This is a genomic window from Pandoraea pneumonica (assembly GCF_902459645.1).
GTDB lineage: Bacteria > Pseudomonadota > Gammaproteobacteria > Burkholderiales > Burkholderiaceae > Pandoraea > Pandoraea pneumonica.
The window spans coordinates 1,084,163-1,141,833 of record NZ_CABPSK010000002.1 but is presented as its reverse complement, the minus strand read 5'-3'; the positions used below and the strand labels follow the sequence as shown (position 1 = coordinate 1,141,833).

At 62.6% G+C, this 57,671-nt stretch carries 49 protein-coding genes (1 of these 49 cut by a window edge); 27 read left to right on the top strand and 22 right to left on the bottom strand.

What is annotated here, in order from left to right:
- The first annotated feature begins 44 nt into the window (after positions 1-44).
- Positions 45-983, top strand: coding sequence for a LysR family transcriptional regulator (locus PPN31114_RS14295; RefSeq protein ID WP_217426948.1), 939 nt, complete (start codon positions 45-47; stop codon positions 981-983).
- Between the two features lie 2 nt (positions 984-985).
- Here the strand turns inward: PPN31114_RS14295 and bglX are convergent, their stop codons facing one another.
- Positions 986-3,310, bottom strand: a complete 2,325-nt coding sequence (bglX, locus tag PPN31114_RS14290; protein ID WP_150680430.1) for a beta-glucosidase BglX — start codon at positions 3,308-3,310, stop codon at positions 986-988.
- A 249-nt stretch (positions 3,311-3,559) separates the two neighbouring features.
- On the opposite strand from bglX, the gene PPN31114_RS14285 reads away from it, so the two are divergent.
- The 3 genes from PPN31114_RS14285 to PPN31114_RS14275 all read left to right on the top strand — a co-directional run bounded on the left by PPN31114_RS14285 (position 3,560) and on the right by PPN31114_RS14275 (position 7,590).
- A complete protein-coding gene (locus PPN31114_RS14285; RefSeq protein ID WP_370865885.1) occupies positions 3,560-5,134 on the top strand; it encodes a glucan biosynthesis protein G in 1,575 nt (524 codons plus the stop codon).
- Positions 5,135-5,476: 342 nt separating this feature from the next.
- The gene (locus PPN31114_RS14280; protein ID WP_150680118.1) at positions 5,477-6,856 is read left to right on the top strand and encodes an MFS transporter; all 1,380 of its coding nucleotides are present in this window, start codon (positions 5,477-5,479) and stop codon (positions 6,854-6,856) included.
- Positions 6,857-7,128: 272 nt separating this feature from the next.
- Positions 7,129-7,590, top strand: coding sequence for a hypothetical protein (locus tag PPN31114_RS14275; protein WP_150680117.1), 462 nt, complete (start codon positions 7,129-7,131; stop codon positions 7,588-7,590).
- Between the two features lie 63 nt (positions 7,591-7,653).
- Here the strand turns inward: PPN31114_RS14275 and PPN31114_RS14270 are convergent, their stop codons facing one another.
- A complete protein-coding gene (locus PPN31114_RS14270) occupies positions 7,654-8,016 on the bottom strand; it encodes a MarR family winged helix-turn-helix transcriptional regulator (protein ID WP_246182580.1) in 363 nt (120 codons plus the stop codon).
- A gap of 138 nt (positions 8,017-8,154) precedes the next feature.
- Positions 8,155-9,084, bottom strand: coding sequence for an alpha/beta hydrolase family protein (locus PPN31114_RS14265; protein WP_174988041.1), 930 nt, complete (start codon positions 9,082-9,084; stop codon positions 8,155-8,157).
- Positions 9,085-9,295: 211 nt separating this feature from the next.
- Here PPN31114_RS14265 and PPN31114_RS14260 point away from each other — a divergent pair, with 211 nt between their 5' ends.
- Positions 9,296-9,772 carry a GNAT family N-acetyltransferase gene (locus PPN31114_RS14260; RefSeq protein ID WP_150680115.1) on the top strand — a complete coding sequence of 159 codons (477 nt, stop codon included), beginning with the start codon at positions 9,296-9,298 and terminating at the stop codon, positions 9,770-9,772.
- On the opposite strand, the gene PPN31114_RS14255 is transcribed toward PPN31114_RS14260, so the two are convergent.
- The 8 genes from PPN31114_RS14255 to PPN31114_RS14220 form a co-directional block, all read right to left on the bottom strand.
- Positions 9,773-10,564, bottom strand: a complete 792-nt coding sequence (locus PPN31114_RS14255) for a DUF4852 domain-containing protein (protein WP_150680114.1) — start codon at positions 10,562-10,564, stop codon at positions 9,773-9,775. It abuts the gene before it with no gap.
- Positions 10,565-10,642: 78 nt separating this feature from the next.
- Positions 10,643-11,428: a hypothetical protein gene (locus PPN31114_RS14250; RefSeq protein ID WP_150680113.1), complete on the bottom strand. Its 786-nt coding sequence runs from the start codon at positions 11,426-11,428 to the stop codon at positions 10,643-10,645.
- 224 nt (positions 11,429-11,652) lie between these two features.
- Complete coding sequence (locus tag PPN31114_RS14245; protein WP_150680112.1) at positions 11,653-12,345, bottom strand: type 1 periplasmic-binding domain-containing protein; 693 nt, start codon at positions 12,343-12,345, stop codon at positions 11,653-11,655.
- Entirely contained in the window at positions 12,342-13,073 is a 732-nt protein-coding gene (locus PPN31114_RS14240; protein ID WP_150680111.1) for an RNA polymerase sigma factor, read from the bottom strand. Before PPN31114_RS14240 ends, PPN31114_RS14245 begins: the two co-directional genes overlap by 4 nt.
- A 165-nt stretch (positions 13,074-13,238) precedes the next feature.
- Complete coding sequence (locus PPN31114_RS14235; RefSeq protein ID WP_150680110.1) at positions 13,239-13,664, bottom strand: T3SS (YopN, CesT) and YbjN peptide-binding chaperone 1; 426 nt, start codon at positions 13,662-13,664, stop codon at positions 13,239-13,241.
- Between the two features lie 91 nt (positions 13,665-13,755).
- Entirely contained in the window at positions 13,756-15,117 is a 1,362-nt protein-coding gene (locus tag PPN31114_RS14230; protein ID WP_150680109.1) for a histidine-type phosphatase, read from the bottom strand.
- 222 nt (positions 15,118-15,339) lie between these two features.
- Positions 15,340-16,209, bottom strand: a complete 870-nt coding sequence (locus PPN31114_RS14225) for an IclR family transcriptional regulator (protein ID WP_150680108.1) — start codon at positions 16,207-16,209, stop codon at positions 15,340-15,342.
- Positions 16,206-17,006, bottom strand: a complete 801-nt coding sequence (locus PPN31114_RS14220) for an IclR family transcriptional regulator (protein ID WP_150680107.1) — start codon at positions 17,004-17,006, stop codon at positions 16,206-16,208. Before PPN31114_RS14220 ends, PPN31114_RS14225 begins: the two co-directional genes overlap by 4 nt.
- Positions 17,007-17,304: 298 nt before the next feature.
- On the opposite strand from PPN31114_RS14220, the gene PPN31114_RS14215 reads away from it, so the two are divergent.
- The 3 genes from PPN31114_RS14215 to PPN31114_RS14205 all read left to right on the top strand — a co-directional run bounded on the left by PPN31114_RS14215 (position 17,305) and on the right by PPN31114_RS14205 (position 20,405).
- Entirely contained in the window at positions 17,305-18,264 is a 960-nt protein-coding gene (locus tag PPN31114_RS14215) for an MBL fold metallo-hydrolase (RefSeq protein ID WP_150680106.1), read from the top strand.
- A gap of 114 nt (positions 18,265-18,378) precedes the next feature.
- Complete coding sequence (locus PPN31114_RS14210; protein WP_150680105.1) at positions 18,379-20,127, top strand: FAD-dependent oxidoreductase; 1,749 nt, start codon at positions 18,379-18,381, stop codon at positions 20,125-20,127.
- 65 nt (positions 20,128-20,192) lie between these two features.
- A complete protein-coding gene (locus tag PPN31114_RS14205; RefSeq protein WP_150680104.1) occupies positions 20,193-20,405 on the top strand; it encodes a DUF2783 domain-containing protein in 213 nt (70 codons plus the stop codon).
- 75 nt (positions 20,406-20,480) lie between these two features.
- On the opposite strand, the gene PPN31114_RS14200 is transcribed toward PPN31114_RS14205, so the two are convergent.
- Complete coding sequence (locus PPN31114_RS14200) at positions 20,481-21,281, bottom strand: IclR family transcriptional regulator (protein ID WP_150680103.1); 801 nt, start codon at positions 21,279-21,281, stop codon at positions 20,481-20,483.
- Between the two features lie 362 nt (positions 21,282-21,643).
- Here PPN31114_RS14200 and PPN31114_RS14195 point away from each other — a divergent pair, with 362 nt between their 5' ends.
- The 3 genes from PPN31114_RS14195 to pcaF all read left to right on the top strand — a co-directional run bounded on the left by PPN31114_RS14195 (position 21,644) and on the right by pcaF (position 24,297).
- Positions 21,644-22,321, top strand: a complete 678-nt coding sequence (locus PPN31114_RS14195; protein ID WP_150680102.1) for a 3-oxoacid CoA-transferase subunit A — start codon at positions 21,644-21,646, stop codon at positions 22,319-22,321.
- Between the two features lie 32 nt (positions 22,322-22,353).
- The gene (locus tag PPN31114_RS14190; RefSeq protein ID WP_150680101.1) at positions 22,354-23,004 is read left to right on the top strand and encodes a 3-oxoacid CoA-transferase subunit B; all 651 of its coding nucleotides are present in this window, start codon (positions 22,354-22,356) and stop codon (positions 23,002-23,004) included.
- Between the two features lie 90 nt (positions 23,005-23,094).
- Positions 23,095-24,297 carry a 3-oxoadipyl-CoA thiolase gene (pcaF, locus tag PPN31114_RS14185; RefSeq protein ID WP_150680100.1) on the top strand — a complete coding sequence of 401 codons (1,203 nt, stop codon included), beginning with the start codon at positions 23,095-23,097 and terminating at the stop codon, positions 24,295-24,297.
- 200 nt (positions 24,298-24,497) lie between these two features.
- On the opposite strand, the gene leuA is transcribed toward pcaF, so the two are convergent.
- A complete protein-coding gene (gene leuA / locus PPN31114_RS14180; RefSeq protein ID WP_150680099.1) occupies positions 24,498-26,210 on the bottom strand; it encodes a 2-isopropylmalate synthase in 1,713 nt (570 codons plus the stop codon).
- Positions 26,211-26,660: 450 nt separating this feature from the next.
- On the opposite strand from leuA, the gene PPN31114_RS14175 reads away from it, so the two are divergent.
- A complete protein-coding gene (locus tag PPN31114_RS14175) occupies positions 26,661-27,890 on the top strand; it encodes an MFS transporter (RefSeq protein ID WP_246182543.1) in 1,230 nt (409 codons plus the stop codon).
- 90 nt (positions 27,891-27,980) lie between these two features.
- Here PPN31114_RS14175 and PPN31114_RS14170 read toward each other — a convergent pair whose 3' ends face one another.
- A complete protein-coding gene (locus tag PPN31114_RS14170) occupies positions 27,981-28,454 on the bottom strand; it encodes an Lrp/AsnC family transcriptional regulator (RefSeq protein ID WP_150680097.1) in 474 nt (157 codons plus the stop codon).
- 322 nt (positions 28,455-28,776) lie between these two features.
- On the opposite strand from PPN31114_RS14170, the gene hppD reads away from it, so the two are divergent.
- The 4 genes from hppD (at position 28,777) to PPN31114_RS14150 (ending at position 33,664) form a co-directional block, all read left to right on the top strand.
- Positions 28,777-29,850 carry a 4-hydroxyphenylpyruvate dioxygenase gene (gene hppD, locus PPN31114_RS14165; protein WP_150680096.1) on the top strand — a complete coding sequence of 358 codons (1,074 nt, stop codon included), beginning with the start codon at positions 28,777-28,779 and terminating at the stop codon, positions 29,848-29,850.
- Positions 29,851-30,037: 187 nt separating this feature from the next.
- Positions 30,038-31,420, top strand: coding sequence for an amino acid permease (locus PPN31114_RS14160; RefSeq protein WP_150680095.1), 1,383 nt, complete (start codon positions 30,038-30,040; stop codon positions 31,418-31,420).
- A 159-nt stretch (positions 31,421-31,579) separates the two neighbouring features.
- The gene (locus PPN31114_RS14155; RefSeq protein WP_150680094.1) at positions 31,580-32,779 is read left to right on the top strand and encodes an amino acid aminotransferase; all 1,200 of its coding nucleotides are present in this window, start codon (positions 31,580-31,582) and stop codon (positions 32,777-32,779) included.
- A 165-nt stretch (positions 32,780-32,944) separates the two neighbouring features.
- Positions 32,945-33,664, top strand: coding sequence for a glutathione binding-like protein (locus PPN31114_RS14150; RefSeq protein ID WP_150680093.1), 720 nt, complete (start codon positions 32,945-32,947; stop codon positions 33,662-33,664).
- Positions 33,665-33,836: 172 nt separating this feature from the next.
- On the opposite strand, the gene PPN31114_RS14145 is transcribed toward PPN31114_RS14150, so the two are convergent.
- The 4 genes from PPN31114_RS14145 to PPN31114_RS14130 form a co-directional block, all read right to left on the bottom strand.
- A complete protein-coding gene (locus PPN31114_RS14145) occupies positions 33,837-35,042 on the bottom strand; it encodes an NAD-dependent formate dehydrogenase (protein ID WP_150680092.1) in 1,206 nt (401 codons plus the stop codon).
- 150 nt (positions 35,043-35,192) lie between these two features.
- Positions 35,193-35,699, bottom strand: a complete 507-nt coding sequence (locus PPN31114_RS14140; RefSeq protein ID WP_150680091.1) for a GNAT family N-acetyltransferase — start codon at positions 35,697-35,699, stop codon at positions 35,193-35,195.
- Positions 35,700-35,746: 47 nt separating this feature from the next.
- Positions 35,747-36,658 (bottom strand): LysR family transcriptional regulator, encoded by a 912-nt coding sequence (locus tag PPN31114_RS14135; protein ID WP_150680090.1) that lies wholly within the window; start codon positions 36,656-36,658, stop codon positions 35,747-35,749.
- A gap of 162 nt (positions 36,659-36,820) precedes the next feature.
- Positions 36,821-39,430, bottom strand: coding sequence for a penicillin-binding protein 1A (locus tag PPN31114_RS14130; RefSeq protein ID WP_150680089.1), 2,610 nt, complete (start codon positions 39,428-39,430; stop codon positions 36,821-36,823).
- Between the two features lie 190 nt (positions 39,431-39,620).
- On the opposite strand from PPN31114_RS14130, the gene PPN31114_RS14125 reads away from it, so the two are divergent.
- From PPN31114_RS14125 to PPN31114_RS14115, 3 genes are all read left to right on the top strand, one after another.
- Positions 39,621-40,322, top strand: a complete 702-nt coding sequence (locus PPN31114_RS14125) for an OmpW/AlkL family protein (RefSeq protein WP_150680088.1) — start codon at positions 39,621-39,623, stop codon at positions 40,320-40,322.
- A gap of 212 nt (positions 40,323-40,534) precedes the next feature.
- The gene (locus PPN31114_RS14120) at positions 40,535-41,032 is read left to right on the top strand and encodes a DUF2946 domain-containing protein (RefSeq protein ID WP_150680087.1); all 498 of its coding nucleotides are present in this window, start codon (positions 40,535-40,537) and stop codon (positions 41,030-41,032) included.
- A gap of 227 nt (positions 41,033-41,259) precedes the next feature.
- Positions 41,260-43,407, top strand: a complete 2,148-nt coding sequence (locus PPN31114_RS14115; protein ID WP_150680086.1) for a TonB-dependent receptor family protein — start codon at positions 41,260-41,262, stop codon at positions 43,405-43,407.
- 36 nt (positions 43,408-43,443) lie between these two features.
- On the opposite strand, the gene PPN31114_RS14110 is transcribed toward PPN31114_RS14115, so the two are convergent.
- Complete coding sequence (locus PPN31114_RS14110; protein ID WP_150680085.1) at positions 43,444-44,025, bottom strand: cytochrome b; 582 nt, start codon at positions 44,023-44,025, stop codon at positions 43,444-43,446.
- Between the two features lie 585 nt (positions 44,026-44,610).
- Here PPN31114_RS14110 and PPN31114_RS14105 point away from each other — a divergent pair.
- Together PPN31114_RS14105 and PPN31114_RS14100 are read left to right on the top strand one after the other, a co-directional pair.
- Entirely contained in the window at positions 44,611-45,444 is an 834-nt protein-coding gene (locus PPN31114_RS14105; RefSeq protein ID WP_150680084.1) for an aldo/keto reductase, read from the top strand.
- Positions 45,445-45,538: 94 nt separating this feature from the next.
- Positions 45,539-46,807, top strand: coding sequence for an NAD(P)/FAD-dependent oxidoreductase (locus PPN31114_RS14100; RefSeq protein ID WP_150680083.1), 1,269 nt, complete (start codon positions 45,539-45,541; stop codon positions 46,805-46,807).
- 24 nt (positions 46,808-46,831) lie between these two features.
- On the opposite strand, the gene PPN31114_RS14095 is transcribed toward PPN31114_RS14100, so the two are convergent.
- Positions 46,832-47,833: an LLM class flavin-dependent oxidoreductase gene (locus PPN31114_RS14095; protein ID WP_150680082.1), complete on the bottom strand. Its 1,002-nt coding sequence runs from the start codon at positions 47,831-47,833 to the stop codon at positions 46,832-46,834.
- 157 nt (positions 47,834-47,990) lie between these two features.
- Here PPN31114_RS14095 and PPN31114_RS14090 point away from each other — a divergent pair, with 157 nt between their 5' ends.
- The 3 genes from PPN31114_RS14090 to PPN31114_RS26185 all read left to right on the top strand — a co-directional run bounded on the left by PPN31114_RS14090 (position 47,991) and on the right by PPN31114_RS26185 (position 51,100).
- Positions 47,991-48,371, top strand: a complete 381-nt coding sequence (locus PPN31114_RS14090; protein WP_150680081.1) for a winged helix-turn-helix transcriptional regulator — start codon at positions 47,991-47,993, stop codon at positions 48,369-48,371.
- 227 nt (positions 48,372-48,598) lie between these two features.
- The gene (locus PPN31114_RS26190) at positions 48,599-49,651 is read left to right on the top strand and encodes a patatin-like phospholipase family protein (RefSeq protein WP_174988035.1); all 1,053 of its coding nucleotides are present in this window, start codon (positions 48,599-48,601) and stop codon (positions 49,649-49,651) included.
- Positions 49,652-51,100 (top strand): GntP family permease, encoded by a 1,449-nt coding sequence (locus PPN31114_RS26185; RefSeq protein ID WP_174988032.1) that lies wholly within the window; start codon positions 49,652-49,654, stop codon positions 51,098-51,100.
- Positions 51,101-51,182: 82 nt separating this feature from the next.
- Here PPN31114_RS26185 and PPN31114_RS14080 read toward each other — a convergent pair whose 3' ends face one another.
- Together PPN31114_RS14080 and PPN31114_RS14075 are read right to left on the bottom strand one after the other, a co-directional pair.
- The gene (locus tag PPN31114_RS14080; RefSeq protein WP_150680080.1) at positions 51,183-52,166 is read right to left on the bottom strand and encodes a M14 family metallopeptidase; all 984 of its coding nucleotides are present in this window, start codon (positions 52,164-52,166) and stop codon (positions 51,183-51,185) included.
- Between the two features lie 97 nt (positions 52,167-52,263).
- Entirely contained in the window at positions 52,264-53,601 is a 1,338-nt protein-coding gene (locus PPN31114_RS14075) for an MFS transporter (RefSeq protein ID WP_150680079.1), read from the bottom strand.
- Positions 53,602-54,992: 1,391 nt separating this feature from the next.
- On the opposite strand from PPN31114_RS14075, the gene PPN31114_RS14070 reads away from it, so the two are divergent.
- The 3 genes in view from PPN31114_RS14070 to PPN31114_RS14060 are tightly spaced (at most 49 nt apart) and all read left to right on the top strand, a layout consistent with a single transcriptional unit that may run on beyond the window.
- Positions 54,993-55,814, top strand: a complete 822-nt coding sequence (locus PPN31114_RS14070; RefSeq protein ID WP_246182542.1) for an IclR family transcriptional regulator — start codon at positions 54,993-54,995, stop codon at positions 55,812-55,814.
- Between the two features lie 11 nt (positions 55,815-55,825).
- Positions 55,826-56,929 carry an ABC transporter substrate-binding protein gene (locus PPN31114_RS14065; protein ID WP_150680077.1) on the top strand — a complete coding sequence of 368 codons (1,104 nt, stop codon included), beginning with the start codon at positions 55,826-55,828 and terminating at the stop codon, positions 56,927-56,929.
- 49 nt (positions 56,930-56,978) lie between these two features.
- Positions 56,979-57,671, top strand: partial view of an ABC transporter ATP-binding protein gene (locus tag PPN31114_RS14060; RefSeq protein ID WP_150680076.1) — the 5' portion only. 66 nt of this gene lie beyond the right edge of the window; only the first 693 of its 759 coding nucleotides appear in the window; it begins with the start codon at positions 56,979-56,981; the stop codon falls past the right edge of the window.

The window sequence follows — 57,671 nt, the reverse complement described above, 5'->3', positions numbered from 1 at the left end:
AGCGGATAAAATCACCCGATTGGTTAATCCACTATCCACGAATCGTGAATAAACCCGCCAGTTCCCACCCCAATCTCGACGATCTGCGCGTGTTCTGTCAGGTAGCGCGCCGTGCGAGCTTCTCCGCTGCTGCCGAAGCGCTGGGCGTCTCGCCCGCTTATGTGAGCAAACGCGTCGGCATGCTCGAAGCCGATCTCGGCACGCGGCTGCTGCATCGTTCTACCCGACGCGTCGCGATTACCGATGCCGGTGAGCGGGTCTATGCGTGGGCGGAAAAGATTCTCGACGACGTGAATCACCTGATGGAAGACGTGTCGAGCACCCGCCAGGTGCCGCGCGGCACGCTTCGGGTATCGAGCAGCTTCGGGTTCGGGCGGCACGTGGTCGCGCCCGCGATGTCGCGGCTACGCGCACGGCACCCGCAACTCAACGTCCGACTCGATCTGTTCGACCGCATTGTCGATGTGGCCGCTGAGGGCTACGACCTCGATGTGCGCATCGGCGACGAGATTGCCCCGCATCTGATTGCACGCAAGCTCGCGGACAATCATCGCGTGCTGTGCGCATCGCCCGCCTATCTCGAACAACACGGCACGCCCCGGCAATTGAGCGAGCTGACGGGGCACGCGTGCATCGTCATCAAAGAGCGCGATCACCCGTTCGGCATGTGGCGTCTGCAACAGCGCGGCGAGGCGGTTTCGCTCAAAGTGACCGGACCGCTTTCGACCAATCACGGCGAAGTGGCCGTGCAATGGGCGCTCGACGCGCAAGGCATTCTTTTGCGCTCGATGTGGGATGTGGGCGCGCTCATCGAACGTGGCGCGCTGGTGCAGGTGCTGCCCGACGTGACGCAGCCGGCCAACGTGTGGGCGGTGTATCCGTCGCGCGTAGCGTCGTCGGCAAAAGTTCGGGCCTGTGTGGAATTCCTCGCGGAAGAATTCCAACCACAGGCCCGTGCGGCGACAGACGACGTGTCTGGCTGACGTTACTGAAGCACGAAGGTCGCTTGCTTCACGTTCTGCGAATCGAGTCCGATTTGCACATTGAAGTCGCCCGGCTCGGCTGCGTATTGCAGCTTCGCGTTATAGAACTTGAGCAGGCTTTCGTCGATAGCGAAGTGCACCGTGCGCGATTCGCCCGGCTTGAGCGCCACCTTCTGGAAGCCCTTCAACTCCTTGACCGGACGCACGACCGACGCGGCAACATCCTGCAAATACAACTGCACCACGGTCTCGCCCTCGCGCTTGCCCGTGTTACGCACGGTGACGCTGGCATCGAGCTTGTTACCGGGCGCAAGCGTCTTCGCCGAGAGCTTCACGTTCGACACATCGAACGTGGTGTAGCTCAGGCCGTAGCCAAAGGCATACAGCGGACCGGAGTCTTCTTCGAAATATTGCGACGTGTAGTTGGCGGGTTTGCCCGGCGTGAACGGACGGCCGATACGCAACTGGTTGTAGTACGTGGGAATCTGGCCAATGGAGCGCGGGAACGAGATCGGCAGCTTGCCCGACGGGTTGTAATCGCCGAACAGCACGTCGGCAATCGCGTGACCGCCTTCGGTGCCGGTGTACCACGTCTCGAGCATGGCGTCGGCGTTCGCCTTGGGCCAGTTCAGATCGAGCGGACGGCCGTTCATCAGCACCACTACCAGCGGCTTACCCGTCGCCTTGAGCGCCTGCAACAGCGCCAGTTGGCTACCCGGCAGCGACAGGCTCGTGCGGCTCGACGCTTCATGCGACATGCCGCGCGATTCACCCACGGCGACGACCAGCGTATCGGCACCGCGTGCGACCTGCACCGCTTCGTCGATCATCTGCTGCGGCGTGCGTTTGTCTTGCACGACTTCCGGGTTGTCCCAGTCGAGGAAGTTGAGATAGTCGACGACGCGCTTGTCGTCGGTGATGTTGGCACCGCGCGCGTAGGTCACTTGCGCGTTCGCGCCGAGGGCATCGCGCACGCCCTGAAGCAGCGTAATCGCTTGATCGGCCTTACCCGCCGCCGACCAACTGCCCATGATGTCGATCTTCGCGTCGGCCAGCGGTCCAATCACGGCCACCTTGCCCGACTTGCGTAGCGGCAGCGTGTCGTGCTGATTTTCCAGCATCACGATGGACTTGCGTGCGGCGTCGCGGGCCGCTTCACGATGCAGGCGCTCCGGCGCATTCACATCCTTCGGATCGTGTGCTGCGTCGCCAATGCGGCGGTACGGATCGGCGAAGAGGCCCATGTCGTACTTCGCGCCGAGCACTTCGCGCACGGCGCTGTCGATATCGCGCATCGGCACGTCGCCCGACTTCACGAGATCGGGCAACTGCTTGAGGTACTGCACGTCGGCCATGCTCATGTCGACACCGGCTTCGATGGCGAGCTTGGCTGCCTCGCGGCCGTCTTTCGCCACGCCATGACGCATCAGTTCTTCAATCGCGCCGTGATCGCTCACCGTCACACCCTTGAAACCCCACTCGTCGCGCAACAGATCGCGCAGCAGCCATTTGTTCGACGTGGCCGGCGTGCCGTTGATCGAATTGAGCGCGATCATCACGCCGCCTGCACCGGCATCGAGACCGGCACGATACGGCGGCAGATAGTCCTGATACATGCGCATCAGGCTCATATCGACCACGTTGTAGTCGCGTCCGCCCTCGACCGCGCCGTACAGCGCAAAGTGCTTCACGAACGCCATCAGGCTATCGGTGTTGGCTGGCGACGTGCCTTGAAAACCTTGCACGCTGGCGCGCGCGCATTGCGAGACCAGATACGGGTCTTCGCCGAAGCCTTCGGAGGTGCGGCCCCAGCGCGGGTCGCGCGAGATGTCGACCATCGGTGCGAAGGTGGCATCGAGTCCGTCGGCACTTGCTTCGACAGCGGCCACGCGCGCGGCCTGCTTAACCACCGACATGTCCCAACTGGAGGCCAGCCCCAGGCTGATCGGGAACACGGTGCGGTGGCCGTGCACGATGTCGTAGGCGAAGAAGATGGGAATCTTCAGGCGGCTTTGTTTGACGGCGGCATCCTGCAACGGGCGATTGTCTTCGCGCGTCACGGAATTGAACGTGCCGCCTACGCGGCCCGCAGCAATCTCTTTGATGAGTTGTGCCTGCGGCATGTCTCCACCGATGCTGATCAGCCGCAACTGGCCAATCTTCTCGTCGAGCGTCATGCGCGCTATCAGATCGTCGATAAACGCTTGTTTGGCTGCGGGCGACGGCATGGCAACCGTGGCAGGGCCTGCGTTCAGCGGCGAGGCAGGGGCGTCGGCAAATGCCGGCGTCATCACAATACTGGCGGCCAGCGCCAATGCAGTGAACATTCTCATCTGATAGCGTTCCAATGAAGCACGACGGGGGCACCACGGCACCTTCCCGTGCAGTAACATCGCCCGTCTTGTCGTCAGAAGTCGGCACAGTCCAGCCCAAACGGGCGGCTTGTGCGACGCGAAGTCCGATACTTTGCCACAATGTGGTGCGCCCCATTCCACGTTTCGCTCGTCCCAGCGGGCCAAACCGTGCGATTTAACCCACCTTCTCCGGAGAGATTCGTGCTTTTGTCCCCCTTCGCTGTGTCCTGGCGCCAACGCGCACGCTCACTCGTGCCCGCGCTCTCGGCTGCGGTTGCCCTGCTGGGCGCTGCACACGCGCAGGCGTTCTCGCTCGATGACGTCACCGCCCGCGCCAAAACGCTGGCCGATGCCCCCTACACTGCGCCGAAAAGCAACCTCACGCCCGCCTTCGCGCAGATGCAGTTCGGCGACTACATCAAGATCCAGCCAAAGCGCGAGAACTTCGAGTGGAAAGATCAGCCCACGCCGTTCCGTCTGGGCTTCTATCACCAAGGCATGCAGTTCAGCACGCCGGTGAAGATCAACGAGATTGTCGGGAGCAATGGCACCGATAAGATCAGCGAGATCAAGTACGACAGCAGCCGTTTCGATTTCGGCGACCTGAAGCTCGATCGCAGCGCCACGCATAACCTCGGCTACGCGGGCTTTCGCGTGCTCTACCCGATCAACGAACCGGGCAAGCTCGACGAAATCATGAGCGTGCTCGGCGCGAGCTATTTCCGTGTGATCGGCAAGGGGCAAGTCTACGGGCTCTCCGCCCGCGGTCTAGCGATCAACACTGGGCTGCCGGTGGCCGAAGAGTTCCCCGCCTTCCGCGAGTTCTGGATCGTGCGCCCCACGGGTGACGAGAAGCGTCTGGTGTTCTACGCGCTGCTAGACTCCCAGAGCGCAACCGGGGCGTATCGATTCGAACTCTCGCCCGGCGAAGACTCGGTGCTGAAGGTGCAGGCGCGCGTGTTCATGCGCGGGCCCGTGACGAAGCTGGGCATTGCGCCGCTCACGAGCATGTTCCTGTTCGGCCCGAATCAGCAGCGCGATCCGTACAACTTCCGTCCGGCGTTGCACGATTCGAACGGCCTGGCGATTCACGCCGGTAACGGGGAATGGATCTGGCGCCCGCTCAACAACCCGCGCCACCTCGCCCTCAGCCAGTTTCAGGTCACGAACCCGCGTGGTTTCGGTCTGCTCCAGCGTGGCCGCAATTTCTCGCAATACGAAGACCTGAAAGATCGTTACGACCTGCGCCCGAGCGCGTGGATCGAGCCGCAAGGCGACTGGGGTAAAGGCCACGTCGAACTGGTGGAAATTCCCACCCCCGACGAAACCAACGACAACATCGTCGCGTTCTGGACGCCCGATCAGTTGCCGCCCAAGGGCCAGCCGCTGCAAGCCGACTACACGATCCACTGGACCATGAACGAGCGCGGCATCATCGATCGCAACGTGGCATGGGTGAAGCAAACGCTGCGCACCGCCGGTGAAATTACGCAGGCCAATCTGATTCGCCATTTCGACGGCAGCACGGGCCTCGTGGTGGACTTCGACGGTGGCCCGCTCGCGACGCTGCCTGCGGGTGCGGTCACGCCGCAAGTGAGCGTGAGCGATAACGCGACGATCATCGAGCAGACCCTGCAACCGAACCCGGTCACGCGCGGCATGCGCCTGAACCTGCGCGTGATGGTCAAAGACCCGGCCAAAGTCACCGAACTGCGCGCCGCACTCGTCTCTGGCGGCAAAGCCGTGAGCGAGACGTGGAGCTACCAGTTGCCGCCGTTCTCGGTGGCCAAGCAGTAAGCCGTCATCACGCGCGTAATGCGTTGCTGATGTCTGGCCGCGACCGGCCTTCGGGCCGGTCGCCACCCCTCCCCCGCCTGCCGATTAAACATGCACTTAAGTGCAATGTTCCGTCATGTAAAACCCTTAAACGGCAATATATGGCTTGCAGCCGTGCGACTTTTCGCGTTTACTGCATGCACAATATTGCATAAATGACTGCCTTCCACGACGAGGAACGGTGGTTTGCTTCATTGGCGTCGCGCCGCTGAAGCTCGGCCAGGTGCCGCTTGCGTCGGTCAAAGACATCCCGAAAGACTCCCCGCACTTCGACGGGGGGCGATTTGTTATGGAGACACCCGCATGCGACATATCGACGTACATCATCTCGCCGACGAAGCCCGCTTCAACGGCTACCACGGCCGCATTCTGGTCTGGTGCGCGCTCATCATCATCTTCGACGGCTACGACCTCGCAGTTGCGGGCATCGCCCTGCCATCGATCATGAAAGCCATGGGTGTGGACGCGACCAGCGCCGGGTTTATGGTCAGCGCCGCGCTGTTCGGCATGATGTTCGGCGCCATCGTGATGGGTATGGTCGCGGACAGCATCGGGCGACGCAAAGCCATTGCCATCTGCGTGCTGATGTTCTCGCTCTTTACTGCGGCGGCAGGCTTCACCCACGAGCCGATCAGTTTCTCGGTCACGCGGTTTTTTGCTGGCGTCGGGATTGGCGGCGTCATGCCGATCGTGGTCGCGCAGATGACGGAATACTCGCCGCGCAAGCTGCGCGGCACACTCGTCACGCTGATGTTCTCGGGATACTCGGTCGGCGGCATGCTCGCCGCACTGCTCGGCAAGGGGCTTATCGAATCGTACGGCTGGCAGTCGGTGTTTCTTGCCGCCGGTCTGCCTGCGCTGTTGGTGCCGTTCGCCATGCGCGCACTGCCGGAGTCGATGCCGTTTCTCATCAAGACGGGGCGCATCGATACGCTCAAGCAGGTTCTCGCGCGCCTCTCGCCTGCGTACGTGGCTCAGACTGGGGACCAGTTTGCGCTGCCTGCGGCCGATCGCAAATCTGCCGCACCGCTCTCGCGTCTGTTTCAAGACGGGCGTGGCTTTAGCACGGCAATGCTGTGGGTCGCGTTCTTCATGTGCCTGTTCATGGTGTATGCGCTTAGCTCGTGGCTGGCGAAGTTGATGGCCAGTGCTGGGTATAGCCTCGGCTCGGCGCTCACGTTTGTGCTGGTGCTGAACTTCGGTGCCATGCTCGGTGCGATTGGCGGCGGCTGGCTGGCCGATCGCTTCAACATCAAATACGTGCTCGTGGGCATGTACGCGCTCGCAGCGGTGTCGATCACACTGCTCGGTGTGAAAGTGCCGACGCCGGTGTTGTTCATCCTCGTCGGTCTGGCCGGTGCTTCGACCATCGGCACGCAAATCGTGACGTATGCGTATGCCGGGCAGTTCTACCCGATGGCCGCACGTGGCACAGGCATCGGTTGGGCGTCGGGGGTCGGGCGCAGCGGTGCGATTCTTGCGCCGATTGTGATCGGTGTGCTGGTCGGCATGTCGCTGCCGTTGCAGCAAAACTTTATGGCAATCGCCATTCCCGCCGTGGTGGCCGTGATCGCCGTGTTGCTCATCGACCACAGCAAATCGGCAACGGTGCAGCAGCAAGCGGCGGCAACGTCGCAAAACAAAGCGCCGGGATTGGCGAACGGCGCGGGGGAACCGGCGTAATCACGCGCGTCAAGACTGCGCTAGTTCAACGAAGCTTCATCCTGCTAAACAGCTCGGCATGGCAGCGCGCTCGCGCGTTGTCATGCGAGAATCGCGCCGCGACTGCCGCGGGAATGTCGGTCGTTTTCCGAAGATGTGCCGCACGTTGGTGCAGGGGCAAAACAACAATAGCCCGGCGTGCGCGCGCGACTTATGGAAGATCATTCAACCCGAGCACCTCAGGTGCCGATAACCAGATATCCGTCCCGTCGGATGCTCTGGGGAATAACGACATGTTGCGTCCTGCTTTGCTGTGCGCTTTCGCACTGACCGCGCTGCCTGCGCTGTCTTTCATCAGCACACCGGCCCTCGCGGCCCCGCCTGCGGACACCCTCGGCAGTGCGGCTGCCTCCGTCACGCAGATTTCGACTCGCCAGAGTGTCACCAGCGACACCGTGTTTTCCGGCGCAGCCGTGGCCACGCTCGGTGCCGACGCGTTGCGTAACGCTCACGGCAACTTCGGCGTGAATGTCGCCGCAGGCGCGCTTAACGAGCAATCGAATCAATTGGTGCTCGCGAGCGCGTCGAATGTGATGGTGAACACGCGTCAGGACATTCGCAATGCCGCGACCGTGAATGCCGCGACGAATGCCTCGTTGGGCGAGCGCGCGTTGATGGGTGCCTCGGGCAACATCGGCGTGAACGTCGCTGCCGGCGTGACGAACGTACAGTCGAACGCGCTCGCGATTCACTGACGTTTGACAAAGCGAGGCGCACGCGCCTCGTTTTGCGTTCGGCGGTGCGCCGTTATTCGTTGCTCACTCGTCGGTCGGGAACTGGGTTTGCAGGTTGCCCAGCCAGCGCGCGACGACTTTGAGTTCGGCTTCGCTGAAGTCGGCGTGCAGGCGCGCGTTAAGCTCAGCGAGCACCTCGCGGGCGCGCGCAATGGCTTTGTGACCAGCGGACGTCACGCTAAGGCGCGTGGCACGTCCGTCGATGGCATCGGCATGGCGCGTGAGCAAACCCGCATTCACCATTCGGTTGGCCAGCCCTGTCATCGACGACGGCGACAGGTGCAGCGCTGTGCCCACTTCCCCTACCAGCGCGTCGTCGTGATGCAGCAGGTAAAAGAGCACGCCCGCCTGCGCCGCACTCACACCGGCGCTGTCATCCGCGCGCATATCGATCCAACGTTGCACATGGCGTTGCCCGACGTTGAGCAGGAACAACAGCCGACGATCGAGCGCCTCGGCGGCATCCAGCGATTTTTGTGAAGCACGGGGTGAGGTCTTGGCAGCAGCTGTTTTCGCTTTAGGCATTCAGGCAACGTGAATAGAGACCGATGAGATGGGTGCCGGTGTGTCGGTTGACTCTTCTTGATTCGCCTCGCCTGTCGACAGTAACCAGTCGACAGTTTCGGGCCACAGGAAAGCGCCAGCACGCTGGCGAAAGTATCCCATATGGCCGATCGATCCGGTATCCGAACGATCCGCAGCAATGGTGCGGCGCACCACGCGCGCACGAGTCAGCCGCGACACGAGCATGTCGATGCCGATAGGCGTCGCCCATAGATCGTCGTCGAACCCCATCGCGAGCATCGGCGTTCGCACCCTCGCAAAACGCGCCTCGGCGTGCAACGTTGGATCGTCGAAAAAATAGTTGGCGAGCCGCGTCCATCCGCTCCATTCCAGAAACACCCCGAGGGGCAAGTCCTCGCCGATGCCCAACCGTTTGCCGGGCATATAACCCAACGCGCGTGCCAGCGGCGGTGCCAGCCAGTGCATCAGTAAGGTAATGCGTGCGCGCTCGCGACGGTTCGTCACCACACGCATCGACCCCGCATGCGACGCAATTTGCACCGCTGCTCGCAGCAAATTCGTGCTCTCGCAGAGTCCGAGAGCGTGCCCGCCAAAGCTATGACCGACGGCATAGAGCGGTAGCGACGGGTATTGCTGGTGCGCCCACCGCGTCACGCCTTCCACATCGAGATCGGCCCAGTCGCGCATACGCGCATCGCAGCCGCGCAGCGACGACGAACGTGAGCCGTCGATACCGCGATAGCTGTACGTGATGGCAATCAGGCCGCGTTGCGCCACGTATTGTGCGAAGGCGAAGTACAGCCGCTCAGGGACCGCAGTGGCCGGATGGACGAGCACTACGCCGCGCGCAGGCAGCGTGGGCGGATACCACGCGTGCGCGCCTAGCGAATAGCCGTCGAGCGCGGGAATTTCCAAAGCAAGAGACGACATGACACCGCTCCTCGGCGCGCAACATCGGGAGGGCGCGCCAATGAATGAGTTTTCGGTTTTTGATTTATTTCGTACGCGAAGTATATGTCGTATTTTATTTCGCTCACGAAGTAAATTAGAAGAAAGCCACGATGCGCTTATGGCTTTGTGTCGATGAATGTCGTGCCGGGGAGTAAGCTGACGAGCGCCCCCAACCCTCCGGACCCACGACATGAACGATTTCCTTGCGAGCGCCAAGATGCGCAGCGCCACACGTGAAGACTTGCCTGCGGTCATCGCCTTACTGGCCGACGATGTGCTTGGCACGTCCCGCGAGAGCACCGCCCCGCAAGACTTGCCGATCTACCAACGCGCGTTCGACGCGATGATGGCGCAAGGCGGCAACGAATATCTGGTGGTCGAGCGCGATGGGCAGTTGCTTGCCGTGATGCAGTTCACGGTCATCGCAGGGTTGTCACGGCGTGGCCGGACTCGGGCGTTGCTCGAAGGCGTGCGCGTCTCGAGCGCGTGTCGTGGGCAAGGCGTGGGACGCTGGTTCTTCGAGCAAGTGTTCGCGCGGGCGCGTGCCGCGGGCTGCACGCTCGTGCAACTCACCACGGACAAACGCCGTGACGATGCACGGCGTTTTTACGAGAGTCTCGGCTTCCATGCCACCCACGAAGGCATGAAGCTCGAATTGGCTGAGTAATTACTGCGACGCCAGCACGTTGCCCTGACGGTCCACCAGCGCCACCTTCACGATCTGCGCACTCACGGCCTTGTTCGCGATATCCGCCGACTGAGTGAAACCGTAGACCACCAGATTCGGCGTGTCGCCGCGTGCGCGCATCGATTCGATCTTGCGCGCGGCATTCTCGTCCTGCACGGCCAGATCGCGGAAACGATCGCCGTTGGTAAAGCTCAGGCGGTATTCGCCGTTGTCCAGAAAGTACCGATACGAGCCGGTCTCCGAGAGCGAGCCGTCCAGCGGGAACGCCTTCTTGTCGAACGCGTACTGGCGAATGCCGTTGGTGATGGTCATGCGGAAGTAACGCTGCGCCTTCGCTTGCGCCACCGATGCCTCGATCTTCGGCTTGAGCGCATCAAGCAGGTCGTGCTTACGGAATTCGTCATTCGAATTTGCGTAGTCGCGCGACATGCGGCGCGCCACCTGATCGTAGTCGACCGGCAGATCAGCCAGCGCCAGATACGAGTACATCAACTGATTGCCGCTGTTGAGTTCGACATAGCTGGCGTCGGGCGTGGCAGGGTCGGCTTTCGGCAAGCTGTCCTGCACCATTTGTTTTTGCAGTTGCTGTGCGGCCTGCGGCGACTTCACGTCGTTGAGATTGGACGGGGCTGCTGCAGCTTTTTCCGCTGGGGCATCGCTGCCCTTGTTGCCACACGCGGCCAGCCCCATGGTGGCGGTGGCGATAAGCGTAGCGATCAGCAAGCGCTTGGCGGGGGCAGCGGACGAAAACATGTGATTGAGCGTAGTCATGGCAGTCGAATCCTGTTGAGTTGGCGTAGCGATGTGGTGGCTTTCGGGGCAGACGGTTTGCCGCCGACTAGCGTTGAATTAGCGTTGCGCGAGGTAGCCGCGCAGTCCGATGCCTGCGAGATACACGCTGACGATCAGCGAGAGGTAGGCACCGACGCCCAGCGAGATCGCCTTGAGCGCCTCACGCACCATCTGCGAGGCAAAGTCCGAGGCCATGCGGCCCGCGTCGCGACCGCCGAACATCGACGCGGCCGACTGCGCTTGCGACAGGCCGTCGCTGATGTTCAGGTAGATGGCAATGCCAACGGCGACCATGAAGACGAGCGGCAACAGGTTGGCGAGATGCGCGCGGCGGTCTTTCGCGAAGTAAGGCGCGAGCGGCGCGACCAGCGCCAGCACCGCCACCAGCCCGTACAGCCCTGCGCTACCGCCATTGCCGCCCAGCGAATTGATCACACCGCCCGGCGAGTTGATCAAACCCAGCAGCTTCCAGAACGAGATGCCCACGCGATAGTTCGCCGAGACCTGCACCGAGAGCACATTGAGCATGAACCAGCCGATGGCCAGCAGCGCGATCGCGCCCAGCGTGCGAGCTCCGAAGCGGGCGACGAGTGCGTTGCCCTTCTGCTTCACGGCTGCCATCGCGTCGTCGGCGGCTTCGCGCGCCAACTGGCTCTCGGAGACCACGCTGAGCATGACCACCTTGCCCGCGTCGTCGAGCAGCGCCTCGACCGTCATGTTCACCGCCGGGGCCTGCGTCGATTGCCACACGCCCTCCAGATCGAACGGATGTTGACGGGTGCCGATCATCACCAGACCGGGGCCAGCGCTCGTGTCGCGCAAAATCTTTCCACGTTGCTTCATGTCGTTTTCTCCGCAATAAGGTCGCCTCATCGGCGTGGGTAGCTCCGCTGATCGGCAGGCACCACCGTTGGCAGGTGGCGTGCGTCGCAGCAGTTACTCCCCCATTCGGAGGTCGACCGGAAAACCGGTCGACTTTTTTTAAGATTTTTTTGAAGGCGTCGCAGAAATGAAAAACGGGGACCGAAGTCCCCGTCATCGACATGTTGTCTTGCCAGCCGTCAGTGCTATTTGCCGTCGCTCGCGACGTCGCCGTAGACGATGAGGCCGGTAGCCTTGAGATCGGCCAACGCCTTCTTAGGGTCGCCCGCAGGTACGGCCAGCCAGAGCATGCCGTCTTCGTCCGGGCCGCGCACGACGTCGAGTTGCAGGTCGCCCAGCGTCTTGCGAATTTGCGCAATGGTTGTCGTCTCGACAAAGATCACCTGCAAGAGCGGCACGCCCGGCGCGGGCGACGCGCCGCCGCCACGTATCGTACTTGCGCTCTCCGTCGGCACCGCGAGCTTCTCCAGCCCGGCCAGACGCATGGTTTGCAGCCCAGCCAACAAGGCCAGCGCCGCCACCGACGCAAATGCCCAACCCCGGCCCACCGGTGCGCGCCACCAGCGGCGCAAGCGCTCGGCAAGCGTTAGTGGCTGACGCTTGCCAGTCGCTGCATCGCCCTTAGGCTGCCCTCGGGCAGCAATTGTCGTGGCATCGGGTAAATCGTCGAACGCCACGAGCGGCGCACGCTCGGTGTAGCTCGTTTCGATGGCTTCGCGTGTCGCGCTCGCGAACTCGCGCTCCTCCGCCACGATGGCTTGCCAGTCGGGATGTGCCGCGAGTTGTTGATCCATCCATGCCCGCTCTTTGGCGTCGAGCTTGTCGCATGCGTAGAAAAACGCCAGCGAGCGGAAACGTTCCAGTTCGTCTTGCTTCACTCGCCCATCTCCTTCGAAGCGCCGGTTTTGCCAGTGCTGGCGGACGTCATCCCCAATTTGCGCGAGACGCATCCACGCATACGCTCACGCGCTTTCTTGACCCAGCCGCGCACTTGCTCGGCATTGATGAACACATCCGGTGGCAAGGTGCGTTGCAACTCCACGGTCATATCGGCATACGAGAGGTCTTCGTCGAGCGCCAGCTCCATCGCCAAACGGTAGTTGGGATTCTTACCGGCCGGAAGCGCCTCGAGACACTTGCGCACGGCACGCTGGATCTGGTCGCCATAAATGCCGTCGGCAGCACTCGGCCATTCGCAGGCAATGTCGTCAGGGTCGTCGACCGGCACATCACCCGCCATATTGCCCGACATATCGTCGGGCAACTTGGCACCGTCATCGGTGAAGCGGGAGTGTTTGTAGTACACGCGCAGCACGTCGAGCGCGCAGTACCGGGTGATCATGTTGACCCAGGTTTTGACGGAGGCTCGCGACGGATCGTAGTCCTGCGCGCCCGTCACGATCCGGCACCACGCCTCCTGAACGGTCTGGCGGGCGAGGTCGTCGTTGAAGCCGGTGGCTTGCAGGGCCTGTCGGTCGAGTGCGCCAGCCATGCGGTTGTAAAACTCGCGATGGGCCATTTTGACGGCGGCACTGCCGTCCCCCGGTTGGCCAAACTTGCGCAACAGGCGCGTGAGTTCTTCGTTTTCGATATCGTCGCGTTTCATGCGGGCTCACGTAGTCCAGCCGCGAATTCTACGTGAGTTTGGCCGCTGTGGCGGTGCGCGAATTTTACGATTCCTTGCGCGCGTGGCGTCCCGGCGACACTCCTGGCGACACCCGCTGTGACACGCGCCGTGACACTCGCCGTGACACCCGCTACGACACCCTCCTCACGCGTTCAAGCGCCGAACGCTCACCGGCTTCGGCGTACTCGCATTGACCGCCTCGGCAAACTTTGTCAACGCGTGACTCAGCGCGCGCATCGAGCGTGCGAGCAGCGGGCACCAACACGTCTGATCCTCGAACCACAACTCCACGGTGAGCCACACGTGGTCACGCACGGTATAGATCTTCACCACTTTCATTTGACGGTTGATCTCGTCCATCGCCACGAGCGCGCGGTGGAGTTCGTCCTGTGTTTCGATCTGATAGACGTTGGGCAGCAAGAGCTTGCCGTAGCCCGGATCGCTCTCGTCAAAGCACAGCACGTACTGCAACCCTTCGCGCTTGAAGGCAATGTCCCCGTCTTCGTCGAGGTGTGCCGAGAAGCCTTCGCGTTGAAGGTGATCGAGCAGGGTTTGAATGTGGTCTTGCATCGCGGGACTCCAAAGGGGTAGTTGACACTCCCCCATTCGAAGCGACGCTTAGAAAGCGGTCACTTATTTGCGGTGACTTATTTGCGATTACTTACTTAACCGCCTCGAGACACGCCGGTGAGAGTGCCGCTTTCGCCCGTTGCGCAAAGGCGGGCCAGCGGCATGCACGGCCATCGGGGCCGTCGGTGCAGTCGGCTAGCGGCAGCGCAATGCGCTTGGCGGGCTCGTCCAGCGAGAGCGCCGTGAGATGGCGCATTTGATGCATCGACTGATAGACGAATTCGACGCGCACGAACGGCTCACCCGCCGGATTACGCCAGAGCGAGAACACCAGCGCGCCGTCGGGCGGGGTGTTGTCGGGCTGACCGGCAAGTTGCCAATCGAGTTTGAGCATGCCCGCTAGATTTGCCACGTTGGTGTCATGGCCGGTCAATACATACACTCGGTTGCCCACGGGCAGTACCGGGCCGCGAACCGGTGCAGGCGGCGGCGCCCCGGCGTCGGCCGCCGAGCGGGTCAGCGCATCGAGCACGACGGCGAGCAGCGGTGTGCCGTTGGTGGCCGCGAGATAGGGCGTGCGGTCGAGCAGGTCGCGCTGCGCGTTGTGCGCTTCCAGCAAGCGTGCCCAGTCGCTCTCGTCGCGAATGCGTCCCCATGCGACATCGTTGTCGGGGAAGCCTTCGCCGTATTGCAGCAGGAAGACTTCCGACGCCGAAGCCGCACTCCCCAGCGCCCCTCGCAACGTCACGCCGCTCCCGTCGCCTTCCACGCGTAAGCGCGTCGGTATGTCTTCGAGCTTGCAGCCCCCTTGCGCACCGCACGCGGGGCTGCGCGAATAGTTAAGGACTTCGCTCATGCGAGCCAGCGTGGCCGCATAGCGCTTGTTCAGCCCTGCGACGCCATCGGGCGCAAGACGCGCTTCGATCGCACCCCGCGCGGCCCCCGGGTCGAGCGGGCAGTCGCCAGCGGCCACGGGGTGAAACACAGCGTCGTAAGTGGTGAGGTCGGTTTGATGGGCCGTGCGCATGTCGCAGCCGGGCGCAATGCCCTGCAACAACGCGTTGCCAGTCTCGCGCGTGCGTTGATCGATGTCGGCCCAGCCATACACGGTGGCCGGTGCGGGGCAAGCGTTCTCGGGCAAGACGCGGCGCGCACGCAGCCAGTCGCCGTAGTAGCGGCCCATGCGCTCAGCGAGCGACCCGCCGCGCGCGGTCAGATACCCGGCAGGTACGGCCCAGCCGGGCCACGCGTCGGGACTGATCTTATCGAGCGGGGGATGGGCATGTGTCGGAGACCGAACGCCATGACGGCTCACGATCACCGTCGAGACCAACGTCCAGTCGGCTGGCATGCCGTCGACATGCGCCGCAGATTCGGGGGGCTGCGCCGGACCCGGCTGCTGCTGGGTCGTTGAAGCACAGGCGCTCAGCAACGCGGCAAGCATCAGAGGCATCAACCTCAAGGCCAGCGCGGCAGCGTTCCCACGGGATTCGACGGGCATGCGAGTCATGGCGGCAGTGTGTCGGAATGACATGGATGGCGTTGGCGCTCATCTTACCTTGCAGCCATGACATCGCCCAATCTGGCGGCCGCACGCGTCGTGCCCGCGCGACGCCTCACGTATTTCGACCAATCGCCACGATTGCCACGGCGCTGATGTGGTACCGCTTTGTTGCTATTGCGCGTCTGGCGGCGTAACGACGTCGGAGTCGTCAGGCAGCCGACCGACCGCACCAAAGCGCCACGACAAGCGATGCGCCGCCGCCAGCAGCGTGCGGGCCGGGACACCCGCCTGCGAGGTATCGAAACTGCCGGACGAACCCATCACTGCGAGCACCAGCGTGACCTCGCCCGTGTGATCGAAGACTGGCACCGCCACCGTATCGATGCCGGGCACGGGGTTGCTCAACGCCGTATCGAGGCGATGCGTACGAATGTCGGCGAGCCTCGCCGCGTAATCCTTCGGCGGCTTTGCGGCGCGTCCCTCGGCGCCCAGCCCCGCCATGCGCACACTTTCCTGCGCCAGCATGCCGTCGAGGACGGCTTCGGGTAGAAAGGCCGCGAACGTGCGTCCGATGGCGGTATTCACCAGTGAAAGCACAGTGCCAATGCGCAAGCTCACGTGCTGCGGCCGCATGGCTTCTTCCAAGCGAACCACCGTTGGCCCCACCGGCCCCAGCACCGCCATCGCGGCCGACAGTCCGGTGGCCTCAGCGAGCGCCAATATCTCGGGCTCGGCTTCGCCGGTCGGCGAGAGGCGCTGCAACGCCATCAACCCCAATTCGAGACTGAGCGAACCCGCTTCAAAGTTGCCGCTCGCATCGCGCGTGAGCAGCCCCGCGCGCTGAAGACTCACCAGATGCGGATGGGCCTTGGCCGGGGCCATGCCCGCTTCGCGTGCCAAACCGTTGAGCGGCAATGGGCGTGCGGCGGCAACCAGCGCCTCGAGCAAAGCGCCCGTGCTTTCCAATGCCTGAATGCCGCGCTGCGGCTTCGATGGCGCGTTTGTTTCTTCTTTTGCGCTGTTTGCTGTGCCGTCTGTCATGCCGTCTCCCCATTGACCTGCTCGGCAACCGCGCTCGCCGTGGTTCGCAGAGCGTGCGCGGCACCCCCCTGCCAATCGACATCGAGCGCGGCCGTCGGGCCGATAGCGGTCAGCGTGAGCCGCAATCGCCCACTCGCGTCGAATACGGGCGCGCACAAACTGCTCACCGATGGGCTGGGCGTGTTCACGCTGCGCGCCATGCCTTTCGCGCGCGTTTCGTCGAGCAGCGCGGCGAACTGTCGTTGTTCATCCGCATGGCTCGGCATTTGCTCCTGCCACGCCTGCGGCCATTCGGCTTGCGGCGTGAACGCGCAGAACGCCCGTCCGGTCGACGTGGTGGTGAGCGACATGACCGAGCCGACGTGCAAGTTCACATGCAGCGGAAACGCCGCACGCTCGAAATGCACGACGAGCGGGCCTTGCGAGGCTGGCGTGCAAATCGCTACGCAAAAGCCGGTCTCGCGTGCGAGCGCGACCACGCGCGGCACGGCAGCGCGATACGCCGGGTCGTTCTCCAAATGGAGTAACGCCAGACGCAGCAGCATCGGGCCCGGCGTATAGCTGCCCGCCATCGGGTCGCGCTTGAGCAGGCCAAGCCGCGTGAGACTCACCAGATACGGATGGGCCTGAGCGGGCGGCAGCCCCGCGAGCGCAGCGAGATCGCCCGGCGCCAGCGGACGCCGTGCCTGCGCGAGTGCCTGCAACACGCGCGCAGCAACGTCCACGCTTTGCACCCCGCGCGACACTCGCGCTGGCGGCTCGTCGTCGAGGACACCACCCTTTGGAATTCGGTTCATGCGAAGACAGGAGCGGACTCCCGGAGAAAAAGTGGCCTAGATTCTAAACAAGTCGCCGCAATGCCCTCCGAAAAACGACGGCATCAGGGTTCTCCCTGAGACCCTAAGGGGCATCAATCAGACACGCCGCAACATTAGCAAATAACAACCATATTTGTCATTGACAAATATTCGAGCCATTTCGTAAGATGGCCTCACCTGACGCCGATCGGCCAGCAGAGCATGCATTTGTTCTAGACGTGCGACCTGCCACCGGCTGTCGATTCCTCCCCACAGACGAGATACGAGAGAGACAAGCATGGCTAAAGCATTCGCCTCGCAAGCCGACCTGGAAGCGAAGAAGGTCACCTTCACCCAACTGTCGGAGAGCGCCTGGGCCTACACGGCCGAAGGCGACCCGAACTCGGGCGTCATCATCGGCGACGACGGCGTGATGATCGTCGACACGACGGCCACGCCCGCCATGGCGCAAGACCTGATCGCCAAGATCCGCACCATCACCGACAAGCCCATCAAGTACGTCGTGCTCTCGCACTACCACGCCGTGCGCGTGCTGGGCGCATCGGCTTACTTCGCTGAAGGCGCGCAGCAGATCATTGCGAGCCGCGGCACGTACGAAATGATTCAAGAGCGCGGCGAAGCCGACATGAAGTCGGAGATCGAGCGCTTCCCGCGTTTGTTCGCCGGTGTCGAGACGGTGCCCGGCCTGACCTGGCCGACGCTCGTGTTCGAAAAGGAAATGACGCTCTTCCTCGGCAAGCTCGAAGTGAAGATTGCGCATCTGGGCTCGGGCCATACGAAGGGCGACACGGTCGTTTGGCTGCCCAAGGAAAAGGTGCTGTTCTCGGGCGATCTGGTCGAATACGACGCCGCCTGCTACACGGGCGACGCCCAACTGGCCGAGTGGCCCGCCACGCTCGACGCGCTGGCAGCACTGGGCGCTGAGAAGCTCGTCCCGGGCCGCGGTCCGGCGCTCACCACGCCTACCGACGTTGCCAAGGGTCTCGCCTATACGAAGGACTTCGTGACGACGCTGTTCGAAGCGGGCAAGCAAGCCGTCGAACAGAAGCTCGATCTGAAGGGCGCCATGGCGCTCACGCGCAGCCAGATGGATCCGAAGTTCGGCCATGTGTTCATCTACGAGCACTGCCTGCCGTTCGACGTGACGCGCGCCTTTGACGAGGCAAGCGGCATTTCGCACCCGCGTATCTGGACGGCGCAGCGCGACAAGGAAATGTGGGCCGCCTTGCAGGACTGACCCCGCCTCAGATGCGGGCGCGCGTCCGCATCCGTGCAAACGTAGAACAGAAGTAAAAACGGTGCCCGCCTTGCGCGTGAGACGCGAGCGAGGCACCGGCGACGGAGACATTGCATGAGCAGCATCGATTACCAGCGCCTGACGTTCGATTACCAGCCGTGTGCGGAACAGTCGAGCGCAGCGCCCGAATCCCATGTGAGCGCGCAAGCACCGCATCCGGTCATCGTCGTTGGCGCCGGCCCGGTCGGCCTCGCGACGGCCATCGATCTCGCGCACCAAGGCGTGCGAGTAATCGTGCTCGACGACGACTGCACGCTCTCGACCGGCTCGCGCGCCATCTGTTTCGCCAAGCGCACGCTCGACATCTTCGACCGCCTCGGCTGCGGCGAGCGCATGGTGCAAAAAGGGGTTTGCTGGAATGTCGGCCGCGTGTTCCTGCGCGATCAAGAGGTCTACAACTTCGATCTGCTGCCGGACGCCGGTCACCATCGCCCCGCGTTCATCAACTTGCAGCAGTACTACGTCGAAGGCTATTTGTTCGAACGTGCGCGCGAGTTGCCGAACATTGAAATTCGCTGGAAGAACAAGGTCTCGGGTCTCGTGCAGCACGGCACGCCGGGCACGCCCGAAGCCAGTGTGACGCTCACGATCGACACGCCCGATGGCGCGTATCAAACGACGGCTCGGTATGTCGTCGCTGCCGACGGCTCGCGCAGTCCGGTACGCAAACTGATCGGTGTGGACAGTCATGGCCGCACATTCAAAGACCGCTTTTTGATTGCCGACGTGAAGATGACGGCGAATTTCCCGGCGGAACGCTGGTTCTGGTTCGATCCGCCGTTCCATCCGAATCAATCGGTGCTGCTGCATCGTCAGCCGGATAACGTCTGGCGCATCGACTTCCAACTCGGTTGGGATGCCGACCCTGAAGCAGAGAAAACACCCGAGCGCGTGATTCCGCGCGTGCAGGCGCTGCTCGGGCCGGACGCCGAATTCACGCTGGAATGGGTGAGCGTCTATACGTTCTCGTGCTTGCGCATGGACAGCTTCCGTCACGGCCATGTGCTGTTTGCCGGAGACTCGGCGCACGGGGTTTCGCCGTTCGGTGCGCGTGGCGCGAACAGCGGCGTGCAGGATGCTGAGAACCTCGCTTGGAAACTGGCGATGGTGCTCGACGATCGCGCCCCCGATGCGTTGCTCGACACGTACGCGCGCGAGCGCGAATTCGCCGCCGACGAGAACATTCTCAACTCGACGCGTGCAACAGACTTCATCACGCCGAAGAGCCCGGTGTCGCGCGTGTTTCGCGACGCGGTGCTCACGCTCGCCCGCGATCACGCGTTTGCCCGTCAGTTGGTGAATAGTGGCCGTTTGTCGGTGCCTGCGGTGCTGCATACGTCGACGTTGAATACGCCGGATCGCGACACGTTCGTCGGGCGCATGATGCCCGGTGCCACTTGCCTCGATGCGCCGCTCTCACGCAACGGGCAGGACGGCTGGTTGTTGCCGCGTCTAGGCGGCCGATTTGTCGCGCTGGTGTTTGGCTCGCCGTCGTCGCTAGATGCCGCTGCGCTCGCCGCATTGCTCGAGATGGCGAACGATCGCGTGCCCGTGATGCCAGTGTTCGTCACCAGCGACGTGACGCAAACGGCGGACGAAACGGACCTTAGTGTTTGGTACGACGCACAAGGGCTCGCGGCACAGCGTTATGACGCCACGCCCGGCACGGTCTATCTGGTTCGCCCGGATCAGCACGTGTGTGCACGCTGGCGCTCGCTCGACGTTGCTGCGATTGCGCAGGCGCGCGAGCAAGCGCTGGGCCGCGCAGTATCAACGCAATCGGCGCTGCCGTGCGCAGCATGACGGCGGCGCAGCGGCGCTGATCTGATTCAACAACAAACATGGATTTAGCCGGGAGGAGACACCCCATGGCACTCGATACGCAACCGCGCCTCACGCGCCCCGACGACTTCTACGAAGCGCTCATCGACATGCATCGCGACCTTGACGATGCACAGAGCCAAGCCGCCAACGCGCAATTGATTCTGCTGCTCGCCAATCAGATCGGCGATCACGAGACATTGCTCTCGGCTATGCAGTTGGCGCGTGCCGGTGCACTGGGCGCGGCGTCGCAGCACTGAGCATCAAGCAACAAAACAAACGGGGCGTCGCTATGCGAACGCCCCGTTTGTTTTATGCACTGCCCCGTGGTCGGCCTACACGACCACCATCTGCGAAATCTTCTGAGCCGCCTGTTGCAGCGGCGCCAGAAACTTCGTCTCCATCTCGGCCGCCGACGTCCGGTTCGCCTGACCGCTGACGTTCATCGCGGCGATCACCTGCCCTGCCCGGTTGCGAATCGGCGCGGCAATCGAGATCAGGCCTTCTTCCAATTCCTGATCGACCAGCGCCCAGCCCTGCGCGCGCACTTGCAGAATGCGCTCACGCAGCGCGTCGACATCCGTCAACGTGCGGCGCGTGTGCTGACGAATGTCGGCGCGGCGAAGCGCAGCGTCGAGTTCGTCGTCAGGCAGCGCCGATAGCATCACCCGCCCCATCGACGTGCACCACGCGGGCAAGCGGCTGCCGATCGACAGATTGATCGACATCACTTTGCGCACCGGCACACGCAGCACGTAGACGATGTCGTCGCCATCGAGCACCGACGCCGAACTGCTCTCCTGTACCTGCTGAACAAGCGCTTCCATGAACGGCTCGGCCAAATTCCACAGCGGCATGGACGTCAGGTACGAAAACCCCAGATCGAGAATGCGCGGCGTCAGCCGGAACAACCGTCCCTCGCTGCGGACGTAGCCCAGCGCCTCCAGCGTCAGCAAAATGCGCCGCGCACCGGCGCGCGTGAGGCCGGACGCCTGCGCCACTTCGGAGAGCGTCTGCGCCGGACGAGCGGCATTGAACGCCTTGACGACCGCGAGCCCGCGCGCAAACGACTGCACATAAGAGTCGCCTGGCTTCTTTTCGGTCGGATCGCTGGAATCGTTCGGCACAGATGTCATGGACAGGAGGGTTCGCTGGTTTTGTGGTGAGTGCGGGCGCTCGTGTGCCGGATACCCCGGCGCCACGCGCGCGCAGACGGCAAGCGTAAAGGATTTGCGCGAGCGGTTCCACCGTGCCTACCGCCTGGTACGCACCGTCTCACCACGCGCCTCTGCCCCTTCCCCTGTCTTGACGCACGACAACGGAAGGCTTACGCTGTTCTTATAGCGAATATTTGTTCGTTATAAGAACATTGTGAACCAGACGATGCCGCCGCACAAGACGTCATCGCCACGAGACACCCCATCACGGGCGGCACGCACACCCAGCCATCGCGCCGGGCGCAGCCATGCTGTTCGACGGAACTGCCCAGGAGGCACGTGTGATCAACAAGATTTACGATTCGCTCGCCAGCGCGGTCGCCGGCGTCCATGACGGCGCCACGATCATGATCGGCGGCTTTGGCAACGCCGGCATGCCCTCGGCGCTCATCGACGCGCTGATCGAACAGGGCGCGCGCGACCTGACCATCGTCAACAACAACGCGGGCAACGGCGAAACGGGCCTGGCCGCGCTCCTCAAAGCGGGCCGCGTGCGCAAGATCATTTGCTCGTTCCCCCGTCAAACCGACTCGCAGGTGTTCGACGCGCTCTATCGCGCGGGCACGATCGAGTTGGAACTCGTGCCGCAGGGCAATCTGGCCGAACGCATTCGTGCCGCGGGCGCTGGGATCGGCGGTTTCTTCACGCCGACCGGCTACGGCACGCTGCTCGCCGAAGGTAAGGAAACGCGCGTGATCGACGGCAAGCCGTATGTGCTCGAATCGCCGATTCATGCGGACTTTGCGCTGATCAAGGCGCTCAAGGGCGACCGCTGGGGCAATCTGGTGTATCGCAAGACCGCCCGCAATTTCGGCCCGATCATGGCGACCGCCGCGAAGTGCGCCATCGTTCAGGTGAGCGAAGTCGTGGAATTGGGCGAGCTCGATCCGGAAGCCGTGGTCACGCCCGGCATCTTCGTCCAACGTATCGTCGCGGTGCCCAGCACCTCGCGCGCTTGACGTTCCCTCGTCCCCTATTCCAGAGCTACGACATGAACCGACTGACCCGCGACCAAATGGCCGCCCGCGTCGCCCAGGATATTCCCGACGGCGCTTATGTGAACCTCGGTATCGGCCTGCCCACGGCCGTGGCGAACCATCTGCCCGCCGAGAAGGAAATCATTCTGCAAAGCGAGAACGGCGTGATCGGGATGGGCCCGGCCCCCGCGAAGGGCGAAGAGGATGAAGACCTCATCAACGCTGGCAAGCAACCCGTCACGCTCAAACCGGGCGGCGCCTACTTCCACCACGCCGACTCGTTCGCGATGATGCGCGGCGGTCACCTCGACTTTTGCGTTCTGGGGGCTTTCCAAGTCTCGAAGACCGGCGATCTCGCCAACTGGCATACGGGCGCGCCCGACGCCATCCCCGCCGTGGGCGGTGCGATGGATCTGGCCACCGGCGCCAAGCAGGTGTTCGTGATGATGGAACATCAAACGAAGCAAGGCGAAAGCAAGATCGTCGACGCTTGCACGTATCCGCTCACGGGCGTGGGCTGCGTGACGCGCATCTACACCGACCTCGCGGTAATCGACGTGACGCCCGACGGTTTGCGCGTGCGCGATATGGTCGAGGGCCTGACGTTCGAAGAACTGGAACGCCTGACCGGTGTGACGCTACTGCCGTCGCCCGCCGTCGCCTGACACTTGCATGACCACCATCGCCGGGAGATTCCCGGCGATTTGCATTGTTCGACTCGAATTCGACATCCCCCTATTCGGTGAGGTAGACAAATGAGTGAAGTCTTTATTTGCGACGCAATTCGCACCCCGATCGGCCGCTACGGCGGCGCCCTCTCGTCGGTGCGTGCCGACGATCTCGGCGCAGTTCCCCTCAAGGCGCTGATGGCGCGCAACGCCAACGTGGACTGGACACAAGTCGACGACGTGATTTACGGCTGCGCAAATCAGGCGGGTGAAGACAACCGCAACGTGGCCCGCATGTCGGCGTTGCTCGCCGGGCTGCCGCAGGACGTGCCAGGGGCCACGATCAACCGCTTATGCGGCTCGGGCATGGACGCCATCGGCACCGCCGCACGTGCGATCAAAGCGGGCGAAGCCGGGCTGATGATTGCCGGGGGTGTCGAGAGCATGAGCCGTGCCCCGTTCGTGATGGGCAAGGCGGCTAGCGCGTTTTCGCGTCAGGCGGAAATTTACGACACGACGATCGGCTGGCGCTTCGTCAATCCGCTGATGAAAGCGCAATACGGTGTGGATTCGATGCCCGAGACGGGCGAGAACGTGGCGACGGAATTCGGCATCAGCCGCGAAGATCAGGATCGCTTTGCGGTGCGCTCGCAGGAGAAGGCCGCGCGTGCACAAGCTAACGGCACGCTGGCGGAAGAAATTACGGCCGTGTCGATCGCCCAGAAGAAGGGCGAGGCGATCGTGGTGGATCGCGACGAGCATCCGCGTGCCACCAGCATGGAAGCGCTTGCCAGACTCAAGGGCGTGGTACGCCCTGATGGGACCGTGACCGCCGGTAACGCTTCTGGCGTCAACGACGGCGCCTGCGCACTGCTGTTAGCAGACGAGGCGAGTGCGGCACGTTTTGGCCTCGTGCCACGCGCCCGGATTCTGGGCATGGCAACGGCAGGCGTAGCACCGCGCATCATGGGCATCGGTCCGGCTCCCGCAACGATCAAACTGTTGGCGCGGCTCGGCATGTCCCTCGATCAGTTCGACGTGATCGAACTCAACGAAGCGTTTGCGAGCCAGGGCCTGGCCGTACTGCGTCAGCTCGGTGTGGCTGACGACGACCTGCGCGTCAATCCGAACGGCGGCGCCATTGCGCTGGGCCATCCGCTCGGCATGAGCGGCGCACGTCTGGTAACGACGGCGATGTATCAACTGAAGCGCTCGGGTGGCCGCTTCGCGCTGTGTACGATGTGCATTGGGGTCGGCCAAGGCATCGCTATCGCCATCGAAGCGCTGTAATCGGGCAAGCCCGTCACACCGCTTCATTGCTGTGGCCGGGGCGGTCGCACGGCACTGGGTAAGTGCCGTCGCGCCGCGCCGGTGTCTGGCTCGCACGATCAGTGCGCCGCCGGACACGTCTGCCTCAAATTCCCTTCCGAACTACGTGTCTCCTCAGCTTCCTGCCTGAGATTTCTGTGTGTTCTGTGCGACTTCACGCGTCAGACGGCCTTGGCAACGTCGCGCATCACGGCGTCGAAGAACGTCGCTTTCGCGTCGTCTTCGCTACGCGCATAAGCACGGTTGATACCGCTGATGACCGCGCGGATCGATGCCGTCGTGAGATTCGCATCGATGCCTACGCCGAACGCGCTGCCGACAATCGTCTCGCCAGCCATTTCCGCAATGGCGATGGCACGCGCATCGGCGCCTTGGGTCAGCGCACGTTCTTCGTAGTGCTGCACGCGAACCGGCGTGCGCATGGCGTTCATCAGGGCATCGAGCGGCCCGTTGCCTGCACCCGAGACGGTCGTACGCTGACCGTGGATGTCGATGGTCACCGCGATGTGCTGACGGCCTTCGCGCTCGGAGAGCGAGTGGCCGACGTAGGCGACCGGCGCAGCGGCTTCCACATATTCCTTCTGGAACAACTGCCAGATTTGCGAGGCGGTGACTTCAGCGCCCGTCTCGTCGGTATAACGCTGCACGGCCGAGCTGAAGTCGACTTGCAGACGGCGCGGCATTTGCACGCCGTACGACTGTTCGAGCAGATAAGCGATACCGCCCTTGCCCGACTGGCTGTTCACACGAATGATCGAGTCGTAGGTGCGACCCAAGTCGCTCGGGTCGATCGGCAAGTACGGCACTTCCCAGAAGGTGTCCGGCTGTTGTGCAGCGAGGCCCTTCTTGATGGCGTCCTGGTGGGAACCTGAGAACGCGGTGAACACGAGATCGCCAACGTACGGGTGACGCGGGTGCACCGGCAACTGCGTGCATTCTTCCGACGTGCGCGCAATTTCGTTGATGTTCGAGAAGTCGAGGCCCGGGTCGACGCCCTGCGTGTAGAGATTCAACGCGAGGGTCACGAGGTCGACGTTACCGGTGCGCTCGCCGTTACCGAACAAGCACCCTTCGATACGATCGGCACCGGCCATCACGGCCAACTCGGCGGCGGCCACGGCCGTGCCACGGTCGTTGTGCGGGTGCACCGAGAGGATCAGGGAATCGCGATGCTTGAGGTTGCGGTGCATCCACTCGATCTGGTCGGCGTAGTAGTTCGGCGTGCCGATTTCAACGGTGGCGGGCAAATTGACGATGCACTTGTGGTCCGGGGTCGGCTGCCATACATCGAATACCGCGTCGCATACCTCTTTCGCGAAATCGAGTTCGGTGCCGGTGAAGGTTTCCGGGCTGTATTGCAGCGTCCAGCGCGTATCGGGGGCGGCATCGGCGCAACGCTTGATGGTCTTCGCGGCGGCCACGGCCAGCGCTTTCACGCCCGGCTGGTCGAGATTGAAGACGATGCGGCGGAATTCCGGCGCGGTGGCGTTGTACAGGTGAACGATGGCGCGGGGTGCGCCCTTGAGCGCGGCGAACGTGCGCTCGATGAGATCGTCACGCGCTTGCGTGAGCACTTCGATGGTGACGTCGTCGGGGATGTGGCCGCCTTCGATCAACTCGCGAACGAAGTTGAAATCGGTCTCGGAGGCCGACGGGAACGCGACTTCGATTTCCTTGAAACCGATCGCGACGAGCGTCTTGAACATGCGCATCTTGCGCTGGGCGTCCATCGGCTCGAACAGCGCCTGATTGCCGTCGCGCAGGTCGGTGCTCATCCAGATCGGGGCACGCGTGATGGTGCGGCTCGGCCACTGTCGGTCGGGGATGTTGACCGGAGTAAAGGCGCGGTATTTGGTAGCAGGGTTGTTCAACATGGCGAAGTCTCGATTGTCGGAAAAGTGGCAACCGGACGACGCTTGAGCGCAAAAAAGCTACGACCTCCGGTTGGATGAACCGGGGCTCAGATCGGCGTAACTGGGGAAAATCAGCGGTGCTTCAGAGGAAATTCAGACGATGCACGCGCGCAGCAACGGACCAAGCCCGGTGGAGCGGGCTAGTAGTCGTAGCGAGAGGGAGAATTGCGCGGTGATCATGTTTGCGATGAAAACACAGTTTTTCCCGCGCTGTCAACTATCGGCTGTCACCTTGCGATAATCGCCCGGGGCGGCGTCCACGCGCCTCGGTTGCCGCTCTGTGCCGATTCCGATAATGTGCCGTCTGATGGGATAACCGAAGGCCAGCCTCGAAACCCGACGGATCGATACGCTCAACCGTCGCGCCAATCCCGGTGTCGCACGACGCGTGTCATGACATCGGAGTCTCTCTTGGCCTCCCCCATTTCTTCGACCTCATCGTCTTCAGGCGCGCCCGCGCCATCCACCTCGTCGCCACACAGCGCCGCCAAAGTCTGGCTGCTCGCGCTGACCGTGTTTCTCGTGGGCATCGACGAAAACATTTGCATCGGCATCCTGCCCGCGATCTCGCAGGGGCTCGGCGTCTCGATGGCGTCTGCCGGTCAGCTCACCACGGTCTTCTCCGCTGTATTTGCGCTGTGGGCCTTCACGATGGCCGCATGGCTTTCGCGACATGCGCGACGCCGCGCGTTGGTCGTCGCGCTCGTGGTGTTCTCGCTCAGTAATCTCGCCGCCGCAGCCGCGCCGGGCTACGCCGCGCTGTTCGTCGCACGGATGGCGATGGCCGCGAGTTGCGCCACCATCGTGCTGCTGTGCTCCCGGCTCGCGACTGAGATCACGCCGCCCGAGTTTCACGGGCGCGCGGTGGGCATCATCTTCATGGGAATCAGTGGCTCGCTAGTGCTCGGCGTGCCGCTCGGCATGACGCTCGAACACTGGGCCGGATGGCGTGCGGTATTCGCGGTCATTGGGCTGGTCAGTGCACCGCTTATTCTCGTGCTTTGGCGCGTGTTGCCGCTCACCCAGCCCGCCACCGTCATGACGTTGCGCGCCTATGTCATAGCGTTGGCGAAACCCCGTCTTCTCGCGGCACAAGGGGTATCGATCGCTATGCTGGCCGGGCACTTCACGCTGTTCGCGTATCTCGCCCCTTATCTCCAGACCACGCTCGCCCCTTCGCCCGACGGTTTAAGCCTGCTGTTCCTCGCGTTTGGTGTCGCAGGGGTTTGCGGCGCATGGTTCGGCGGCTGGGGCTCGGACCGCGCGGGCGCGGCGCGCGCTTTGCTCGGCTGCCCGCTGCTGTTTCTTGTGGCCATGGCGTGTGTGCCGCTCGCCACCAAGCTGGGCACCGATAGCGCGTGGCACGTCGTGGTGTTTATCGCCGCGATGATGGTCTGGGGCAGCCTGTCGTGGTCGATCTCACCGGTGGTGCAGAACTTTCTGATCCGCAGCGCACCGCAGGAAGCCGATGCCAATGTCGGCGTCAACGTGGCCGCCATGCATGTCGGCGTGGCGCTCGGCGCTGGCGTCGGTGGCGCGCTTGTCGATGGGCGCGCGCTCACGCTCACCCCATGGGTCGGATGCACGCTGGTTGCGGTGGCGGTAGCGCTTGCGGCGTTCGCTGTTCGGACGAAGCGCTAGACGCCACTGGCGTCGTGGCGCGCCGCTCCCGCGGCCTCATCTTGGAGCGCCGCCTGCGCGGCTTCATCTTGGCACGCCGCCTGCACGGCGTCAGGACGCCAGCGGTACCGCAGACGTACACTTGATTTCGTCGAGACAGACGCTCGACTTGACGGCGCTTACGCCCGGAATCCGCATCAATGTATCGAGCAGAAATTCGGACAGCGCCTTCAAATCGCGCGCCACCACCTTGAGTACATAGTCGATATCGCCGGTCACGGAAAAGCACTCTTGTATCTGCGCCAACTCCGCGACCAGTCCCTTGAAGTTCGACAAGTCACGGATATGCCCACGCTCCATCGTCACGTGTACGAACGCGACGACGCTAAAGCCCAGCCGCTGCGCGTCGAGCCGCGTGTCGTAGCCTTTGATCACCCCCAGTTCTTCCAACCGCCGATGGCGGCGCAGGGTTTGCGCGGGCGACAGCTTGATGGCTTCGGCCAGTTCCAGGTTCGAAATACGCCCGTGCGACTGCAAAATCGCCAGCAAGCGTACGTCGATCCGATCAATCTCAATGTTATGCACTTTCCTTTCCCCCAGCGTACCAATGGAGAAATATTAGTGCATAACATAGGGTTTCCCTATGGCTTTTACGAAATCCTATTTTGCGGTGACGCACTTACACTGACCGCCTCAAATCGATGCAGTGCACGCGCGACGGCAGGCATTACGCAGGTTTCGGGAATCAAAACGGATGGGAGAGCAATCCCGACCGGGCGGTCAGCGATCCACAATTTAATTGCGCATCGCGACCGGTCCGAGAAATTCCACCCCCGAAACCTCGCAAACCACCTCCGCGCAAAGCACGCATCCAACGAATCATCCACCTCACAAAGCCGAGACGATCATGGCCGACCTTTTTGACAACCCGATGCAATTGATGGGCTTCGAATTCGTGGAATTCGCGTCGCCCACCCCGAACGTGCTCGAACCGATCTTCGAGCAGATGGGCTTCACGCTCGTGGCCCGCCATCGCTCGAAAGACGTGGTGCTCTATCGTCAGGGCGAGGTCAACTTCATCGTCAACCGCGAGCCGAACAGCCCGGCCGCCTACTTTGCCGCCGAGCACGGCCCGAGCGCCTGCGGTATGGCGTTCCGCGTGAAAGACTCGCACCAGGCCTACGCCCGCGCGCTGGAGCTCGGCGCCCAGCCGGTCGAGATCGCCACCGGCCCGATGGAACTGCGTCTGCCTGCCATCAAGGGTATCGGCGGCGCGCCGCTGTACCTGATCGACCGCTTCGAAGAAGGCAAGTCGATCTATGACATCGACTTCGAATTCATCGAAGGCGTCGATCGCCACCCGGTCGGCCACGGCCTTCGCCTGATCGACCACCTGACGCACAACGTCTATCGCGGCCGTATGTCGTTCTGGGCGAACTTCTACGAGAAGCTGTTCAACTTCCGCGAAATTCGCTACTTCGACATCTCGGGCGAATACACCGGCTTGGCCTCGAAGGCCATGACCGCGCCCGATGGTAAAATCCGCATCCCCCTGAACGAAGAATCCGCCAAGGGCAGCGGCCAGATCGAAGAGTTCCTGATGGCCTTCAACGGCGAAGGCATTCAGCACATTGCATTCCTGACCGACGACCTGATTCAGGTCATCGACAATCTGCAAATGGCCGGCGTCCCGCTCATGACGGCACCGAACGACTTCTACTATCAGGCACTGGAAACGCGTCTGCCGGGTCACGGCCAGCCGGTCGGTGAACTGAAGTCGCGCGGCATTCTGCTCGACGGCACGACCGAAGGCGGCAAGCCGCGTCTGCTGCTCCAGATCTTCTCGAAGACCCTGCTCGGTCCGGTGTTCTTCGAGTTCATCCAGCGTCGCGGCGACGACGGTTTCGGCGAAGGCAACTTCAAGGCACTGTTCGAATCGCTCGAGCGCGACCAGATCGAGCGGGGCACGCTCAAGGTCTGAGTCCAGGGGAGACGACCGGCGCTACGTGCGCCGGGATGACGGTCACCTCTCGCGGGGTGACCACCAAGGACACGGCAGCGGTGTCATAAGCACCGCGCTGTGGCGGCTCAACGCCTCCGGTCCGTTCACACCGAACGGAAACAGAGAGGCGCGTCGCATGGCATCGAAGGTAGGGTAAGGAACAGACATGTCCGCCAACGCAGCACAAGAAGGCTCGCTCCACCGCGGCCTGAAGAATCGTCACATTCAATTGATCGCCCTCGGTGGCGCGATCGGCACCGGGCTCTTTCTCGGCATCGCCCAAACCATCAAAACCGCTGGCCCCTCCGTACTGCTTGGCTACGCCATTGCCGGTATCGTCGCGTTTTTCATCATGCGGCAACTCGGTGAAATGGTCGTCGACGAGCCTGTGGCCGGCTCGTTCAGCTACTTCGCCAACAAGTATTGCGGCCAGTTCGCGGGCTTCGTCTCGGGCTGGAACTACTGGGTGCTGTACATCCTCGTGTCGATGGCCGAACTCTCGGCTGTCGGTATCTACGTGCAGTACTGGTGGCCGACGATCCCCACGTGGGTCTCGGCGCTCGTGTGCTTCGGCATCATCAACGCCATCAACCTCTCGAGCGTGAAGTCGTACGGCGAGATGGAGTTCTGGTTCGCCATCATCAAGGTCGCCGCCATCGTCGGCATGATCGGGTTTGGCGGCTACTTGCTCTTCTCGGGCAATGCCGGCCCCGACGCCAGCGTGGCTAACCTGTGGCAGCACGGCGGGTTCTTCCCGAACGGCGTTTCCGGGCTGGTGATGGCCATGGCCGTGATCATGTTCTCGTTCGGCGGTCTCGAACTGGTGGGCATTACCGCCGCCGAAGCCGACGATCCGTCGCGCACCATTCCGCGCGCGACCAATCAGGTGATCTACCGCATTCTGATTTTTTACGTCGGCGCCCTCGGCGTGCTGCTCTCGCTGTATCCGTGGGAAAAGGTGGTCTCCGGCGGCAGCCCGTTCGTGCTGATCTTCCACGAGCTGAACAGCAACTTCGTCGCCAACGTGCTCAACGCCGTGGTGCTCACCGCTGCCCTGTCGGTCTACAACAGCGGCGTGTACTGCAACAGCCGCATGCTCTACGGTCTGGCCGGTCAGGGCAATGCGCCGCGTGCGCTGCTCAAGGTCAACGCCCGTGGCATTCCGCTGGCCGCGCTCGGCGTGTCGGCAGCGGCCACCGCCGTGTGCGTCGTCATCAACTACTTCATGCCGGGTAAGGCGTTCGAACTGCTGATGGGGCTGGTCGTCTCGGCGCTGATCATCAACTGGGCCATGATCAGCGTGATCCATCTGGTGTTCCGCCGTGCCAAGGCGCGTGCCGGTGAGACCACGGTCTTCAAGAGCCTCTGGTACCCGTTCACGAACTACCTGTGCCTGGCGTTCCTCGGCGGCATTCTGGTCGTGATGTACCTGACTCCGGACCTGCGCATCTCGGTCTATCTGATCCCGGTCTGGCTGGTCGTGCTGACCATCGGCTACCGCATGCGCCAGAAACGCGCGGCCGCCGGCGTGCCGGCCACGGCTCGCTGACACGCCAAATGCGTGCATGTCCCGCGCGCGCGTCGCGCGGGGCATACACGGGGGTGCCGCACTAGCGGTATCATCATCGTTTGCGGTCGTCCGCCCGTCCGCTCATCCGATTGCCGATTTCCGATTCGCTGACTCTCTCCCGTTATTCCAGGAACTGCCATGTTCGAACATATCGATGCTTATCCCGGTGACCCGATCCTCTCGCTCAACGAGAATTTCGCGAAGGACGCCCGCACCAACAAGGTCAACCTGAGCATCGGCATCTATTACGACGACGATGGCCGTCTGCCGGTCATGCAGGCCGTGCGTCAGGCCGAAGCGCTGCTGCTCGCCGAAGTGGGTCCGAAGCCCTACCTGCCGATGGCGGGTTTCGCGAATTATCGCGACGCCGTGCAAGCCCTCGTGTTCGGCGACGATTCGCCCGCACGCACTGAAGGCCGCATTGCCACCGTGCAGACGCTTGGCGGCTCGGGCGCCCTCAAAGTGGGTGCCGACTTCATCAAGCGCTACTTCCCGGACGCGCAGGTGTGGGTGAGCGACCCCACGTGGGACAACCACCGCTTCATCTTCGAGCGCGCCGGTTTCACCGTGAATACGTACCCGTATTACGACGAAGCCACGGGCGGCCTGCAATTCGAAGCGATGGTCGACGCCATCGACAAACTGCCGGCCCGCAGCGTCGTGCTGTTGCACGCTTGCTGCCACAACCCGACCGGTGTCGATCTGAACGACGCGCAGTGGGTGCAGGTGATCGACGTGCTCAAGAAGCGCGAACTGCTGCCCTTCGTCGACATGGCCTATCAAGGCTTCGGTTCGGGCCTGGACGCCGACGCATTCGTGATTCGCGAACTGGCCCGTCAGGGCGTACCGGCATTCGTGGCGAATTCGTTCTCGAAGAACTTCTCGCTGTACGGCGAGCGTTGCGGCGGTCTGTCGGTGATTTGCGAATCGGGCGAAGCGGCCGATCGCGTGCTGGGTCAGTTGACGAGCGCTGTGCGTTCCAACTACAGCAACCCGCCGACGCATGGCGCGAAAATCGTGGCCAAGGTGTTGAGCACGCCGGAACTGCGCAAGTCGTGGGAAGACGAGCTCACGCAGATGTGCCAGCGCATCACGCGTATGCGCGGTGCGATTCATGAAGGTCTGCGCGGTCACGTGCCGGACAACATGCTCTCGCGCTATCTGGAGCAACGCGGCATGTTCACGTACACCGGCCTGTCGGCCGCGCAAGTCGACACGCTGCGCGACGAGTACGGCGTGTATCTGATTCGCTCGGGCCGCATGTGTGTTGCTGGTTTGAACGAAAAGAACGTCGGCGTGGTGTCGCAGAGCATCGCCAAGGTGCTGAACAACGCGTAATTACGTGGCAGTCATCGCATCGCGGTAATGACAAAGGGACGGTAGTTGCCGTCCCTTTGTCGTTTCAAGCGCGCCGTCAGCAAGCCTTTTCACTTGGCGTTATATTGGCTGTCCTGCGGCGACATGCGCCGCCAAACCCGAACGTCTCTGAACGCATCGAACCCCATGACCGCCCCGTCCGCCGATTTGTCTCAGTTCCCGATCACCCGCAAGTGGCCCGCCGCCCATCCCGAGCGTCTGCAACTGTATTCGCTGCCCACGCCTAACGGCGTGAAGGTGTCGATCATGCTCGAAGAGATCGGCTTGCCTTACGAGGTGCATCTGGTCAGCTTCCAGACCGACGACCAGCTCACGCCCGAGTTTCTGTCGCTGAACCCGAACAACAAGATTCCCGCGATTCTCGATCCGAACGGTCCCGACGGTAAGCCGTTGCCGCTGTTCGAGTCGGGCGCCATCCTCTGGTATCTGGCCGAGAAGACCGGCAAGCTGCTGCCCACCGATCCGGCCGCACGTTACGAAACGCTGCAATGGCTGATGTTCCAGATGGGCGGCATCGGCCCGATGTTCGGGCAACTGGGCTTCTTCCATAAGTTCGCGGGCAAGGACTATGAAGACAAGCGCCCGCGCGACCGTTATGTGAACGAGTCCAAGCGCCTGCTCGCTGTGCTCGATGCACATCTGGCCAACCGCACGTGGCTGCTCGGCGACGAGTACACGATTGCGGACATCGCCACGTTCCCGTGGGTTCGCAATCTCGTCGGCTTCTACGAGGCAGGCGATCTGGTCGAGTTCACGCAATTCAAGAACGTCAAACGTGTGCTCGATGCGTTCGTCGCACGTCCGGCCGTGATTCGCGGGCTAGATATTCCGAAGCGTCCCGCCTAAGGCGAATACGCTTAGCGCAGCAAAAAAAGGGCCGGTGCATCCGTGAGGATGACCGGCCTTTGAACGAGACAGGGCTCGAGGAGATACTGCCCCGCCAGACGTCGACCGACGACCCGGCGGGTACTGCGGAAGCAATGCAAGCAGCGGGTGCTGCGAAAGACGCGTGACGCGGTTACGCCGACTTCTTGAAGCGAGCGGCTTCTTCCGACCCGCCCGTGGCGTTACCTGCGCTATACGAGTGCGCGCCCACACCGGCGAGCTTGCCGCCTTGCACGATCAGGTACTCGTTGCGAATCGGCTTGTTCTCGAAATAGCACTCCAGAATTTCACGCGTACCGGCGGCGTAGCGCGCTTGTGCCGACAGGCTCGTGCCCGAGATGTGCGGCGTCATGCCATGGTGCGGCATGTGGCGCCACGGGTGATCGGCCGGTGCCGGTTGCGGGAACCACACGTCGCCGCCGTAGCCAGCGAGTTGACCGCTTTCCAGCGCGGCTGCCACTGCATCGCGATCGCACAACTTGCCGCGCGCCGTGTTGATCAGGTAAGCGCCGCGCTTGAAGTGCTTCAGGCTGTCGGCGTTGATCATGTGTTCCGTTTCCGGGTGCAGCGGGCAGTTCAGCGTGACCACGTCGCACACCTTCGCCAGGCTTTCCAGACTCGTGTGGTGGGTGAGGTTGAGTTCCTTCTCGACAGATTCCGGCAGACGGTGACGATCGAGATAGTGCAGATGCGTGCCGAACGGCTTCATCAGGCGCAGCACGCGCAGGCCGATACGGCCAGCCGCGACCGTGCCCACGTGCATACCTTCCAGATCGTACGAACGCGACACGCAATCGGCGATGTTCCAACCACCTTTGAGCACCCACTGATACGACGGCAGGTAGTTGCGCACCAGCGCGAGTGTGGTCATCAACACGTGCTCGGCCACGCTATTGCTGTTGCAATACGTGACTTCCGCGACCGTGATGCCATGCTCCATGGCCGCTTGCAGATCGGTGTGATCCGAGCCGATACCGGCCGTCACGATCATCTTGAGTTTCTTCGCACGCTTGATGCGCTCGGCGGTCATGTAGGCCGGCCAGAACGGCTGCGAAATGACGATTTCCGCATCGGCGAGTTCGCGGTCGAGCACGCTGTTGTCGCCGTCTTTGCTCGACGTCACGACCAGTTGGTGGCCGTTCGATTCGAGATACTTACGCAGGCCCAGCTCACCCGAGACGCTACCGAGCAAAGCGCCCGGCTGGAAGTCGATGCCCTTGGGCGTCGGCAGCGTCTGACCGTCGGGGTAGCACTCGATCTTCGGCAGATCGTCGCGGGCGTAGGTCTTGGGATATCCGGTGACGGGATCGTCGTACAGAACACACACAATCTTGGCCATGATGTCTCGCTCCTGAGGTTGTTGTCTGCGTGGGCGGCGCATGGTGTCGCCGCTGCATTGAGGCCAATGATCGGTGTATCGCACGCCGATGGAAAATCGTTAAGACCGATCGGTTGATCGGTCCGGCCTATCAAACTCAGGGGAAAAACGTCAGGCGGTGGCGTTAAACGCCTCGTGATACTGCACAGTGCCCGACGGCGTCGAACCGTCGAGCGACAGCGTTTGGAAGTATTCGGGCGGCACACCGGGCAGCACAACCTCCGGGACAGCGATAAACCCGAAGCGCCCGTAGTACGCCGGGTCGCCGAGCACGACGCAGCCGGCCGCACCGTGCTCACGCAACGCGTCGAGCGCCGCCTGCATCAAGCGGCTGCCAACGCCTTGACCTTGCCGGTCAGGTGCGACGGAAATCGGCCCGAGGCCATACCAGCGCGCGCTGCCATCGGAGATCGTGACGGGTGATACCGCCACATGCCCCACGATGGCGTCGTCCTCAAGCGCGACGAGCGATACCGTCAGTTGGCCCGCGCGGCGCAGCGCGTTCACGATGAATTGCTCAGTGTGATCGGTATGGGGTGCGTTGAGAAACGCTGCGGTTGTCAGCGCTTCGATCGCAGCCGCGTCAGTGGCGGTTTCGTTTCGAATTTGGAGTGTCATGCGCTGAATTGTAGGTGCTTGTCAGCGACATGCCACTGCGGCAACCGCTACGCAGGCAACAGCGCGTCCAATCGCACCTGTAAATCCACCGACCGGAACGCGGCGACAGCCGCTTCCAACAACGGGGGCCGCGGCTGACGCTCCCGCAGAATCAGCCCGATCTCGCGATGCAATGCGGGCTGCAACGGCACGGCGTGCAACTCGTCGCGCATCTCTGCCAGACACAACACGCTGTGCGGCACGATGCTGTACAGCCCCGCGCAACGTACATGGGCGTATAGCGCCATCAGCGAATCGGTCTCGACTCGAGGGGACGCCGACGTACCGGCACGCGCGAGTGCCGCGTCGATCCCCTGACGGCATTGCATGTTGCTCGTGAGCAGGCAGAGCGGCAGTTTCGCCGCTTCGTGCCAAGAGAGTGTCGTCCGTCCTGCCAGCACTGCCTCGTCGCGCGCGATGAGCACGTAACGCTCACGAAACAACGGGATGGTCTCGAATTCACGCAAGCGAGGATCGTCGAGATAGCTGAGACCGACGTCGAGATCGAGTTCGGCAAGCTGACGCAGCGCCTGCGTGGCCGAAAGCGTGTAGACCTCGTGCCGCATACCGGGGAAGTCGCGCAGACAGGCGTCGGTAAGCAACGGGACGAGCGGCAAGGCGGTAGGAATGGCACCGATGCGCAGGCAGCCCGCGACTTCGCGGCGGCTGGCACTGGCCTCCTGGCGCAGACCTTCGCAATCGGCCAACACCTGACGCGCCCACGCCAATACCCGCTCGCCCTCGGGCGTAAAGCCCTCGAAGCGGCGGCCACGACGCACGATGGGCAGGCCGAACTCCTCTTCGATGCTGCGAATCGCGCCCGATAACGTGGGCTGCGACACATTGCACAACTCGGCCGCACGGCGGAAATGCTGCGCTTGCGAGAGCGCCACGAGATAACTCAACTGCCGGATAAACATGGCCTGCGTCCTCCCCCACGATGTGGCCGGGGAGGCATGTCACGTCCCCGTTATATCGTCATGAATATAGCGCATGACAGGGCGTGGCAGTCATGAGAATCCGGCATAACTGTTATGGCAATTTGGTACGGCCGGGCGTGCCAGAAATGGCGCCCGGCCTGCTTATTGGGCGGACGCCGGGGCGGGAATGGCCTGCGTTGGCGGCGCGACAGGCACCGGCGAGGGCGGTGCAGACGGGAACTGCGAAGGTAAAGGCGAAGGCGAATACGAAGACGACGGCGACGGCGGTACGCCTGACGTCGCCCCGGGCCCGTCCCATTCGCCTGGCACCCCGGGGATGGTGTTTCCGTGCGGTGTCGCCACGGCCGAACCAGCATCCGGCTTGGCAAGCACCGCCGAGGCCACCGGCACCGGTAGCGGGCCGTCGTTGTGTGCAGCGCTGGCCGTATCGGTGCCTAGTTCAGACGATGACGGCGTAGGGGCTGGCGCGGGTGCAGCTTGCCGCTTCACCGTCGCCTTCGGTTTATGTTCCGGTTCCGGCTTCTTGGCGAAAAGCGCGCTCACCCAATCGCTCGCACGGGTCCACCAGTCGCTGTACCAGTGATGATTGTCCGGCGCTTCGAAGCGCGCATTCGGATCGATCAACTTGGCGCGCAACGCCCGCGAAAACACATCGCCCACGATCGGCAGTGCACTGTGCGCGCCCTGCCCCCAGTAATCGCTGCGCAAGGTAATACGGCTGTCGTTGAACCCCACCCACGCACCGGCGACCAGTTGCGGCTGCATCAAGATGAACCAGCCGTCGGCATTGTCTTGCGTGGTCCCGGTCTTGCCCGCTACATCCGCGCGAATGCCGAAGCGCGTGCGGATCGCGTTGCCGGTACCGCGGTTGATCACACCGCGCATGGTATCGAGCAGCGTGTAATCGTCGGCTTCCGAGAGCGCGCGCTCGGCCCGCGCGGGAGAGAACGTAGCCAACACGTCGCCTTCGCTATTCGTGATCTCGGTGACCATGGTCGGCTCGCGATACTCACCGCCGTCGGCGATCGTGCCGTACGACGCGACCATCTCCTTGAGCGACACCGGGCTCGTGCCCAATGCCAGCGACGGCACCGGATCGAGCTTGCTCTCGCGCACGCCCATTGCACGCGCCAGCCCCACCACACGCGACGGCCCCACTTCCTGCATCAACTGCGCGGTCACCGTGTTACGCGATTGCGCCAGTGCATCGCGCAACGCCATCGGCTTGTTGGTCGGCGCGGTATCGTCGCTCGGCCGCCAGATTTCGCCGCCCGCGAGCGGAATTTCAACGGACTGATCGACGATGGTGTCGTCGGGCTTCGCCCCCTTGATGAAAGCGGCGCCGTACACGAAGGGCTTGAACGTCGAGCCCGGCTGACGGCGGGCCTGCTGCACGTGATCGAACGGATCGATCGTGAAATCGCGGCTGCCCACCCATGCGCGAATCGAGCCCGTGCGCGGGTCGATCGCGAGGAAGCTCGCCTGCACGCGCGTTTTCGTCGCACGCAGGTTTTGCATAAAGGTCTTGTCGGCAAGCAGGCGTTTCATCGCCGCCTCGGGCGCCTCGCCACCGGCCACCGCATTGCGATACTCGGCCGACTCGCGCACGAACGATTGCACCAGCGCCGCGCTATCGCGCCAGCCGCCACGGGCCGACCAGTTCGCGTCGGCAATCCCCTGCAACTGATTCGCCTGACGCGTGAGCGCCTGCGTGGCCATCGACTGAAGACGCGAGTCGATGGTGGTGTGCACCACGAGGCCGTCCGAGTAAATGTTGTAGTCGTTGCGATCCGCCCAGCCGATCAGCCACTTGCGCAATTGCTGAGCGAAGTGCGGCGCCGGGCCGGGCTCCTCCGTCTGGCGCTCGAAGTTCACGCGCAGTGGCCGCTTTTGCAGCGCCGCCAGTTTCGACGCATCGAGGTCGCCGTATTTCACCATCTGGGCGAGCACGGTATTGCGGCGTTGCAGCGCGCGCTCCGGGTTGATGACCGGGTTGTAATAGCTATTGCCCTTGAGCATGCCGACGAGCGTGGCCGCTTCGACTACGTCGAGTTGATCGGCCGACTTGTCGAAATACGTGCGGGCGGCCATCTCGATACCGTAGGCGTTGTACAGAAACGGCACGGTATTGAGGTACGTCTCGAGAATTTCGGGCTTGGTGTAGAGCGCCTCGATCTTGAGCGCGGTGATCGCTTCCTTGAGCTTGCGCGTGAGCGTGGGCGCACGGCCAATCTCGTCGGGATACAGGTTGCGGGCGAGCTGCTGCGTGATGGTGGAACCGCCCTGCCGATTCCCCGAGAACGTGTGCAGCGCCGCCGACGCCGTGCGTTTCAGGTCGATGCCGTGGTGTTCGTAAAACCGATGGTCTTCAGTCGACACCAGCGCCTTGACGACGTTGGGCGACACATCCTTTAGCGCCACCCATTCCCGGTTGGACGGCCGGAATTCGGCGAGCAACTTGCCGTCGGCAGACAGCACCTGTGCGGGCTGGTCGACCTTCGCACGGCGGATATCGCGGATGCCGGGCGTGAACGGAATCAGAATCAGCGTGTAGGCGATGAACAGCGCAGGGACGGCGGCGATGGAGATCAGCACGCCGCGTCGCGTGGGATGACGCACATGGTGCCAGGCGCGCTCGGCAAGCGGTTGCAAGCGTTGCTGGAGGGATTGCAGCAGGGGATGTAGCAGACGAATGCCATGCCGGCCCGCTTGGGCGATGGCATGCAGCAGCGACGAAATCAAGCGCTTCACGATGGGGGAACGCGTGGCAAAGTCCGCATCCTACCAAAACGGGGAGGCCACCCGACGCTTATGCGCCACAAATGCGCGACAGTTTGTCGCATCGCCGACAGGGGTTTTCGCGCGCTTGATGCGCGTCAAGTCTGGCGCATGCAGGCGCTTCTACCATCGTTCGTGCTCACTCACGACTTTGGAAATCATCATGAAGCACTCCCTCGGCGCCACGGCCATCGCAGCCGCACTCGTCGCCGGTGCCGCGTTTTTCAGCACTGGCGCCTCGGCACAGGCTACCGACACCCCGCCCGCGAATGCCGCACAAGACAAGACCTTCGGCTTCATCAAAGACAGCTCGCAAGGCATTTACGCGGGCGACATTCTTGCGCGCGTGCGCGCCATCGGCATCATGCCGGACTCGCATGCGAGCGGCAGCGTGCTGCCCACGCTCGGCGTCACCGTCAATAACGCCATCGTGCCGGAGCTCGACTTCACGTACATGATTCTCGACAACGTCGGGGTCGAACTGATTCTCGGCATGTCGCGCCATCAACTCACGTCCAGCCTTGGGCATCTCGGTGGCGTGAACGTGCTGCCGCCGACGCTGCTGCTGCAATACCACTTCAACCATGCGGGCAAAGTGCGCCCGTACGTCGGCGCCGGTATCAACTACACGCGTTTCTGGAACAGCAACCTCAACGCGGGCGGCACGCCGATTTCGATCAAGAACCACAGCGTCGGGCCAGCCCTGCAAGCGGGTGTCGATATTCAGATGACGAAAAACCTGTTCTTCAACATCGACATCAAGAAGATTTGGATGAAGACCGACACGTCGCTGGCCGGGACTGACCTCGGCACGCTGCATATCGACCCGCTGATCGTCGGCGTCGGCGTGGGGATGAAGTTCTAGTTTTCGGCCCCATCGTTCGGGGTCATCCTTCGGCCCCGTAATTCGGACCAGTACCACGGCGCGATCGCCCGATCTGTGCCGAGTTCCGTGCACGATGCGTCAAATTGTCGCGTCCTCCCTACATGAGAACGCAAAACATTTACGCGTCGTGACGGCAGCCCCTACAATGCCTGCTTCCCTGAACGCACTATTTACGTAACTTCGGCCCAGGCATGCGCAAGCTCCGTCAGCATCGCGTCGCAATCGGGATCGCCTTGCTGGCGATCCTGTTGGCAGCGCTCATGCCGGCCATTGCGCAATGGCGTGCGGCCATGCAGAAGGACCCGTTTGCGGTCTACTGCACGGTGCAGGGCACACAAGCGGCGCTGGGCACCAACAGCACCCCGCGTGCCGACGCGCAGCGCGACCCCGCGCACGATGGCCACAGCGGTCACGACGATGCGCAAGCGCCGCCCGCGACCGAGCGTGCCACCAGTCTGCACAGTGAACATAGCGGCCCCGACCACTCGCTAGCGTCGGCCGAACACTGGGAAAAGTGCGGCTATTGCACGCTCTGGGCACATCAGCCGCTCGTCGCATCCCATTTCCTTACCCCCCCGACTGCCGCGCCGACAGGCATCGCCGACGCCCCCCGCGTGCTGGTGCCCTACTATCCGCGCGCCCGCTTCTCCGCAGCACTGGCGCGTGCGCCGCCCTCTCTGATCGTCTGATCCCGCCGACTTCCGGCTAACGGGCTCGCGTCCGGTTAGCCGTGACTCGCGCTTTTCCGATTCCGCTGTTTCGTTTGCGTCGTGCGCGCCGTTGCTGCGCGCTGCGGTCATTCGTGCGTTCGTGCGCCGGTACGTCCGTGTGCCCGGGTGCTCCTATGCCCGAACGCCAACGCACACGGCAATCCAGAACATCAAGCGAACGCTCAGCGCTCGCCAGAGAGACACTCATGCTACGTCCCATCACACAGAAGCCGTTGCAAACGGCCATCGCACTCGTCTTCGCCTCGCTGGGCGGCCAAGCCCACGCGCTCACTTCCGACGCCTCGGCGATCAGTGCAGCCGCTTCGCCACTGCTGGTCGCGCAAGCGCCGAGCGACCCGGTCGCCACGTTGCCCGCCACGACCGTGACTGCACCTGCCGAGTCGCTGACCTCGCCGAGCGTCGAGGAACAGAAAGCCAATCTGTTTCAAACCGCAGGCTCGGTCGGCTTCGTGGATTCGGATTCGTATCAGAACACCTACGCGTTCAACCTGCGCGACGTCCTCAAGGACAGCCCCGGGGTCTACGTGCAAAACCGTTACGGTCAGGAACTGCGCCTGTCGATTCGGGGCTCGGGCATCGCGCGCGGCTATCACGTGCGGGGTCTCGACATCCTCCAAGATGGCATTCCGACGAACCTCGCAGACGGCAGCGGCGACTATTACCAAATCGATCCGCTCGGTCTGCGCTCGACGGAAATCTACAAAGGCGGCAACGGCCTCGCCTACGGTGCGACGACACTGGGCGGCGCACTGAACTTCGTCACGCCGACGGCCTACACGGCTGAAGCGCCGAATCAGTTCCGTATCGATGGCGGCAGCTTCGGGAACGTTCGTGCCAGCGGCCAGATGTCGCGCATTTTCGGGCCGCTCGACGCGCTCGCCACCATCACCGTCAATCGCGCAGATGGCTACCGCGATCACGATAAAGGCACGTACGCGCAGTTCAACGCGAACGTCGGTTACAAGTTCTCGCCCCGCGTCGAGACGCGCTTCTTCTTCGGCGCCTATATCGTCGATCAGAAACTGCCCGGCTCGCTCTCGTTGTTCGACGCGCTGAACAACCCAACCAAAGCCGCTGCCTCGGCCGTCTCCGGCGATCAGGCCCGCAACACGCGCACCGAGCGACTCGGCAACCTAACGACAGTCCGCTTCGATGTCGGCCAACTCGACATCGCCTCGTGGGTGATTCACAAGAGCCTTTACCACCCGATCTTTCAAGCACTGGATCAGGACGGCTGGACGTACGGCATCGCCCCGCGTTACACCGCCAACCTCACGCTCGCCGGTATGCGCAACGACCTGATCGTCGGCGCCCGGTTCTTCGGCGGCAACACGCAGGCCGATCAATACGTCAACGTGAACGGCAATCGCGGCGCGCAAACGCTCAACTCGCGACAAAGCGCGTACAACTACGAGGCTTACTTCGAGAACCGCCTGTTCTTCCTGCCGACCGTGGGTCTGATGATCGGTGCCAAGGCCTATCGCGACGTGCGCCAATATGTCGATTACGGTGGCCTGCCCAACGACCCGAACTATCGTTCGACGAGCGCCGCCTACTCGGGGGTGAATCCGAAAATCGGCTTGCTGTGGGAGCCGCGCAAGGATGTGCAAGCGTTCATCGACGTGACGCGCAGTGCCGATGTGCCGGACTTCACCGACCTCTCGCAGACCTTCGGTGCAACGTCACGCTTCGTGCCGCTCGCAGCACAACACGCGTGGACGATTGAAGCCGGTACGCGCGGCAAACTGGGCCGTGTTGCGTGGGACTTCACCGCCTACCGCTCGCTCGTGCGCGATCAATTGCTGCAATACACGACCTCGCCCGACATTCCCGCCTCGACGTTCAACGCGAACAAGACCGTGTTGCAAGGTCTGGAAGTCGGCGCGTCGTTCGATTTGTTCAAGGACGTGATCGCTACCGGCGATCGCGTCACGCTCTCGCAAATCTGGAACTACAGCGACTTCCGCTTCCGTGACGACCCGCAGTACGGCAACAACCGCATCGCAGGCGTGCCCACCAACGTGCTGCGCACGACACTCGGCTATGCGCTCACCAACCGGTTCCAGATCGCGGCGTCGCTCGACTGGGTGCCGACCGGCGCGTGGGTCGACTACGCCAATACGATGCGCGTGCCGGGCTACACGTTGATCGGCTTGCAAGCGTCGTATCTCGTGCAGCGCGGTGTCACGTTCTACGTCGATGCCCGCAACCTGACCGACAAGCGCTACGTGTCGGACTTCAGCACTGTGACCGACGCACGCACGGCGAATACGGCGGTCTTCTACCCGGGCGACGGTCGCAGCGTCTTCGCGGGAGTGCGATTCACGTTCTGATGCGCTGACGTCCTGCCGGGACAGACACGCTGCGGCTCACATCATGCGCCGCAGCGTGTCGTCTCGACGGAAATAGTGATGCCAGAGCGCGGCGAGCGCGTGCAGACCAATGACCCAGTAGAACGCGTTGCCGATCGTCTCGTGAATGTCCTTGATCGAGCGGCGCGTCGCGTCATCTTGTCCAATGAACTGCGGCAGTGCAATATCGAGCCCCGGAATCGTGAGCACGTGACCACCGGCGTTCAGCGTCAGGTAGCCCAGCACCGGCTGCGCGAACATGAACACGTATAGCAGCAGGTGCACCAGCGACGACCCCGTTCTCACGAACCACGCCTGATCGGGCGGCGCAGGCGGCGCGCCCTTCACAACACGCCACAGCAGGCGCGGCACCGCCAGCACCAATGCCAAGACCCCCGCCCACTCGTGAATCACCATCGACAGCGCGCGCGGCGCACTGCCGCGCGGCAAGTAGCCTTTCGTAATCACAGCGGCATAGGCAATCACGATCAGCAGCGCAACCGCCCAATGAAAAAAAATAGCGGGCGGCGTATAGCGCTCCAACGGCGTGAGCGCGGCGAGCGAACGGCGAGCCGGATCGGATTTGATCGCTTTATCCATCTTCGGGGGACTCCTCTTCTGAGTACGGCGAAATCATTATCACTTTGCACCTGTTACGCGAAAAGGGCGCAATTGTTACTTCAAGTTTCTGATCCAGATTAAGAATCCTCCTCCACACCGACGGGCAATCCATGCCGAAAATACGCCTCGCATGTCGCTCGACCGGGCCAGACGTCCACATTGTCAACATTGCCCGGTCATACCGAATGAACCTCCTTGGCCGGCCCTCACACGGCCGGCCTTAAGCCCCGCTCGCGGGGCTTTCTTTTTTGAAGCGATCCGCTGTCCGACTTTCCGGTCCGACATGCACAGCCAACACCACTCCCGAGCCGTCTCGCTGCGTAGCAACATTCGCTGCGCACATCGGTGAGGCAAGCCTATCGCTAGGACATTGCCAAAGGTGTGTGAACTATCCGAGAAAAATCGCGCCCGAAGGGAATAGCGGCGAATTCTCGATCGTGCTTCAGACATATCTGAACAAAACGATCGGACGCCGCCGCAAAGTGTTGCGCCAACCCCTCATTGCGCTGGTCAGGGCTCGACCTCCGGGTCGATAATGCCCATCAAAACCATGGAGGACACAACATGCGAACGGTCTCGTTGCCAAACGGAGAGGCGGTGCCCGTGCTGGGCCAGGGCACCTGGATGATGGGTGAAAAGCCGGAGCGTCGGCGCGAGGAAATTGCGGCACTGCGTCACGGCGTCTCGCTGGGCATGACGCTTGTCGACACGGCCGAGATGTATGGCGAAGGTGCCACCGAACGGCTGGTCGGCGAAGCGCTTGACGGCCTTCGCGATCAGGTCTTCCTCGTGAGTAAGGTTTATCCGCACAATGCCTCGCGGCGCGGCGTCGTCGAGGCATGCGAGCGTAGTCTCGAGCGCTTGCGCACGGATCGCCTCGATCTCTATCTGCTGCATTGGCGCGGGACAGTGCCGCTCGAAGACACCATCGAAGGCTTCGAGGCGTTACGCGCCGCCGGCAAGATTCGCCATTGGGGCGTGAGCAACTTCGACACCGACGACATGGACGAACTGTTCGATGCGCCCGGCGGCGATGCCTGCGTGACGAATCAAGTGCTGTACAACCTATCGCGACGCGTGCCGGAGTACGACCTGCTGCCGTGGCTAGCCGAACGCGGCCTGCCGGTAATGGCGTATTCGCCCATCGAGCAGGGGCGCTTACCGACCAGCGGCATTCTTGGCGATATCGCCCGCACGAGAAACGTCACGCCGCTACAGGTCGCGTTGGCGTGGGTGTTGCATCGCCCGGGCGTCATTGCCATTCCCAAGGCAAGCTCCGAAGCGCACGTCACCGCCAATCGTGCCGCGCACGACATCGTGCTCAGCCCCGACGAGCTCTCTGCCCTCGACCACCATTTCGAAGCACCGTCGCGCAAGCGCCCGCTCGAAATGATCTGAGGGGTCTGCGCTATTTTTGACGAACGCCGGGCGCTTCTGCCCGGCGCAGTACACTAGCCGCTTTCGCGCTTTCGCATATTCGCAGGACTGCTTCATGAACGATTCACGTCCGGTTGTCGTCATCGGCGGCGGCCTGGTCGGCGTGTGTACCGCCGCCTATCTTCAACGTGCTGGCCTGCCTGTAGTGATTGTCGATCGGCAGTCGGCGCGGCAAGCGGCGTCGCTGGGGAATGCTGGCTGTATCAACGGCTCCTCCGTCGTTCCCATCGCCATGCCCGGCGTGCTCTGGCAAGTGCCCGGCTGGCTGCTGCAACCGGATGGACCGCTGGTGTTGCGTTGGTCCTATCTTCCGCGCATGGTCCCGTGGCTGACGCGATTTGTCGCCGCCAGCCAGCCCGCACGGGTAAGCGCACAAGCGCGCGCATTACGCGCGTTGCTCGGCCCCGCGCTCGATGCTTATCAACCCCTGTTAGACGATGCCGACGCGAACGATCTCGTGACGCGGCGCGGCTATCTCATTGCCTACTCGAGCGAGAGCGGCATGCAGGGCGACGAAGGCGGCATGGCGCTTCGTCGTGAGAACGGCGTGCAAATCGAGACGCTCGATGGCGCTGCGCTGCGTGACTTTGAACCCACGCTGTCGAGCGATTTCGTCGGTGCGCGCTATATCAGCGAAACGGGCCACACGTTGGACCCGGGTGCCTTGCTGGCGCGGCTGACGGCGCAAGTCGTTGCACGCGGCGGGCGCATTGTCGACACGGCCGCTACGGCCATCGAGACCAACGGTGCCCAGGTGGTCGCGGTGCACACCGCAGCGGGTCGCGAGGAAGCCCGCGCCGTCGTGGTGGCAGCGGGCGCGTGGTCTGCCCCGTTTGTCCGGCAGTTGGGCGACAGCATCGTGTTCGACACCGAGCGCGGCTATCACGTGGAGATACCGGCACCGGCCGAAATGCCGACGCGTCCCGTCATGTGGGCAGAAGGCAAACTCTTTGCCACGCCGATGAACGGTCGTTTGCGGGGAGCGGGGACAGTGGAACTGGCGGGCCTGCAAGCACCGCCGAACTGGTGTCGAGCCGACCTGTTGCTGCGCCAGTTGCACAAGATGTTTCCGGGGGCGGTCGCGGGAGAAAAATCGACGCAATCGGTCGATGGCGCGCGTTGGCAGGGTTTCCGGCCCAGCACGCCCGACTCTCTGCCTGTGCTGGGTGCCGCGTCGAAAGTGCCGAATGCGTTCTATGCCTTCGGACATGGCCACGTCGGCCTGACGGCGGCCGCATCGACCGGTCGCACCGTAGCGGCGCTCGTCGCGGGAGAGCGGCCGATGCTCGACCTCTCCCCCTTCTCGATTGGGCGCTTCCGCTAGACGAATCAGGCCGCCTTCACACCATCACGACTTCCAGACCGACGCCACGATGTCGCACGAGCGCAGGCGCAAGGCCGGATCGTAGACATCGGTGACGAGCATGAGCTCGTCGGCTTGCGTGCGTTCGACCAACTCGGTGAGCCCAGCCTTCACGCGCTCGGGGCCACCGACCACCGACACGCCAAGGAAGGCCTCCACCGAATGTTGCTCGGCCGGGTCCCAACGGGCGTCCATGTCGTTCACCGGCGGTTGTAGCTTCAAGCTCTGCCCGCGCATGAGCGCCAAAATCTTCTGCTGCGCAGAGGTTGAGAGGAACGCCGCTTCTTCATCCGTCGGCGCGGCCACCACGGGTGCGCCGATCATCACGTACGGCTTATCGAGCACTGCCGACGGGCGGAACAGTTCGCGATACATCCGCAGCGCATCGAACAGGAAGCGCGGCGCAAAGTGCGATGCAAACGCGTACGGCAGGCCCAAATGCGCGGCAAGCTGTGCCGAGAACAGCGACGAGCCCAACAGCCACACGGGAATATCGCTCCCCGCACCGGGTGTCGCGACAAGCCGCTGCCCCGGTTGCGCGGGCGCAAGCAGTGCGCGCAATTCTGCGACTTGCTCGGGGAAATCGTCACCGTTCGACAAGCGGTCACGGCGCAAGGCACGCATGGTCGCCTGATCGGCGCCCGGGGCGCGGCCCAGGCCCAGATCGATACGGCCCGGATACAGCGCGGCGAGCGTGCCGAAGTTCTCGGCCACGACCATCGGCGGGTGATTCGGCAGCATGATGCCGCCCGAGCCCACGCGAATACGCGACGTCTTGCCAGCGACATGGCCGATCAGCAAAGCCGTCGCTGAACTGGCGATGCCGTCCATGTTGTGATGCTCGGCCAGCCAGAACCGGTTGAAACCCAACCGCTCCACATGCTGCGCCAATTCGGTAGATTGCTTCAGGGCTTCGGCCACCGTGCCGCCGGCACGCACCGGCACCAGATCCAGCATCGAGAGGGCCGTTTTCGACAAACTGCTCATGGGGGTCTCCATTCACGTGACGTGTCCGATAAACGCAACCGGCAACACGCACGGCTTGTCGCATCGGGTGACACGCACTATCGGCTCAAAGTATAGTGACGAAGGGCCAAAATCCCCAGTAGGCACCTTTCAGTTGAATAGTCACCATTTGGTTACCATGGGCAAGTCCGAACCCTTCGTTTTCGAAGAAACCTGCGTCCCGCGCCGCGTGCTGGAGTTGTTCAGCGTCAAGTGGACGAGCATGGTGCTGTACGCGTTGCAGTGCGGCACCACTCGCACGGGCGAGTTGCAGCGCCGCCTGCCTGGCATTTCCAAGAAGATGCTCACGCAGACTTTGCGCGAACTGGAGCGCGACGGGCTCATCCACCGCGAGGTGTACGCCGTGGTGCCGCCCAAGGTGGAATACTCGCTCACGCCGCTGGGCGAGCTATTCATCGAGCCCATCGAGATGCTTTACCGCTGGGGCAACCAGCATGCCGACGTACTGGCCCAATTGAGCCTGCGACGCGGCAAACCGACGCAGCCCGACGAGGTTTAACCCTGCTGCCGCCGCACCTCGGCCCGTCACGGCACCACGCCCCCTCCCGCGCGTAGGCGTTCGCCGCCAACGCTTCCGATCATCGCCCCACCGACGGTTGCCGATTTCACAGTTATCTGAGACAGTGGCTTTGTTGCACCGCAAACAACGTAGCGGCTGCAACCGTACTCTCGTTCCGAACCACGCGGCCGGTGCCGATCGGCGCAGTGCCGCATCGCCGAGGGATCATGCCACGCGCATCACGAGCCAGTACCCCGTCGCCCCTGCCCATCGACCTTGCCCTGCAAGGCGGTGGCGCGCACGGCGCATTCACTTGGGGCGTTCTCGATCGCCTGCTCGAAGAGACCACCCACACCCCAACCCTACGCATTGAAGGCATTTCCGGCACCTCAGCCGGTGCGATGAACGCGGCTGTGCTTGCCTCGGGCTTCGTGCGCGGCGGCCCCGACGCCGCGCGTGGCGCACTTGAGCAATTCTGGCGCGACGTGTCGCACGCTGGCCGTTTCAGTCCACTGCGCCGCACGCCGCTCGACGTCGTGCTTGGGCGCTGGTCGCTCGACAATTCGCCGTTCTTCGTGCTCTTCGATCTGGCGGCACGCGTCGTGTCGCCCTACGACCTCGCCCCGTTGGAATACAACCCGCTGCGGCGTCTGCTGGCCGATCACATCGACTTCGACGCAATTGCCGAGTGTCCGATCCAGCTGTTCATCACGGCAACCAACGTGCGCACCGGACGCGGACGTGTTTTTCGTAACGCGGAGATCACCTCCGACGTGTTGCTCGCCTCCGCCTGCCTGCCCATGCTCTACCGCGCCATCGAGATCGACGGCGAGCCGTATTGGGACGGCGGTTATGCCGGGAATCCGACCATTACGCCGCTTGTGCGCGAAACCGTCTCGCGCGACACCATCCTCGTGCAGGTCAATCCTGTCGAGCGTGCGGAAGTGCCCCGCTCCGCACGCGAGATTCTCAACCGCGTGAACGAAGTCTCCTTCAACGCCACGTTGCTCAAAGAGTTACGCATGATCGCCGTGTTACGCCAAGTGGTCGACGCGGGCACCGCAGAGGGCCGCCGCTGGGCGCAGATGCGCATTCACCGAATTGCGAGCGACATGATGACCACGCTCGGCTACTCGTCCAAGCTCTCTGCCGAATGGGACTTTCTCGTCATGCTTCGCGACGAGGGCCGTCGTTGCGCCGAGGCCTTCCTCGATCAACACGGCACCGACCTCGGGCAACGCTCGTCGCTCGATCTCGACACGCTCATGGAGTCGATCTGAATGGAGCTCGCCGGCATTCTCATCGGTCTGGTCCTGCTCGTTTGGCTGGCCTATCGCGGCTGGAGCGTGTTGCTGCTGGCACCCGCGGCTGCCATGCTTGCCGCAGCGCTCTCGGGCGAACCCGTGCTCGCACACTGGACCCAAACGTTCATGCAGAACGCAGCGCGCTTCATCGCGCAGTTCTTCCCGCTGTTTCTGCTCGGGGCACTCTTCGGCAAGTTGATGGAAGACAGCGGTGCGGTGCGCGCCATTGCGGCCTTTCTCACCGATAAGTTGGGCGCACGGCGCGCGATGTTCGCCGTGGTCCTCGGCGGGGCCCTCGTCACCTACGGCGGAGTGAGCCTCTTCGTGGCGTTCTTCGTGCTGGCGCCGATGGCACACGCGCTCTTTCGCGAGGCCAACATTCCGGTGCGATTGATGCCTGCGGCCATTGCCTTAGGCACCTCGACTTTCACCATGTCCGCCATGCCGGGCACCCCCGCCATACAGAACGCCATTCCGATGCCGTTCTTCGGCACGACCCCATTCGCTGCGCCTGGGCTCGGATTGATGGCCTCGGCCATCATGCTGGCTGTCGGCCTGTGGTGGCTGACGTGGCGCGAGTCGCAGGCGCGCCGCGCGGGTCATGGCTATGCCGACGACGAGGTGTGGGATAAGCGCGCCGACCCCACCGTCGTGCGCGAGCGCGCTAGCGTCGCCCGCGAGTTCGATCCGGCGGAAATCGAGCAAGGGCATCGCAGCGATGCACTACCGGGCATTTTCACCGCCGCGCTGCCGCTCGTGGTCGTCATCGCAGGCAACTTCGTGATGAACGTGCTGGTGTTCCCCCGCCTCGATGCCAGCTTTCTATCGGAACCGCGATGGGGCGGCATCACATTGCAGAGCGTGGCTGGCGTGTGGGGCGTGTGCGTCGCGCTGGCGAGCGCCATTCTCGTGCTGATCGTGTTGCAGTGGCGACGCCTGCCTGCGCTGCGCAAGACGATGGACGCCGGTGCCAACGCCTCTGTCCTCCCGATCATGTGTACGGCGAGCCTCGTCGGCTACGGCGGCGTCATCGCCGCCTTGCCGGGCTTCGAGTTGGTCCGCGACTGGGTCCTGTCCATCGACGGCGGTCCGCTCGTGTCGCTTGCGCTCTCGGCGAACTTGCTAGCCGCCATCACCGGCTCGGCGTCTGGCGGCCTGACCATTGCGCTCGACGCACTCGGCCCGGCGTATGTGAGCCTCGCGGCGCAACACGGCATCGATCCGGCGCTCATGCACCGCGTCGCCGTCATGGCGTCGGGCACGCTCGACAGCCTGCCGCACAACGGTGCCGTGGTCACGCTTCTCGCCGTGTGCGGCAGCACGCATCGCGAGAGCTATCTCGACATCGTGATGACCAGCATCGTGAGCGCACTGATCGCGCTGGTCGCGGTGATTGTGGTCGGCTCGCTCGTCGGGTCGTTCTGATCGAATTCTCGGGAAGCAAAGCAAAAGGGCCAGCGAATCGCTGGCCCTTCGTCACATCGGTTCGTCACCGAACGCTGCAAGCTTAACGGTCGAGCAGACGGCCGAGTCGCATCATCGTGACGTTCACACCCAGGTGACGCATCGACGGCTGCACGATCACGCAGTTGTCGTACGGCGTGACGATGACTTCATCGCCATCGCGGGCGATTTCGGTACCGGCCTTCTCGATCACTTCCAGCCCCGTGAACGGCTGCGAGAAGCGGAAGTCCATCGAGCGCGCGACGACCGGCTGCGTGATTTCCACAAACTTCTGCTTGGCCGGTTTGGCTTGCGTGAGGAACGGGGCCACGTCGGCTTCTGCCACGACACCCGCGTGCAACAGGAAACGCGCGGCCGAGTCGAGCGCCACGTCGCGTGCGCTCTTGGCGAAATGCTGGCCGGTTTCGATGAGCAGCGCGTTCTTCGGGCTGGCCGCATCGCCAAAGCCGCCATAGTCGCGCATGCGCGTGCCGTTGGCGTGGCCCTTGTCGATAATCACATGCTCCGGCGTGCCGAGTTCCGCAGCCAGGGCAATCGCCTTCTCCAGCGGGCCCGTCATCATCAGCGGTGCCGACGCTTCGTGCATCGAGTGGATGTCGAGCAGCAGGTCGACGGTATCGATAAACGGACGCATCGCGCGGGCACGTGCCAACTCGCGGCTCTGACGCTCGCCGTCGAGCGCCGACGGCGTCCAAACGCGGTTCATGTCTTCATCGAGAAAACGCGTTGCATCGGCGTTCTCTGCGCTGAACTGCTCGTAGGCATCGATATTGCCGAAGCCCAGCGACAGGCGGCCTTCGACCGGGCGCAGGCCCGAGGCGAGCAGCGTATCGACGGCGATGGCACCGCTCACTTCGTTGCCGTGCGTGAGCGCGAGAATCATCACGTGCTTGCCGGGCTTGCCGCTATCGAACGTGTGCAGATAGTCGATACCGGTGTTGCCTTCGCGCCAGCGGGTGATGTCGGGGAACGAGACTTCGATGGGGTACGCCGGCAGAGCGGCGCGGATGGCTTCGAGCGTGGTCATGAAAAAACTCCACAAAGGGATGCCGAAAAAGACCGACGACGCCGCCACAGGGGAGGCGGCAGGCGTCGTCGTTGCGGCGTAAATCAGTGCAAAAGACTTAGGCGGCCTTCGAGGCGCGCGAGGCACGATGCGGAATACCGGCGATCTTGCCGGCACGCACGCGGCGGCCCAACGCGATCACGGCGCTGATACTCAGCACGGCCGTGGCCATCACATAGAAGCTCGGGGCGAGCTTGCTGTGGGTAGCGTCGATGAGCCACGTGACGATCAGCGGTGCAAAACCGCCGAACAACGTCACCGAGAAGTTGTACGACAGCGCCAGACCGGTACCGCGCGTGCTCGTCGGGAAGATATCGGCGAGCAGTGCGGGCAGCGGCGCGAGGCTAACGGCGATCAACAGACCCACGAGCGCCTGCACCATGAGCAGCGTCTGGAACGTCGGGTACAGGTTGAGCAGCACGAACAGCGGATAAGTCGTCGCACCGACGAGAATCAGCGCGATCAACATCACGCGAATGCGCCCGAACCGATCCGACAGGTGGCCGACGACGGGTGCGGCGAGCATCAGCATCAGGCCGGTCACGACGGCACCGACAAACGACGACGTCGCCGGAATGTGCAGTTGCTTGACCGCGTACGTCGGCATGTAGAGCTTGTGCACGTAGTTGAACGCGGTGGCTGCGGCGACGACACCGGCGCCGAGCAGCATATTGGCGCGATCGCGGCCGAACACTTCGCGCAGCGGCGACTTTTCGCGTTGCTTCTCGCCCAGCTTCTTGAAGTCGGCCGTCTCGTCGATATTGCGGCGGATATACAAGCCAACCGGCCCAATCAGAAGACCCACGGCGAAGGCAACACGCCAGCCCCATGCGCTCAGTTGATCGGCGGTGAGCAGCATGCTGAGCAGCGCGGACACACCGGCGGCGAGCACCGTGGCCAGCCCTTGCGTCGACATCTGCCAGCTGGCGAAGAAACCACGGCGCTTGGCGTCGGCGTGCTCGACCATGAAGGCCGTGGCGGCACCGAATTCACCGCCCGTCGAGAAGCCTTGCAGCATACGGGCGACGATGATGATCAACGGCGAGGCGATGCCGATTTGCGCGTACGTCGGCGCAAACGCGATCATGGCGGTGCCGAGCATCATCAGGGCGATGGAGACCGTCAGCGAGGCTTTACGGCCAGCGCGGTCAGCGTAGCTGCCAAGGATGATCGAGCCCAGCGGGCGCGTGACGAACGAGATACCGAACGTGCCCACGGAGAGCAGCAGCGAAGTCGTCGCGTCGTGGGAAGGGAAGAACAACTGGCCGATCACGATGGCGAAGTAGCCATAGATCAGCAGGTCGTAGAACTCGAGTGCGTTGCCGATACTCGCGGCGCAGATTTCACGCCACGGGTTGTGGGGCGCCGGGGTGGCGGCGCGGGAATTGCTGGTCATGCCCTGCTCCTCTGGGTCCGCTGGCGTTGGGGATAATGTGTGGCGTTCAAGTGCGAATCGCACGCGCACGCCGAGCCAGTCTCAGGAAGCGGAGTGTAGGCGGCATAAAAACGGGCTTCGTGCCGTTTCGGCACGCAAATGTGCTGATTGGGCGGCGAGGGCCGGCGAGGTGATGCAAAACAATGAACTCCGTCACGGAACAATGAACTCCGTAACAGGATTTCGTGCCTGCCGGCCCAATAATCGCTAAGAATTTCACCCACGCGGCGCGCGCGGACACCGCGAGCCGGTCAGATCAGGTCGATGTGAGCCTCACGCCGCGCCTGCCACAAAATTCAACGGCCTACGGTCCTCAGTGATCGCTCGCAGAAGGTGGCGTTGGGCCTACTTGTGTTGGAGGCAAATCCGTGCGCAAGGACGGCGAGCGCAGCAAAGGGCGTCCGAATTGCTGACTGAATTTCCTTAATAGGTTTCGTCACCAGAACTGCAGGAATATCGCCTTCGGATCGGATCTTGTCATATCGAAGCGCGCTCATTGCTTAAGACCTAATTCGGCGTGACCGAGTAACCATCACCGACCTTCTATGGCGTTTCAGAGCGCTCGCTGTCGATGTCGACAATCACTCGATTTTTATCGAACACCACTATTGGAAGAGGCTGCGGAGCGGTTGGACGAGCCGGTCGAACTCGAATATCTCGCGCCGAGTCTGCCTTCCGCGGTGCGGGTGCTAGCTTCCGAGCATGCATGCATTGGATCGTTCCCTTGAGCCCCAGCGTGCTCCGATCTAATCGGCGTCTGGCCTCGCGTTGATGACGAGCTGTCAGTCGCCTTATCCGACCGCACGGATCCGGTACTTCCGGTACGGCACCGAATCATCAATGTTATTTCGTCCCCGGAGGCAGCGTCGCGGCCACATTCGCCGAGCGCCGTTCGCCCAATGTGATCAGCAGGTCGACATCCGCCTCGCAAGACTCTCCGTTTCTTCTTTGCGCGCCAAGGTCCGTACAACGTCGCTCACCATCATGTCCACAGTTGCTGACTCCATTTGGTAGCTCGCGGCAAAGCTCCAGGCGTGCGAATACCCCGTGTGACGCCTTTCGCCAACAGTAATCATCGAAGCGACCGCTCCCTCATCCGCGTGTGATTCGCTCGGACATTGCCATAAGGGTTTCCACGCAATGGGATTATTTTTGACACGCCGGTACAGTTCTGTTGTTGCATAGGTAGATCAATGTTTCATAGGTAGGACAGAGTAATGCAATCGGAACGTCGAGAGCCGAATGCATCGCAATCCCCGCGAGACCGAACCAAGCGTACTTTTGCGGCTGATCGAAGGGGGGCGATGCGAATTTCTCGACCGAATGAGAAACCGAAGTTAGATGGCCAGCTTATGAGTGAATTTGACGTCAAGCACGCCGTCCCCGGGTTAGCCCGTGGGTTGCACCTGCTTTGCCAATTTAGCCGCGAAGAAAGTTCGCTCGCCGCCGCGGAACTGGCGCGCCGGCTGCAACTACCGCGATCAACTGTGTTTCGTCTTTTGTCTACTTTAGAGTCACTCGGCTTTGTCGAACGTACCGATCACGGTCGATACCGTTTGGGAACTGCGGTTCTGAGGCTTGGTTTTGAGTACCTCGCCTCTTTGGAGCTAACCGAGTTGGGAATTCCCATTCTGGACAAGCTCCGAAACCAGATTCGCCTCTCTTGCAATCTTGTCGTCAGAGACGGAAGGTTCATCGTTGCTGTGGCGAAGTCTGTAGCTGAAACGCCCTTCATAAGTTCGGTAAACGTGGGGGCGAGACTCCCTGCACATGCGACTGTTCTCGGACGAATATTGCTGCAGGATTTGACGTGGGAAGAGCTCACTGAACTCTACCCGGAGCGCGACCTGGAGACGTATTCCAGTAGTACGCCTCGAAATACACAGCAGCTATTTGAGATGGTCAAGCACGACCGAGATCGGGGCTACGTCGTTGCGGAGGGCTTCTTCGAGGCACGAATCACTACCATTGCCGCGCCCGTTCGAGGGCGACATGGTGCGTTAGTTGCTGCAATGGGCGTCACCGTTCCCGCAATGCAACTCACCCCAACGGACCTGACATCAATATCCGAAAAGGTTCGAATCGCCGCGAACCAGCTCTCTGCGCTGCTCGACTATCGTCCCGCCACAGAACTCGAATCGAATGTTAACCAGCCTGCATTACTGCCGAGGTGATCCGCAGATCAATGGAAATCACTCCAAATGAAGAGGCGAAAATGACAGCAATCAAGGCAATCAATCACTTCAACAATCAAGCATCCCATGTGATCGGAGCGCTTTTTTGCGTTGCGGTTGGCATTGGGGTTCCGTCGCTTGCACATGCACAAGAGCGCGTTGGCACCGGGCAACCTATTGATCTTTGCGCCAATCTTAAGAGCTCCCCCAGCACTGCGGCGCCAGTCACGATTCGATATGGCTTGACGGGCGGCGGGGAAGAGCCACTCGCGCTGCTATGGGCCGATAAATCCCAATTTCCAAATAACGGCAAGGTTTACTCACTGGAGCCTAAGTTATTCGGCGCCAATGATCGGATGACGGCGGTGCAAGCCGGACAACTGGATGCTGGATCCATCAGCCTCACCGCATTAGTCACTGCGATCCGATTTGGTGTCGATCTGAAGGCTGTGGCCTCTCTGGTAGAGACCAACGAACATGACAACCAGGGCGCATTTGTAGTCCTGAAAGACAGTGGCATAACGTCAGCGTCGCAATTTGGTGGCAAGAAAATTGGCTTTTACGGCCCCAATACGATTAGCGAATATTGGATCAAGAGCGCGATTCGCCGCTCCGGTGTATCAACAAGCGGTCCGCAATATGTCGCTCTTCCGCCTCCGGCACAAGAGCAGGCGCTTCGGAATAAGCAGATTGATGTTGCATGGCTTTCCCGTCAATTTCTTGCCAAAGCGGAAAAGAAAGGGGGAATTAACGTGCTTCTTCGCCCGATCCAAGCCACAGGGCTTCCTCACCCCAGTACGGTCGTGTTCTTCACTCAGAAATTCGTGAAGGAGCATCCTGCCGCGTACTGCGCGTGGCGGGCAGACTACCAGAAGGCACTCTCGCTCTGGGCGGAGAAACGAGATCAGTTGTATCCCAGCTTGATCGCCGCGAAGTATGTGACGCCGAACGCAGCAGACGCAGGCGCAGACGGCGGGCGAGCGAAAGAGGGACGCATCGACATCAAAGAAGTTCAGGCCACTATTGACGACATGGTGAGTTCGGGATTCCTTCCGCCGTCCCGGGTTGTCAAGGCAGAAGAGACCGTCCTTAGGGGATACGCGCTACAGAAGTAAGTGCCCCAGACGCCACAAGTCAACAACGTCGCCTTTAGACGTCACGCGAATGCTAGAAATCAAATCCATTGTAAAAAAGTACAAGCGCAAAGGGCATGTGTTCCACGCGCTTGGTCCTGTAGACCTAACGATCAAGCAGGGGGAGTTCATCACCATTCTTGGCCCGAGTGGGTGCGGGAAGACGACGTTGCTGCACATCCTAGGGGGATTTGATCAGGCGACATCAGGCGGAATTCAGGTCAACGGCCGTCCGATCGATGGGCCGACGCGTAAGGTGGGCATGGTGTTTCAAGAGGCGACTCTTTTCCCGTGGAAAACCGTCCTCCAAAACATCGCTTGGCCCATCGAGCAGACTGGGGCGTCAAAAGGTGAGGCACTGGAAGCGGCGACGGAGTACTTGGATAAGGTGGGGTTGCATCGATTTGGTAAGGCATACCCATCCGAGCTCTCCGGCGGGATGCGGCAACGTGCGGCGCTTGCCCGAACGTTGGCGATGAAGCCTGAGGTGCTGCTGATGGACGAACCTTTCGGTGCTCTCGACGCGCAAACACGTGAGGAAATGCAAGAGGAACTAACTCGGGTATGGCAAACGTCGGGGCTCACAGTCGTATTTATCACTCACGATATTCCCGAAGCGATTTTCCTCGGTGACCGGGTCGTCGTTCTAGGGGGCAAGCCTGGGACCGTAATCGAAGATTGCCGAATCGAACTGCCCCGCCCGAGAAACGCCGAAACGAAGATG

What these genes read in the sequence shown, in the direction of transcription:
- bglX (WP_150680430.1), bottom strand. Translation starts at nt 3,310, where the DNA reads ATGTTCACTGCATTGGCGCTGGCCGCCAGTATTGTGATGACGCCGGCA.
- PPN31114_RS14280 (WP_150680118.1), top strand. Translation starts at nt 5,477, where the DNA reads ATGCGACATATCGACGTACATCATCTCGCCGACGAAGCCCGCTTCAAC.
- PPN31114_RS14275 (WP_150680117.1), top strand. Translation starts at nt 7,129, where the DNA reads ATGTTGCGTCCTGCTTTGCTGTGCGCTTTCGCACTGACCGCGCTGCCT.
- PPN31114_RS14270 (WP_246182580.1), bottom strand. Translation starts at nt 8,016, where the DNA reads ATGCGCGCGGATGACAGCGCCGGTGTGAGTGCGGCGCAGGCGGGCGTG.
- PPN31114_RS14265 (WP_174988041.1), bottom strand. Translation starts at nt 9,084, where the DNA reads ATGTCGTCTCTTGCTTTGGAAATTCCCGCGCTCGACGGCTATTCGCTA.
- PPN31114_RS14260 (WP_150680115.1), top strand. Translation starts at nt 9,296, where the DNA reads ATGAACGATTTCCTTGCGAGCGCCAAGATGCGCAGCGCCACACGTGAA.
- PPN31114_RS14255 (WP_150680114.1), bottom strand. Translation starts at nt 10,564, where the DNA reads ATGACTACGCTCAATCACATGTTTTCGTCCGCTGCCCCCGCCAAGCGC.
- PPN31114_RS14250 (WP_150680113.1), bottom strand. Translation starts at nt 11,428, where the DNA reads ATGAAGCAACGTGGAAAGATTTTGCGCGACACGAGCGCTGGCCCCGGT.
- PPN31114_RS14240 (WP_150680111.1), bottom strand. Translation starts at nt 13,073, where the DNA reads ATGAAACGCGACGATATCGAAAACGAAGAACTCACGCGCCTGTTGCGC.
- PPN31114_RS14235 (WP_150680110.1), bottom strand. Translation starts at nt 13,664, where the DNA reads ATGCAAGACCACATTCAAACCCTGCTCGATCACCTTCAACGCGAAGGC.
- PPN31114_RS14230 (WP_150680109.1), bottom strand. Translation starts at nt 15,117, where the DNA reads ATGCCTCTGATGCTTGCCGCGTTGCTGAGCGCCTGTGCTTCAACGACC.
- PPN31114_RS14225 (WP_150680108.1), bottom strand. Translation starts at nt 16,209, where the DNA reads ATGACAGACGGCACAGCAAACAGCGCAAAAGAAGAAACAAACGCGCCA.
- PPN31114_RS14220 (WP_150680107.1), bottom strand. Translation starts at nt 17,006, where the DNA reads ATGAACCGAATTCCAAAGGGTGGTGTCCTCGACGACGAGCCGCCAGCG.
- PPN31114_RS14215 (WP_150680106.1), top strand. Translation starts at nt 17,305, where the DNA reads ATGGCTAAAGCATTCGCCTCGCAAGCCGACCTGGAAGCGAAGAAGGTC.
- PPN31114_RS14210 (WP_150680105.1), top strand. Translation starts at nt 18,379, where the DNA reads ATGAGCAGCATCGATTACCAGCGCCTGACGTTCGATTACCAGCCGTGT.
- PPN31114_RS14205 (WP_150680104.1), top strand. Translation starts at nt 20,193, where the DNA reads ATGGCACTCGATACGCAACCGCGCCTCACGCGCCCCGACGACTTCTAC.
- PPN31114_RS14200 (WP_150680103.1), bottom strand. Translation starts at nt 21,281, where the DNA reads ATGACATCTGTGCCGAACGATTCCAGCGATCCGACCGAAAAGAAGCCA.
- PPN31114_RS14190 (WP_150680101.1), top strand. Translation starts at nt 22,354, where the DNA reads ATGAACCGACTGACCCGCGACCAAATGGCCGCCCGCGTCGCCCAGGAT.
- pcaF (WP_150680100.1), top strand. Translation starts at nt 23,095, where the DNA reads ATGAGTGAAGTCTTTATTTGCGACGCAATTCGCACCCCGATCGGCCGC.
- leuA (WP_150680099.1), bottom strand. Translation starts at nt 26,210, where the DNA reads ATGTTGAACAACCCTGCTACCAAATACCGCGCCTTTACTCCGGTCAAC.
- hppD (WP_150680096.1), top strand. Translation starts at nt 28,777, where the DNA reads ATGGCCGACCTTTTTGACAACCCGATGCAATTGATGGGCTTCGAATTC.
- PPN31114_RS14160 (WP_150680095.1), top strand. Translation starts at nt 30,038, where the DNA reads ATGTCCGCCAACGCAGCACAAGAAGGCTCGCTCCACCGCGGCCTGAAG.
- PPN31114_RS14155 (WP_150680094.1), top strand. Translation starts at nt 31,580, where the DNA reads ATGTTCGAACATATCGATGCTTATCCCGGTGACCCGATCCTCTCGCTC.
- PPN31114_RS14150 (WP_150680093.1), top strand. Translation starts at nt 32,945, where the DNA reads ATGACCGCCCCGTCCGCCGATTTGTCTCAGTTCCCGATCACCCGCAAG.
- PPN31114_RS14145 (WP_150680092.1), bottom strand. Translation starts at nt 35,042, where the DNA reads ATGGCCAAGATTGTGTGTGTTCTGTACGACGATCCCGTCACCGGATAT.
- PPN31114_RS14140 (WP_150680091.1), bottom strand. Translation starts at nt 35,699, where the DNA reads ATGACACTCCAAATTCGAAACGAAACCGCCACTGACGCGGCTGCGATC.
- PPN31114_RS14135 (WP_150680090.1), bottom strand. Translation starts at nt 36,658, where the DNA reads ATGTTTATCCGGCAGTTGAGTTATCTCGTGGCGCTCTCGCAAGCGCAG.
- PPN31114_RS14125 (WP_150680088.1), top strand. Translation starts at nt 39,621, where the DNA reads ATGAAGCACTCCCTCGGCGCCACGGCCATCGCAGCCGCACTCGTCGCC.
- PPN31114_RS14120 (WP_150680087.1), top strand. Translation starts at nt 40,535, where the DNA reads ATGCGCAAGCTCCGTCAGCATCGCGTCGCAATCGGGATCGCCTTGCTG.
- PPN31114_RS14115 (WP_150680086.1), top strand. Translation starts at nt 41,260, where the DNA reads ATGCTACGTCCCATCACACAGAAGCCGTTGCAAACGGCCATCGCACTC.
- PPN31114_RS14110 (WP_150680085.1), bottom strand. Translation starts at nt 44,025, where the DNA reads ATGGATAAAGCGATCAAATCCGATCCGGCTCGCCGTTCGCTCGCCGCG.
- PPN31114_RS14105 (WP_150680084.1), top strand. Translation starts at nt 44,611, where the DNA reads ATGCGAACGGTCTCGTTGCCAAACGGAGAGGCGGTGCCCGTGCTGGGC.
- PPN31114_RS14100 (WP_150680083.1), top strand. Translation starts at nt 45,539, where the DNA reads ATGAACGATTCACGTCCGGTTGTCGTCATCGGCGGCGGCCTGGTCGGC.
- PPN31114_RS14095 (WP_150680082.1), bottom strand. Translation starts at nt 47,833, where the DNA reads ATGAGCAGTTTGTCGAAAACGGCCCTCTCGATGCTGGATCTGGTGCCG.
- PPN31114_RS14090 (WP_150680081.1), top strand. Translation starts at nt 47,991, where the DNA reads ATGGGCAAGTCCGAACCCTTCGTTTTCGAAGAAACCTGCGTCCCGCGC.
- PPN31114_RS26190 (WP_174988035.1), top strand. Translation starts at nt 48,599, where the DNA reads ATGCCACGCGCATCACGAGCCAGTACCCCGTCGCCCCTGCCCATCGAC.
- PPN31114_RS26185 (WP_174988032.1), top strand. Translation starts at nt 49,652, where the DNA reads ATGGAGCTCGCCGGCATTCTCATCGGTCTGGTCCTGCTCGTTTGGCTG.
- PPN31114_RS14080 (WP_150680080.1), bottom strand. Translation starts at nt 52,166, where the DNA reads ATGACCACGCTCGAAGCCATCCGCGCCGCTCTGCCGGCGTACCCCATC.
- PPN31114_RS14075 (WP_150680079.1), bottom strand. Translation starts at nt 53,601, where the DNA reads ATGACCAGCAATTCCCGCGCCGCCACCCCGGCGCCCCACAACCCGTGG.
- PPN31114_RS14070 (WP_246182542.1), top strand. Translation starts at nt 54,993, where the DNA reads ATGAGTGAATTTGACGTCAAGCACGCCGTCCCCGGGTTAGCCCGTGGG.
- PPN31114_RS14065 (WP_150680077.1), top strand. Translation starts at nt 55,826, where the DNA reads ATGGAAATCACTCCAAATGAAGAGGCGAAAATGACAGCAATCAAGGCA.